Raw genomic sequence first — 57,671 nt, 5'->3', positions numbered from 1 at the left:
AAAGATGCACAAAATATATCAGTAAATGTCCCTGCATAAAATTATTAATAATGAAGTTATAGACGGGAGGAGTATTATGATCGTAGCAGCTTTACTTGGCAACCCAAACGTAGGTAAAACTTCTTTATTTAATCATCTAACTGGTTCAAATCAATATGTTGGAAACTGGGCTGGAGTAACCGTTGAAAAAAAGGAAGGTTACGTAGATAATTTTATAAAAATTGTAGATTTGCCCGGAATATATGCCATGGATACATATTCTAATGAAGAAAAAGTATCCAAAGAATTTTTACTTACAGGAAATCCAAGCGTAATAATAAATATTGTAGATTCATCAAATCTAAATAGGAATCTATATCTTACAACTCAATTGAAACAATTTAATAAACCTATTATATTAGTTTTGAATATGATGGATGCAGCAGAATCTAAAGGATTAAAAATAGATTTTTCAGCACTTTCTAAAGAACTAGGAGTAACAGTGGTTCCAATTGTAGCAGCTAAAGGAAAAGGTATAGACAACCTTCTTGAAATTCTTAAAAGTGGTAACTTTTTAAAGGAAACAGATAATAGCAAATTTATCTTTGAAAATGAAAAAGCAGCCTATTCCTATATAAATAATATTTTAAACAAATGTGTTAAGGAAACAAAAAAAAATATTACTTCAACTACTGAAAAAATAGATAAGGTAGTTTTAAATAGATTTTTAGCTTATCCAATATTTTTAATATGCTTAATATTGATTTTCAAATTTACTTTTAGCTGGGTAGGTCAACCTACTGCAGATATTTTTGACAATTTTTTAGAAAGCTTCTTAAAACCGGATTTAAAGATGCTCTTAGTAGGAACAAGTAACTGGTTTAGTTCTCTTTTAGTAGATGGCATTCTATCTGGTGTAGGATCTGTAGTTGTATTTTTCCCCGTTATATTCTGTTTATTTTTAGGAGTATCTTTTCTGGAAGACAGTGGATACATGGCAAGAGGGGCTTTTATAATGGACAAACTTATGAGAAAAATGGGATTGTCTGGAAAAGCTTTTATACCACTTATAGTAGGTTTTGGTTGTTCCGTGCCTGCAATTATGACTTCTAGAACACTCGAAAGTGAAAAAGATAGAAAATTAACAGCATTACTTATACCTTTAATGTCATGTAACGCTAGGTTACCTATATATGCACTATTTGCATCAGCTTTTTTCACTAAAAATAAAACTACTGTAGTATTTTCTTTGTACATTCTTGGAATCTTTATAGCCTTTTTAATTGGCCTCATTTTTAAAAATACCTTATTTAAAAAAGACGAAGAACCTTTTATAATAGAACTTCCTGAATACAATATTCCTGAATTAAAAAGTTTGTTATTTCACACTTGGGAAAAAGCTAAGGGATTCTTAAAAAAAGCAGGTACCATAATATTTTCCATGTCGGTTTTAATCTGGTTTTTGTCTAACTTCAATTTATCTGGTATGGTATCCATGGATAAAAGTATTCTATCTTCTATCGGTAAATTAATAAGTCCTATATTTTCACCAATGGGATTTGGCACCTGGCAAAGTTCAGTATCACTTATCACAGGTATCACTGCAAAAGAAATTGTATTAAGTACTATGAGTATTGTATATGGTGGAAATTTAGTCACCTCTCTTCAAAGTCAATTTTCCCCTATTTCCGCTTATGCATTCTTAGTTTTTGTATTGCTATATACCCCTTGCATATCTGCAATAGCAACCATGAAAAAAGAATATGGAAGCAAAATGGCGATATTTTCCGTAACATACCAACTTTTACTAGCATGGATATCTTCTTTTACTGTATTTAATATAGCTTCACTGATATTTAAATAATGGAGGCGTTTTAATTGTTAGAAATCATAGTAACAACAATTATTGCAGTAACAGCTTTATATGTACTTTATAAAAATATTAAAAATAAAGCCAAAGGTAAATGTGATTGTGGATCATGTGCTGGTTCAAAATGTCCCTATCATACAAAAGGTTGTAATAATATAAAAAAGTTCTGATATAAATATCAGAACTTTTTTATAACATAATCCATTATATCTTCAATAGATATAATTCCCTTAACCGTATTTTCATCATCAATTACAGGAATAGATACTATGTTCTTTTCCCTCAGCCTTTTTGCAACATCTAAAATATCTTCATCACTTTTAGCTGTAACTACATCCTTTGCCATAACCCAGTCAACAGGACATGTATCATAATGTCCTTCTTCCATTAAGAACCTATATATATCCGCTTTTACTATCATACCTGTTAGTTTACCGTTTTCATCAACTACGGGTGCTCCATTTATATTATGGTCATACATTACATCTAGAGCCTTATGGAGACTATCTTCTCTCTTCAATTTTACAATATCAGAATGCATTATCTCTCCTATCATACCATTATCCCTCCCTATTTTAATTATACAATTCTTTTTCGATATAAAGTACAAATACTTTAAAAATTTAATTTTATATTAAAAGTATTAGTAACTATTATTTATTATATTTACTAATTCATCACAATCACTTTCACCTTTTAGGAGATGGTCTATGACGTGAGAAGCAGCTCTTTTAGATACTTTTTCTAATTGAATATCTAGTCGTATATTATTCTTTTTCAAAAGTATTTTTAAATATTTTAACTGTTTCTCTGTAATACAATCTTCCCTTACAAGCAAATTATTATTTTTAATTTTGCAAGCAAATTCATGTATTTGGGGTAAATTTAAAACATCTTCATAATTGTGCAGCATTATAGTTTTCTTTATATTTTCATTTTTACTTTCTAGAAATTCTTTATACAGATCTACACTAATTCCACCATCTATTTTATCTTTTCGGTCTATTCCCAGGTGCTTTTCTACAGTTTTTAAGTTACATCTTTCCATTCCAAGTTGTTTATAGTAAGGTCTTATGAGCCTGTACAAATCTATGTGATGTTCAGGAGTTTCAAAACACATGTTGTTTTGATGAGCCCTTTCCTTTATAAAAGGCTCATCAAATGCTATTCCATTATAGGAACACCAGCTGCTATATCTTTTTACATCTAATCCAAAATTATATATAACTTCTCTTTCGTCTTCTAAAACATCCGAAAAATACTGTTTCATTTCAAAGTCATCCTTGCTTAAGAATCTCCCAAAAGATATAAGTATTATGTTGTCATGTTCCCTATCAAATCCTGTTGTCTCTATATCAAAATATGCTACATCATTCATATTACAACTTAAAAATATATCTTGTGAAATATTTATACGCTGTTTATACTCTTTGATTTCCATAACCTAGTTACTAAGTAACTTCTCCATCTCCATTCCGCTGTAGAATTGGATTCAAAATACAAATGCTATTTTTACATCTTTTCTACTACATCTATTCCAAGTAAATTCAATCCATTTTTTATTACCTGACAGGAAGCCTTTACAAGCTGAATCCTAGCTGCCTTCACATCTTCATCTTCAGCATTTATAATGCTGTGTGCATTGTAAAACTTATTAAAGGCTTTAGCTGCATCTATTACATATCTAGTTACTATAAATGGTTCCAATTTATTTATAGCACTTAATACCGCCTTATTAAAACCATGAAGTATTTTCACAAGTTCAAATTCTTCTTTACTACTTAATTTGCTGTAATCTACATTTTCACTTATATCGGCAGGAGCTTTCCTCAATATACTCTTTCCTCTAGCATAGCTATATTGTACATAAGGACCAGTTTCTCCCTCAAAGCTTAGCATTTCATTCCAGTCAAATACTATATCTCTTTCTCTGTTGTTTTTTAAATAAGTGAATACAACAGCTCCTACACCTATCTTCTTTGCAACTTCTTCTTTATTTTCAAGCTCAGGATTTTTTTCATTTATTATTTCAAGGGTTCTCTCTATAGCTCTGTTCAACAAATCCTCTAAGAATATTACGTCTCCCTTTCTTGTAGAAAGTTTTTTATCTGCAAATCTTACAAGACCAAAACCTACATGTACACATGAATCAACCCAATCTTTTCCCATTAATTTAAGAGTTGCAAATATCTGTCTAAAATAAAGTGACTGATCAAGTCCCACTACATATATACATTTATCAAAGTCATAGGTTTTCTTTCTATATATAGCTGCAGTCAAATCACGAGTTGCATATATAGTAGCTCCATCCGATTTTTTTACAATGCAAGGAGGTAAATTATAATCATCAAGCATTACAACTTTTGCTCCATTACTATCAACTAAAATACCTGTCTTGTCTATTTCATCTACTACAGCATCCATTTTATCTGAATAAAAACTCTCTCCTGCATAAGAATCAAAATCCACATTTAAAAGGTCGTATATCTTTTTAAATTCTCTAAGGCTTAAATCTTTAAATTTTTTCCAGAGAGCAACTTCTTCCTCGCATCCATCTTCTAATTTTTTAAAATACATTCTACCTTCTTCATCGAGTGAAGGATCTTTTTCAGCTTCCTCATGAAATTTAACATATATTCTTAAAAGCTCTTTTATTGGATCTTTATGTAGGGAATCTTCATCACACCATCTTTTATAAGCAGATATGAGCTTTCCAAATTGAGTTCCCCAATCCCCCAAATGATTTATTCTGGTACAGTTATATCCTTGAGAACTTATTATTTTATACAACGCATTTCCAACAGATGTACTAAAAAGGTGTCCTACATGAAATGGCTTTGCAATGTTAGGTGACGAAAACTCTACAACTACATTTTTCCCCTTACCTAACTCAGACTTCCCGTAATTCTCTCCTTCTTTTAATACCTTCTCTAAGGTATCTTTTGTAAAAGCTGCTTTATCTACAAAAAAGTTTAAATAAGGTCCTAGATTTTCAACTTTTTCAAAATATTCTTTGTCTAATTTACTTTTTAATTCTTCTGCAATCATATTTGGAGCTTTTCTTAACGTCTTTGCCAATTGAAAACATGGAAATGCATAATCTCCCATCTCAGGCTTTGGAGGTATCTCTATCAAACCTTTTATAAAATCCAATTCTAAATCTACATTTTCTTTAATTCTTTCTGCTATTATTTCTTTATAGTCCATAATTTTATGTTAAATAAATTTATGTTTATTTAACAATATTCAACTCCTCTCCTGTTTATATTCTATTATTTTTCATATCCAGTTACATGATTTTTATGCCAATTCCAGGCCGTCCCAATAATGTTCTCCAGAGAATTATATTTTGGCTTCCACCCAAGTTCAGCCTGGGCTTTCTTAGAAGAAGCCACAAGCACTGCTGGATCTCCTTGTCTTCTAGGTGCAATTTCAGCCTCTATTTTTTCTCCAGTTACCTTTCTTGAAACTTCAATTACTTCTTTTACAGAAAATCCTTTTCCATTACCTAAATTATAAATCTTACTTTCATTTTCTTTCATAATTTTATTTAGTGCTAAAAGATGAGCATTAGCTAAATCAGTTACATGAATGTAATCTCTAACACAGGTACCGTCTTCTGTATTGTAATCATCCCCAAATATGAATATTTTATCTCTCTTTTTTAAGGCTACTTGAAGTATTATTGGAATTAAATGAGTTTCAGGTCTGTGATCTTCTCCTATAGTCCCATTTATATGTGCTCCAGCTGCATTAAAATATCTTAGTGCAGCATACTTTATACCATATGCCCTATCACTCCACTTCAAAATCTTCTCCACTGTAAGTTTCGATTCTCCATAGGGATTAGTAGGATATGTAACTGCATTTTCTAAAATTGGTATACTTTTTGGTTCCCCATAAGTAGCTGCAGTTGATGAAAATACAACATACTTTACATTATGCTTTCTCATTGCTTTAAGCAAATTTAAAGTTCCACCTACATTATTATCAAAGTATTTAAGAGGTTCATCTACACTTTCCCCTACAAGAGAATAAGCAGCAAAATCTATTACAGCTTCAATTTGATTTTCTTCAAATACTCTGTCAAGTATATTATCATCTCTTAAATCTCCTTCATATACCTTTCCACCTAAAATTGCAGATCTATGTCCTTTTTCAAAATTATCTAATACGATAACTTCTTTCTTATTTTCCAATAACTCTGCAATCATATGACTGCCTATGTATCCGGCCCCACCGCAAACTAAAATTGCCATTATAAAACCTCCAATATAAATTATACCTTTATCTGATGGCTACCTACTGTAACACTCCCACTTCTATCAAAGTGGGAGCTAACAGTAGCTACGCCCCTAGATAATTCATCTAAACTTAGTGGGAGAAATAAACTCCCACTAAGTAAGATTCATTGATAGTTATTTAAATACTATATTTTATATTTTATATCTATTTCATCCTATTTGTCTACTATAGTTGTAATTATGCTCTATATAATGTTATAAAGAGCATAACCTAATTAAAAAACGGTATGCTCTTTATAAGACATCTTCAAAAAAATAACCAATCAGTATGCTAGACTATTTTTTTTAAATACCTAATTTAATTCATTTTAATTGCCCTTCCAGGCAAAATATCTTTTTTAATTTTACCATACTCAGCTACTACATGTCCATTAACTATTACATAATGAACTCCATTTGGATAAGCATCTGGTCTTCCTTTTCCCAAAAAGTCAGATTTATCTTCAATAGTATCTATATCAAATATTACTAAATCCCCATCACATCCTGCAGACAACCTTCCCTTATTTTTGAGACCAAGTATATTTGCCGGTATCAAAGTACATTTTTTTATAGCATCAATAAGAGAAAGATACTTTTTCTCCCTTACCATCTTTTTAAAGAAGCGTGGAAATGTACCACAATTTTGAGGATGACCTTCTCCTACGTCTCCTGTAGGAGAAGGACCTGTATCTGAAGACAGTACTACATAATCTCTTAATAGTGCTTCATAAATCTCTTCTTCTACTCCAGTGTAACAAATTATAACTGCATCCTCATCATTTTGTCTCATTTTGTCATACAATTTTTTTGTAAGACACTTGCCTTTAAGTTTTCCTGAAGCTATATATAGATCACTGAATTTCCATCCAAATTTTTTAATATGATCTTCATCAAAAACACTGGTGGTTATACCTGTTGCAAAAGAAGTATACATTCCGCTGTCTGCCCATATATTTACTCCATTTTTTCTTGCCTTATCTAAAATACCAAGTGCCTCTGTCATGACTCCTTCTCCATATTGATATACTAAATGGGATACCTGAACTAGTGCACCTGTAATTTCTGAGATCTTAACAGCTTCTTTAAGAGATTCTAAATCATCAGGAGCCTTAAGCCTTGTGTGAATAGAAATTAACTTTTTATACTGTGAAGCAAGCTTGCTTAAGGCTATAACCTCTTCAAAGGAAGACCCTGGAGCATATTCAAGCCCAAAGGATAACCCCACAGCTCCATTTGCAAATTCTCTTTCCAAAAGTTTTTTCATTTCCCCTATTTGAGTTTTTGTCGCATTTATATAGGGATTATCAATTCCAACTTTATATCTTAAACTAAAGGAATGGCCTATAAATTGAAGTTGATTTATGGGAAAACCATTTTTATTTTGTGTTTCAAAAAACTTGTTCAAATTTGTAGGACCACCACCACAATTTCCACCTACTGTTGTAGTAACTCCTTGAACTAAAGACAATTCTCCATAGCTCATATTTCCATCAATATGGGCATGAATATCTATAAAACCGGGGCATACTATACAACTTTTAGCATCAATTTCCTTTCTGCCCCTTATATTTTCACTAGTAATTGAAGCTATCTTACCATTTTGAACTGCTAGATTGCCATGGAATATTTTTTCATTTTCTGGATCTGCTATTTGAGCGTTTTTTATAACTAAATCATAGATATTCATAAACCTTCCTCCCCCATAAAATTTCATTTAAAATCTATATTTAAGTTTTCAATGCTATTGTTGTTTGAATTCGGACCATATTAAATCATAGGTCTTTGCAGCATTACCTACATCTCTAAATCTTTCAGCCCTATTTAGCTCTGAATCTGGAATAAATACTGCCTTGTCGTTTAAATAACTACTCGACATAAATTTCTTGGCAGCTTTATTTGTATTTACATATTGATTAATTGTTGTAGCTTCATTGCTTATTTTACCATCTAGCATAAAGTTTATGAACTTTTCAGCATTTTCTTTGTGAGGTGCTTTTACTGGTATAATAAAATTATCTTCTTCTGCATTCATGCCCTCTTCTGGATATACTATTTTAAACTTAGAATTTGTTTTAACTGCAGTAGATGCTTGAGAACCATACATAAATCCTACTGTTGCATCTCCATTAATAAGACTATTATGAGGTGTATCTGCATTAAGTACTTTTACATTTGGCTTTAATTTTTTAAGTTCTTCCTTAGCCTGAGCTAATTTCTTAGGATCCGTCTCATTCATGGAATATCCTAATTTTTTAAGAGTCATGCCTATTACTATTCTAGGATCATCTACAAGTACAAGAGAATTTTTAAGTGTAGAATTCCATAAATCTTTATATCCCTTTATAAGAATTTTAACTTTTTCTGAATTATATACTATTATCTGACTTCCTAATGTATAAGGAATAGAATATTTGTTGCCTTTATCATAAAGTTGATTTAAAAATCGAGGATCTACATTTTTATAATTTGGTATCTTTGACTTGTCTATAGGCTGCATTAAAATATTTTTTTGCTTTCCCATAACTTCAATAATATAATCACTGCATATTACTACATCATATTCAGCTCCCTTTGCTGCCTGAAGTTTTGTAAGCATTTCCTCGTTAGTTGAAAAGTTACTGTAATTTACCTTTATACCTGTTTTATTCTGAAATTCCTTTATTACAGAATCGGGTACATAATTAGCCCAGGTAAACACATTTACTACTTTTTCATCATTTCCAGAAGCCTGTTTTTGACTTCCGCAACCAGACAAAGTAGCAATCGTACATGCAACTATTACTGATAAGCTCAATAGTTTTAGTAATTTCTTTTTCATTCAATATTCCCCCCTCATTATATTAAAATTAATATTCATACAAATTTAAACCTATACTTTTTTTATTCCTATTAGTTTAATAATTTGTACAGAAGCTAAAATTACAAATGTAACTAAAAGCATAAGGGTACAAAGGGCATTTATCTCTGGAGATAACCCAAATTTAAGCATAGAAAATATCTTTATTGAAAGAGTTGTGCTTTCCGCTCCCGATACAAAAAAATTTATAATTACATCATCAAAAGAAAGAACAAATGCAATCATTGCCCCTGAAAATATGCCCGGTAATATGAGTGGAAGTGTAATACTGGTAAAAACCTTAAGCCTATTTGCTCCAAGGTCCATAGCTGCATCCTCCATTGACAAATCGAATCCTGCAAGTCTTGATCTAACTACTATAAACACAAAAGGAATACTAAAGGTTGCATGTGCTAGAACTAAGGTACCTATACCAAGGGTTAGCCCAATTTGTGAAAAATACACAAGCAATGCAATTCCCATAATAATTTCAGGTATAACAATAGTTATATTTAATAATCCTTCCACTACACTTTTTCCCTTAAATTTATACTTATACAATCCTACAGCCCCTATTGTACCTATTATTGAAGAAACTATCGTACTTATAACTGCTATGGTCAAACTATTTTTAAATGCAACTATAACATTTGAATCATCAAACAACTGCTTATACCAGTTAATAGTAGTTCCATTCCATGCTGCCCCTGTTTTTGCACTGTTAAAAGAATAAACTACGACCACAGCTATAGGTAAGTATAAAAAAATGAATACAAGCACTATATACAGGACAGAAGTTCTCTTAAGAATTTTATTTATCATGCTAAAAAACCTCCAAATCCACTTTTTTACCTACTAGCTTAGTACTTACATGCAAAAGTATCAGTGTAATAATTATCATAAATACAGATAATGCTGCACCGAAAGGCCAATCACGAGATATTAAAAATTGATTTCTAATTAAATTGCCTATGAGCATTACCTTGCTTCCTCCCATAAGATCACATATATAAAATAATCCAAGGGAAGGTATAAAGACTAAAATACTTCCAGCTACAATTCCAGGCTTGGTAAGCGGTAAAGTTACTGTTAGAAATGCTCTAAGAGAAGTTGCACCTAAATCTTTAGCTGCTTCAATGTAACTTTTATTAACTTTTTCTATAGATGTATAAAGTGGTAGTACCATAAATGGAAAAAGAGTATATATCATTCCTATAAGTACAGCTCCATAAGTATACAACATTTCAATAGGTTCTTTTATAAATCCCACTTTAATAAGTAAATTATTCACAAGTCCCTCTGTACTTAAAAGTGTCATCCAAGCATAGGATCTTATAAGAGAGTTAGTCCAAAAAGGGACAATTATAAGCATTACAACAAATATACGAAACTTTTTTGGTATTTTTACTACAAGATATGCAAATGGATATCCTACAACTAAAGTAAATAAAGTAGTTATAAGTGCAATTAATAAAGAATCCATAAATACCTTAAGATACAGTGGTGATATAATTCTTTTATAGTTATCCAGAGAAAATACGAAATCAATTCCACCATTTGTCCCCCTTTGTAGAAAGCTTATAAATATAACATAGCAAATTGGCGCCCCCATTAAAACTATCATCCAAAGAGATACAGGCCCTATAAAAAAACTTTTTTCAAAATTTAATAGTCTCTTTTTTTCAATCTTCAACTTACCATCACCTTGCTTGTTTGATTAATCTCATCAGTATTCTCCTTATTATCTATTATAATAGCGTCCTTTACATTCCAATATATCCATAAAGTTTCATTAATTTCTGGTATTCTTGAATTTTTATCATAATTATTGGATACAATTTTTCTTCCATCTTCTAAAATAAAAGTGGTTCTTATATTAGAACCTAAGTATACATTTTCTTGGGCTATTGCCTTAATACTAAAATTTTCAACTTGACTTAAAGAATATTTAATATTTTCAGGTCTAACTAAAACAGACACCCTCTCTCCTAAATTGAATGCTTTATTTAAAGCAGCAAGTTTAAACTCTCCAGTTTTCAATATAACCCTATCTTCAAAAATATCTTCCACAGTTGACTCAAACAAGTTGGATTCACCTATAAAACTTGCTACGAACCTGGTTTTAGGATTTTCATATATATCTCTAGCGTCACCTACCTGTTCTATAGATCCTCCATTCATTATAACTATACGGTCAGACATATTTAATGCCTCTTCCTGATCATGAGTTACATATACAAATGTTATCCCCAGTTTTTTTTGAAGCATCTTTAATTCTATCTGCATTTGTTTTCTTAATTTAAAATCTAGAGCACCTAAAGGTTCATCTAAAAGCAATATTTTAGGTTTATTAATAAGTGCCCTTGCAATTGCTACCCTTTGTTTTTGACCCCCGCTTAACCGAGATGGCATTCTTTTTTCGTAATTACCTAACTGTACAAGCTCTAGCATATCATTAACACGTTTTTTTATTTCTAACTTTTTAACTTTTTTAATTTTTAAACCATAGGCTACATTATCAAATACATTCATATGCGGAAAAAGAGCATAGTTTTGAAATACCGTATTAATATCCAACTCATAAGGTTCCCTATTTTCTATAGGCTCTCCATCTAAGAGAATACTTCCAGCAGTGAGTTTTTCAAAACCTGCAATCATTCTAAGTGTAGTTGTCTTTCCACAGCCACTTGGTCCAAGGATAGTTAAGAATTCACCTCTTCTAATATCAAGTGAAATATTTTTTACTATTCTTTGTTCATCAAAAACTTTTGCTAAATTAATAAGTCTCAGAATACTTTCCAATGTTTCCACCTCCATATTATGGTATTAAAAAGCTTCTGACTCTTTACAGAGACAGAAGCCCACTTCTGCGATCTTTATTCACTCTGCTATACTGTTTTGCCATACTGTATTGTAGAGAATAAAAAATTTGTAAATACAGGTTTTAATATCAATTCCTACTGTTTTACTCACATTTAATTATATGGTTATAATAACATATTTAAACATTTTAGTCAATTATTTTATACTATTGTATTACCAACTATTGTTATTTTAAAAAAGTCTCAATAATATTATCTTTTAAATTTTTAACCTTTAATTCTTTACCATAATTAGAACTATATAAAATAAATTTGTAATTGCAAACTCCCTTATTGTGTTGGAAATAATTATATGATAAAGTCACAGATTGTATAGTCGACATCTTTAAAAGAGATTGAGTCTTATTAAAACTATTATGGCATATACAAACCAAATTTCTATTTATCCCCAGTGCGGTATTTTTAAATTCCATATGTCCTATAATAAATAATATTATAAACATGACTATACTAAATAAAATAAAGCTTGGTTTGGTAAACGCAATTATCCAAGTGACAATTATCCAAAAAATAATTTTCTTATAAAAAAATCCAAAATATACATTACTAAGAGGTTTATTAAAATTATCTTCATATAAAAATTCATTAAGTAAATCTTTTAATATTCTATCTTTCAATTGGCTATTACATATGGGATATAATATAGCTTTTTCTCCTTTTTCATCTCCGTATCCAATACTTTCTATTTCTATAGTAAAATAGCCAAAAACCTGCATTAAAACGCTCTGTTTAAGATGTATTCCTTTAATCTTTTCTCTATCGAAACTATAATTTTTCTTATTTAAAGCTCCATAATTTATGCAAATTTTATTATTATCAGCCCACATTCTAAAATTATAATATTTTATAAAATTATATATAATAGACAAACATAAACTTACAAATAATATAATACAAACTATAATTACTATTATATAAATTTTTTCATAAAAAGTTACATAATGAAACCCTCTAAAATATTTAGATGTATCAATATTAAGTTTAAGTAATTTTTTAACACGTTCCTCAAAAAATTGCTGTATAGCAAGCAATATAGCTAGTCCCTTAAACAGCGAATTAGATATAATAGAATATATAAATAATTCTTTTGAACCTAAACTATAAGATTCCTGTTCATATTTATTTTTAAGTGTATCCCTATTTTCCTTAAGCAGTATATTTCTAATCGCCTCAGCCCTACCTCTATTTAAAGTGAACTTCAATTCATTTCCATGATCCTTTGCATCTCCTGTATCAATTTTTATAGTTGCTACATTAAAAATTTGTTCAAAAAAATTTGTTGAAATGTCCACTGTATTGATTTTTTCTAAAGGAACTTCTATTTTTTTTACGCTAAAAACCCCTTCTTTGTGATAAATATACTTTTCTCTTATTATAAAAATGTTTTTTCTCCATTCTATAATCTCATATGCTAGAAGTAGTATTAATAAAATTACTGCAGTTAAAATTCCTAATCTAAATCCAATCCACTTAATTAAGAATCCTGATGCAAAAATAATTCCTATCATTTCTTTTAATATTGTGCCTAAACTATAAAATAATTTAAAGAAATGATTTCTCTCTATCCTATCCAATTTTATCACCCAATTCTATAACATTTTTAAGGTTATTTGCGACTTTTTCAGCATCTTTCACAGCTATAGCAGGGATTTTATGTGTACCCCCTGCCGTTATAATATTTACAGAAGCTATTTTACACATTCTTTCAATTGGTCCCTGTTCTATTTTTAAATTCTGAATTCTAGAAATTGGAATTATTGTTCTTTTTCTTATGATTATGCCTTCTATAAGTTCAATTTTATCTTCAAATATGCCATATTTCCACTGCTTATACTCTAAAAAAGGCCATATAAAACTATCCAAAATTGAAACAAATATTATTATTGCAGTTAAAAAATTCAAAATACATTTTAGTACTTTCATATCTTCAATTCTTGGCATTAAAAACAAATTCATACATAGCACATATAAAGCTATAAATATAACACTAATTACTGTTCTTCCAATAATCCATGATTTTATAGCACTTTTATCAATCTTATCATAATTCATAGTTAATCTCCTTTACATATCTAATGTACTTGCTTGTACACTAATTAGTTTTGCCTATATTATATATTACATAATTAAATTTTACTATTTTAAAATTTAATAAATCCTTTATAATTATTATATATTGACGTTTATATTTGTATATCATAATATATAAATGTAAAGATTCAAATATAGAAATATAGTGAGGTAGAACTATGGACAATAATTATAAAGAGTATGCCGATACTGCTGAGCTTCTTAAGGTACTGGCACATCCTATTAGACTATGTATAGTCAGAGGGCTATTAAATAAAGGCTGCTGTAATGTTACACACATGCAAAATTGCCTTAAAATTCCTCAGTCAACTTTATCACAACACTTACAAAAATTAAGGACAGCAAAAATTATAGAAGGAACTAGAAATGGACTTGAAGTTAATTACAATGTTTGTAATAAAACAGCTATTGATTTAATTCATGTTTTATTTAAATAATGTCAATGATCTATAGGGTTTCAAAGTAGAAAGTTAACTTATACCAGCCATATACTAACAAATTTCATCACATCAAAAACTTTTTATCCGATCGCTACCATTGCTAACACCCCCATCTTTTATCAAAGTGGGGGATAAGCACTGCTACGCGCCTGGATAACGATTTCTAAGCATTAGGTGGAGTTAAAACTCAACCTAATGCCAAGAACTCTGTTTATAAGTCTAAAGCTCGGTATTTTGAAAATCTAAAGAAGCCTATATAAACTCGTACCTCAGACATATATAAGCTTCTAAGATTTTCTAAAATACCTTATTAAGACTTATAAAAAAAGTTTTTAAGTGTGATTTCCATTTTGTTAGTATATTTTATGTATAAGTAATTTTTAAATTGAAAACCCTATATATATGTTTTCTAACTAAAAAATAACTTATGCGCAGAGATATTTTTACAATAAATAAACATATTTAACGGTGCTTGTTTTTGTAAAAATATTTGGAGCATAAGTTTATTTTTCGTTTAGAAAACTATAATAGATTATTGTAATTTCAAAAATATTAAATTTAAAGCTTATTAAAGTAAATCTGAAATATCGCTATATTTTAGATTTTCTGTAGTGTTAACGGAAGAAAATCATCCATAACTACTAATTCCTAATTCTCAATTTTTAACTGCACTTTAATAGCTATACAGGATTTTTTCTTAATTTTACTTCTTGTTTACTTGGATAAATGGTATCAGAATATATATAATCTACCCCCATTTTAGCAGCTCTTTTAAAATCTTGTCTTCTGTCAATTGTCCAACAAAATACCTTTAATCCATCTTTATGAGCCAATTGTACAATTTTCTTATTGAGAAAATCATATCTAGAGTCTAAAGCTACAGCCCCTATAGATTTTGCATACATATAGCCATGGAGTCTGCTATTTGGATTTATAATGGGCATTATACGAATCTCATTATCCTTACTTTTTAAATATTCTAAAGCTTGATAATTAAATGAATGAACAATGACTTTTTTTTCGTAACCATATTCATGGATAATATCTAAAAATGTATTAATATCTCTATTTCTTCTACTTAAAAATTTAATTTCAAATATTGGCACAAGATTGTATTTAGAGCATTCCGTCAATGCTTCCTCAAATCGAGGTACTTTTAAATTAGGATATTGAGCTATATTTACTCCCTTATCAATCTTAAGATCATCTATTTCGTCTGACGATTTTTTTGTTATTGGTCCTCTTCCATTAGTTGTTCTATTAAGTGTAGGATCATGGAGTAAATATAAAACTCCATCAGAGGAAGAACACACATCTAATTCTACTCCCCAGTATCCCATTTTACCTGCAATATCAATAGCAGGAATGGAATTTTCAGGAGCAAATTTATTTGCTCCACGATGAGCTATTACTATAGGTTGATTTTCCATTACAGCATTATTAACTTTTTTTGGTATCTTGCCTTTTCTTTTATAACTTATATTATTTAATTTGTTAATTCTTATATTAGACGAATATTTAAGAGAAAGAGAACTGGTATTGTAATAAAAAGTTACAGCCATAACTTTTAAAAGTAATACAGTAAACAATATAAGGATAACATTTGTAAATACCTTTTTATAAATACTATTACCCCCCTTATTGATAAAGCTTTAAGCTTAACTAAATATTTTAGCAGATTTAACTTTAATTTAAAAATACCATACTAGACAAGAACATGATTTTTTTTCATCATTTCTCTTTTAATTCTACCATAAATTATCTATAATAGTTTAATTTATAAAAAATATATATAATAATTTTGCTACATTACCTAAGCTAGTAATAAGCATCTTACTCTTATCAATAACTATTGTTCCGCAAATATTATTTTTTATATATAATAAGATAAATTCATTAAATTTGTGTGTTAAAGATATCATCTTTAATAAAAACATAAAAAAGTTTCCAGAAAGGTAAACTTCCTAGAAACTTTTTTTCAAAACATTACTTCATATCTTCTACTTCTTTTTCAATACTATTAAAATCTACATCCTCTAATTTAATAACTTTTGTACTATGCCTTTTTTTATACCATATCCATAGACCTAAGAATAAAGGCAGTCCTATATATGAAGAAATAACTCCGCCCCAATCTATTTTAGCTTCTCCAAAATAAGTAATACCTTGGCCTAAAATAACCACAATACAAAGTACAAGTGCTATAATCGGACCCAGTGGAAATAATTTAGCCTTATATTTTAATTTACTAAAATCACGTTTTTGTAAATTATAAGCCTTTCTAAAGCGGTAATGGCAAAGTGCTATTCCAACCCAGGCTACAAATCCTGCTAATCCTGAAGCTGCTACCAGCCATACATACACTGTAGTTTCTGCATAAAATCCAGTTAAAAAACAAGCAGATGCCACTATAGTAGTAAGTATAAGTGAATTTACTGGTACTCCCCTTGAATTAACCTTTGCAAAACATGCAGGTGCATTTTTTTCTTTAGCCATAGAATATAACATTCTTGTTGAAGCATACATTCCAGAATTCCCTGCAGATAGAACTGAGGTTAAAACAACTGCATTCATAAGAGAAGCTGCTCCTGCTATACCTGCCTTTTGAAATACCATCGTAAAAGGGCTTGTATCAACTCCTGCATTCATATAAGGTATAAGAGCTCCTACTACAAATATTGTGCCTATATAAAATAATATTATTCTCCAAAATACAGCATTAATTGCCTTTGGTATAGTTTTTTCTGGATTTTCACTTTCTCCTGCTGCTATACCTATAAGCTCTGTGCCTTGAAAAGAAAATCCTGCAATTAAGAAAACTAAAAATATAGATTTAAAACCACCTACAAAAGGCGCATCTCCTACTGTAAAGTTTTTAAATCCTACAGGTTTTCCATTAAATATTCCACAAATAGTTGCCACACCTACAATTAAAAATACTATAACTGTAAAAACCTTAATACCTGCAAACCAAAATTCTGATTCTCCATAAGCTTTTGCAGACAATAAATTAAGTCCAACTATAAGTACTAAAAAACATACACTCCATATAATAGATGGTACACCTGGAAACCAAAATTTCATTATCAAGGCCCCTGCTACCATTTCTGTTGCAACAGTTATAGCCCAATTGTACCAATAGTTCCATCCAAGTGCAAACCCAAGTGCCGGATCTACAAACTTAGTAGCATATGTACTAAAGGAACCTGAATCAGGCATGTACGTTGCCATTTCTCCTAAACTTGTCATTAAAAAATAAACCATAACTCCTATACAGCCATAAGCCACAAGTGCTCCTCCAGGACCCGCCTGTTTAATCGTAGCTCCTAGAGCTAAAAATAACCCTGTTCCTATAGCTCCGCCCAAAGCAATCATATTTAAATGCCTGGCTTTAAGACCTCTTTTAAGTTCATAGGTCCCCTCTTGTTTTTGTTCTGCAACACTCTGCATTTTTTTCCCCCCTTATCGGTTTTTAATTTCCGATAAGTGATATAACTAAGACGGACATAAGGTGATCATAAAAATAACCTTGAGAGTACACTCAAGGTTATATAAAGACATATTAATCCTATAACGAATGATAGCTCTCCACAAATTAACCTTGTGACAGTTTTACATATATTTTATGTAAACCCAATTACTTAGCATTAAAGCATCTGCTAAATAACTTCGGCAAAATTTCCTTTCAAGCTGTATCATAGTGCTTAACTCCTCAACTCTACTCTTAAATTCTGCACCTCTACCTCAGTTATTCACTTATATTAATATATTATGAACTAAAATTTTAAGTTAGTCAATAGATTTTGTACTCTGAAGTACATTTTGTAAAAATATTATTAAATATGCAGAAAATATATCAGATTAATCGTCAGGTACATTAATTCCTGCCATTTTCATAAGATATAGAGCATTTCTCGTTTTCGATGCACCTCTATGTAATTTATAATCAAACTGTATTTTATTATCTTTATAATATTCTCTAAAATGATAATTTTTTACTCTTTCATTACTTTCACTCTCTATATCACATAATTCCAAATCATGAGTTGATACCATACCACAGGTATTAGAATCCATCAATTCATTTATAAGTATCTTGGCTCCAGTGTGCCTATCTATAGAATTAGTACCTTTAAATATTTCATCTAATAAGAAAAAAATATTTTCTCCTCTATTAGCAGCTTCTACAATAGATTTTATTCTCAAAATTTCTCCATAAAAAGAAGATATATTTTTTTCTAAATTGTCACTTATTCGCATACAGGTGTAAATACTCATTATAGAACAACAAAATGATTTTGCACGAACCGGTGCCCCCGAATAAGCAAGTACTAAATTTATACCTGCTGTTCTTAAAAAAGTGCTTTTCCCAGACATATTTGATCCTGTGATAAGTGCTACTTTAGAATTTTTATTCAAATCCAGATTATTACAAACTGCCTTATCCCCTAAAAGAGGATGTGCCATAGAATCTGCTTTTAAAACCAAGGATTTATCCAAAATCTGAGGCATTGTCCAACTTGAATGGTCAAATGCTATAACTGCAAGACTACTCAACATTTCAAATTTTCCAACAGTTTCAATCCAATCATAGAGTTCCCTACCATTTTCTTCTCTCCACTTTTCAAAGGCAAACATACATTGATAATCCCAAAGGAAAAATATATTAAGTATTATATATGCAAGGTTCTGGCGCTGAGATATGCTCTCTGATATCTTTTTTAGCTTATATATTTCTTCTGCTGCATTTTTTAATTTTCCATTTTGTTTTTTTAATAGCATACTTTTTAAGTCATTTAAGTAATCACACTGAAATTTTTCTTTGCATATTAAGGATATAGTTTTTTCATAAGATCTTATATTACTTTTTAAATTGAAAACTGTGTTTAAAGTGCTAAATCTGTTTTTAGCCCCTGGTAAAAGTAAAATTATTTGAACTACAAGTGCAGCATACCCTATAGAATTATTAAAAAAGTGAAATACAAAACTCATAAACAAAAGCATTATAGTTACAATAGGAATTATTTTAAATACAACTATAATGTATTTATTTCTGTATGTTGAATTCTTAGTTGAAACTATTTCTTTAAGCTTTGAAACACTCTCCTTATTATCTTCTATGGATGAACTTTGTGCCTCTAAATGCTGTCTCCACTTTAATTTACAGGACAATTCCAAAACTGCACTTTGTCTTTTTTCTATATCTTTAGAATTTCCTAAAGGTGAAGACAACACATTTTTTAAATTTTCCTTTCCAAGATAAGTATTACAGCAATTAATACATTGAAATAATGAGTTTTCACCAAATATATCAAGATCCCAGGAATAATTATGTTCTACATTCTTAAAATTTTCTCCTTTTTCGTTAAATTCTTTCCAATCACCAACTATTCTTTTTAACGAATTACAATTTATTTCTACTAGCTTTTTTGTAAAATCTGTATTTTGTTTTAACTTTTCATGGATTCTTACAGCAAGTACAAATAATATAGCTGAAACCAGGAAAATGCTTAAACTCATATAGTGATAGTTTTTAATATAGAAACCTACTATAAAGATTATTCCTAGCAAAAATATTAAAAAACGTAACCTACTCATACGTACTACAGTAGAACTTTGACTTTTCACAAGATGATCGTAATGTTTTTTTCTTCTGCAGTAGATTTTTTCACTTTCCTTCAAATATATTTCTCCTCTTTTCTTACTACGTCTATGTTTCTATTTGCTATTTTTCAGCCTACTTAATTTTAACTCATCAAAATAATCTTTTATCTTCAAATCCATACCTAATATATGACTTGATATCCAATTGTACACAAAATCTAGAATATTCAAAATTGATTTTTGTATATCTTCATCTATTTCATCTAAATCCAAGCTCTCTATTTTTTCTATAAATTTATCATGCACTCGTTTTTGTTCCGAATAGCCTGGATAGTCATACATTTGCATAATCTTTTCCTCATCCTCAAAATGATAAACAGTATACTCTTTTAGATCGTCAATTAAATTCAAAATATCACCAAAATAGTCCACGTGATTTTCATTGACAGCTAGCTCATATATAGACTGTCCTATTTCAAATAACTTTTGATGCTCATCGTCTATTCTCTTAATACCGCAAGCATATTCATCTTTCCATTCAAACATAGTATACTTCCTTTCTAAATATTTTATCGTAGAATTTTGTAAATAAGTTTAATTTCTATAACTTACTGATTGTGCTGCTTCTGTACATATTATAACAAAATTTAAATTAGTAAACTACTACTAATTTAAAAAGCCGCCGGAATAATACCGACGGCGTAAAGGAAATAAAAAATTATTCACTTATTTGATCTGTAGGAACTATTTTTACATAACCCTTCCTGGAATTACTGCATCTAATATTCCAATGACTATTGCTGCCAAAATGGCTCCTACTATGGTAACTCTCATATATGGAACTAAAAATTGAGTTAAATATAATATTACAGCTGCAATTACAAAACCTTTTATTCCCTTTCCAAAAGGAGACGCATCTATATTCATAAATCTTTCCACTAAATAATCTATTAAACTTATTACAACTGCTGCAGCTACATATGACCATAATCCTGATATCTTGAAACCAGGTGTTAAAAATGAAGTTATTGCCAGTACAACTACCGTTAAAACAAATCTTAATATATAACCTCCCACTGTAGATCTTTCGGGTTGTTTATTTGTATCACCCATGGAAGTCACTCCTTTTTAAATAAAATATTTATTCCCTTATATTTTTACCTAAAACATAAAAAATATTTAAAAATAAAAAACTTTTTAAATAGAAGTTATAACTATTTTATTTTAGATAAAACTAAATTTAAAATGAATATTGACAAAATTTAAGAAAAAAGGTATAAGTAATATTGTCTGTATAGTAAATACTTATAAATTACTAAAAAGGAGTGTAACAATGAAAACATTTCAAACTCTTATTGATGAAACTTTACAAGCCAAAGATTTAGATGAGTTGGAATCCGCTGCAGATCTATTTCAATTTGGTATAGAAAAAGGATATTATAATCAAAGACAGTCAAATGAATTTAACACTACATACTGGAAAATAAAAAATAAATATTTGGCTTATGAAATTGCAAATGAGATAAAATACAGTAAACTGGACATTTTGACTATAGTTATTAATGCACCAGTGAATATAAAGGACAATAAGTCAGAACTTTTAAGCTATGTAAATGGCCGTATAAAGGCACTTAGAGGTAAAATATCCGGAATAAAATAGTACAAAAGCCAGATGAAACTATCATCTGGCTTTTACCTATACTCAATATCTTATTTTAAGCCCTGTTCATAGGCCTGAACCATCTTTTTAACCATGTTTCCACCTACAGAACCTGCTTCTCTAGAGGTAAGATCTCCATTATAACCTTCTTTTAAATCTACTCCTACTTCTCTAGCTGATTCCATTTTAAATTTATCTAAAGCCTCTTTAGCTTGTGGAACTAAGACTCTGTTTCCTCTACTGTTTGCCATAATTGTTCCCCTCCTCATTTTTAAATTATTTGTTTTGTATTACACTATCAGTTTGCTCCATATAAAAATTATTACTCTATAAAATTAAATGAAAATATACTATATTATAGGGTATTTAGAAACTTTTATAATCGAAATTTTTTCTCTACTATACTATGGAAAGCCATAAATTTAAAGCTTATTGAAACTTTGCATGATTAAAGTAGTATAATAAATATAAGCTAATTTTAAAAGTAGGTGATTTTGTTGTATAAAAAAGGAGACTTTCACTTACATACTAATGCCTCGGATGGTAACTTATTTCCGGCAAAACTAGTATGCATGGCAAAACGAGAAGGTGTTGATATTATTGCAATAACAGACCATGACACCTTATCTGGTATAGATGAAGCCTTAATGGAAGGAAAAAAAATAGGTATTAAAGTTATTCCTGGAATAGAACTATCTACCTTGTATGAAAATAAAAGCGTTCACATACTAGGGTATTTTAAAGATATCTCTCATATATCTCCAAAGTTTAAAGACTTTCTAAAAGAAATGAACTTATACAGAATAAATAGAGCAAAAAAAATAGTAAATAATTTATATAAATTTTTCAATATAAAACTTGATTTTGAAAGCATATTAAAGATAGCTAATGGAGTTGTAGCAAGACCTCATATAGCAAAAGCCATAATAAATGCAGGTTATAATTACAGTTTTGATTACATATTTTCAAATTTTATAGGAGATTCCAGTCCTGCCTATGTTCCAAACAAAAAACTTTCTACAACAGAAGGAATAAAAATGCTTATGTCTTTAAATGCTATGGTTGTACTTGCCCACCCTATACTTATAAAAGATATAAATATAGAGGATTTAATTAAACTTCCCTTTCATGGTATAGAAGCTATTTATCCTGCTAATAAGGTTTGTGATACAGAGAAATTCATAAAGTATGCTAAAAAGTATAAAAAAATCATAACTGCAGGATCTGATTTCCATTCTGCAAACAAAAAAAGTTTAAAGCACGGTCATACTATAGGTGAAGTTTATTTAGATGAAAATCAAATAAATGATTTCTTAAGCAAACTTAAAAGTTTATCTGATGACTACCTACTGTAACACTCCCACGCACACAGTGAAAGCGACTATCACCAAATCAAAGATTTGGGATATCTGCTTTTCTATCAAAGTGGGAGCTAACAGTAGCTACGCCCCTATATAATTCATCTAAACTTAGTGGGAGAAACAAAGTTCCACTAAGTAAGATTCATTGATAGTTTTTAAAACAATCTACAGTGGGGATGTTGTAATAACAATTCTTAAATTGCTTAACAACATCCCCTTTTATAGATAAATGTGCTTAAAAACATGTATACATGTTAAAATGGCTGACATACTAATTAATTAGTGTAACAAAGCTTCTCTACAGATCATTTCTTATATCTCTTTTAGAAATGCAACGTATCCTTTTACCGCTTCATATATATCTGCTTTACTTGCTACTTCCCAAGGTGCATGCATATTATGAAGTGCTATTCCACAATCTATAACCTGCATATTGTACTCCGCTAGTATATAAGCTATAGTTCCGCCACCACCCTGGTCTACCTTGCCAAGTTCTGCAGTTTGCCAGGACACATCGTTTTTATCCATTATATTTCTTATTTCAGCTATATATTCTGGATTTGCATCATTACAACCTGATTTTCCTCTTGCACCAGTATATTTGTTAAATACTACCCCCTTTCCAAAATATGCTGCATTATTTTTGTCCATTACAGAAGGATAATTTGGATCAAAGGCAGCGCTTACGTCAGAAGACAGCATTTTCGAATTCGTTAAAGCCCTTCTAAGTTTTAAATCGCTATATTCTTCGCATAGTGACATTACCTCAGCTGCTGTATTCTCAAAGAATCTTGATTGCATTCCTGTAGCTCCTACGCTTCCTATTTCTTCTTTATCTACTAAAAGAGTAACACATGTCTTGTTTGGATTTTCTATTTTCATCATAGCATCAAAAGAAGTATAGGCACATATTTTATCATCATGGCCATAAGCCATAACCATACTACTGTCAAGTCCAAAATCTCTAGCAGGTCCTGCTGGAACTACTTCTAATTCTGCAGATACAAAATCCTCTTCTTCTATTCCATATTTGTCATTTAAAATTCTTAATATATTCTTTTTTACTCTATTTTTATCTTCTTTGTCCTCTATTGGAATACTTCCAATTAGAACATTTAAATCTTCCCCTTCTACAACCTTATTTCCTTTCTTATCCATCTGGTCTCCTGCAAGATGTACAAGTAAATCAGATACTCCAACTACAGGATCTCCATCCTTTTCTCCTATTACTACTTCTACCTTAGTTCCATCTTTTTTTATAACTACACCATGAATAGCAAGTGGAAGTGTAACCCACTGATATTTCTTTATACCTCCATAATAATGGGTGTCAAACAATGCAAGGTCAGTATCCTCATAAAGGGGATTTTGCTTTAAATCAAGCCTTGGAGAATCTATATGAGCTCCAAGTATTCTCATCCCTTTTTCCATATCTTCAGTACCAATTACAAAAAGAGCTAAATTCTTATCCTTGTTATTAGCATAAACCTTATCTCCTGGTTTTAAAGGGGATTTCGCATTCATTATATCCTCTATATTTTTATATCCATTTTTTTCAGCTCTCAATATAAATTCTTTTACGCACTCTCTCTCTGTCTTGCATTTAGACATAAATTTTTCATAGTCATCTGAAATTTTAAAAAGTATTTTAAAATCTTTTTTTGAATATTTGTCCCATGCATATTTGTATTCCTTAGTTAAATTTTTTGACATTTTATCTCTCCTCTTCTATATTAATGTTATCGTATTAGCAAATAAATGTTACGCTTCACTTTATTAACAATTATATTCTATCACAAAATACACCAATATATTTATATTTTTGAGAGGACAGAGGACAATTGTTTCGCAATTTTTTTAAACTGTGAAAGTTACTAACTAATTAATAAGCAGCCAACCTTGTATATCTATATTAAAACCACTTTTTCCTCTTAAATATACATATAAGAATGACTGCCACAAGAAACATAATTATTACTACGTAATGACATCCATTTTCTATCTCCATAAATGGTATTCCTTTTAGGTTCATACCATAGATACTACTTATGAGATCTAATGGTAAAAATATAGTAGCTATTACAGTAAAAACTTTCATGAGTTCATTGGTTTTATTTGCGGTTTCAGATTCAAAAGCTTCCCTCACTAAAGCTAGATCTTGAACCAAACTTTCAATACAAAACATAAGTTTTTCTATTTTTCTATTTAAATTGCTAAAGTATTCTAAGACGTCCTTTTCTATTACCAGATTGTCATTCATAACCAAGCTATCTCCTATGTATATAAGTGGATTTAAATATTTTCTTATTTTATAAACTTGCCTTCTCAGGGTTATAAGACTATCTATCTGATCATGTTTTGGGTTCTTTAAAACATCTATTTCAATTTTATCTGCTTTAACCTCTAGTGCAGATATTATATCATAGTTCTTTATAACTATTCTGTCTAAAATATAGTAAAGTAATATAGATGCTCTCGAATTATCCTTTAGTAAAAAGCAATTTTTGGAGTCATATATATCTTGTATTAGATCATCTAATATATCAATCTTATCTTTATATACAGTTATTATATACTTTCTACTTAAAAATACATTCAATTCTCTAGGAATAACTATTTCTTCTACATAATTGAGTACATTAAGTATTATAAAGAGATACCCATTGAAAAAATTTATTTTTGATACTTGTGAAAAACTTTTACATTCCTCTATACTATCTCTATCTATGTCTACAAAATCCTTTAACTTTTCAATTTCATCTGCATGAAGTAATATCCAATAATGGCTGCTTGTAAAATCAATTTCTTCCGTAACTTCTTGAAAACCATTATCTATATCAAGTATTTTCATAAAAACACCACCAATGTAAACATAAAAATAAGTTCATTCTTATTAGTGTGTTAATTTTAATTAGAAATAATTCATTACTTGACAGATGTAATTTTATGACAAAAAACTATAGTATAAAAATACTATAACAGTAGAATTAAACAAAATAAAAAAAGTATTGTCCATGAACCCTCTTAGCAATATAAAGGACGCAATACTTTTAATATCTAGTTATAAATATTTTAAATAGATAATATAATAACATTGTAAATATTTTAATCAGAAATGATACCATCTATAAACATATCATGTTCTTCCATTGGGACTTCATCTAGTACCTGAAACCTATATGCAAGGGCAATTTTTTTGGAGTCCTCCCTAAGCTTTTTAAAGAACCTATCATAATATCCTCCTCCATATCCAACTCTCCCACCTCTTTTATCAAAGGCTACTCCTGGAATATAACACAAATCTATAGAGGATTCTTTTACTTTAAATTTTGTATCTTCTGGTTCCAATATACCATATGCCCCACTTTTTAATTCACTAAAATCATGTATTCTAACTGCAATCATTCCATCCTCTTTGGATATAACTTTAGGAACACAAATATTTTTTCCCTGCTCAAGTGCATTTTTTATAATTCTATGAGTGTCCACTTCACTTCCATAACTTACAAATATAAATATACTGTTAGCCTTATTATATTCTTCACTTTTTATCACCTTTTGAAGTACGCTATTGTCCAATTTTTCTTTTTGTAAATTAGATAATTTATTTCTCTCTTCTTTCATTTTCTTTCTTATAATATTCTTATCCATTCTTCTTCCTCGCCACCTCATTTATTCTTTCACTTATTACATCTACAGGAGTTACATTTGATATAAGACTGTATCTGTAATTTGCTGCAGCGGCCTCTATTATGACTGCCAGGTTTCTTCCTGGTCTAATTGGAATTTTCAATTTTCTTACAGGTACATTTAATATATTTAAATACTCCTTGTCTATTCCAAGTCTATCATAATTTTCATCTTCCTTCCACTGTTCCAGATATATTATCATATTAATATCCTTTGCCTTAAGTACAGAACTCAATCCATAAAGGGCAGGTATATCAATTATCCCCATTCCTCTAACTTCTATCATCCCTGAAGTAATATACGGCGATGTTCCATGAAGCACCCCGTCTATTTGCTTTATATCTACTGCATCATCTGCTACTAAACGATGTCCCCTTTTTATAAGTTCAAGTGCAGTTTCACTTTTTCCTATACCACTTTCTCCAGTTATAAGTATTCCAATACCATAAACATCTACAAGCACGCCATGTATCCTTGTTTCAGGTGCTAATTTGTCATCTAAATAATTCATAACCTTATTTATAAACCTTGTAGATATACTATCAGTTCTTAGTATCCACCTTTTATTCAAGATAGCACTCTCTAAAAACTCCTTATGGGGTGCTAAATTCCTAGTTATTATGGTACATGGATTGTCAAATTCAAAATATTTTCCCAGCCTTTTTTTCCTAAGCTCAGGCTGCATAGCATCTAAAAAACTCCATTCCGCCTTACCTACTATCTGGACTCTCTCATTAGCATAATAATTATAAAACCCACTAAATTGAAGTCCAGGTCTATTTATATCGCTTTCCTTTATTTCGTTTATATTTTCTCCTCTATTTATAACTTCCAAATTTAAATCATTTATAATATCTACTACTGTTACTGGCATTTTCTCACCTCTTAATTGAGTTCATCTTCATTAGATTTTGGCTGTATAGCTCCAAGTTGAGCTCTTAAATTTTTCTTTATATTGTTTATATATTTCTCTCTAAGTCTTCTCTGTTCCTCTTTTTCATCTTCTGTAAGTTGTGAAGTTTTACTCTTTTTATAAAGAAAATTTATTCTTTCAGTTAATTTGTCCATTTTATAGCTGCAGCTCCTAACTTTATAATTTATATACTTATTCAATTTTATTTTCCACAAATCACTCCATATTGTCAACTATTTTTATAACAGTTAATATAGTAAGTTTATAAATATGATAAAAACTTTTAGACATTATTTTGACTTGTAAAATTTATCCATGGTTATTTATATCAGTATATGAAGACATTTTTTTCTTTTTTCCACATTTTCTCCACAGAATAATCCACACCTTATCTACAGAAATTATGTTTATTTTTGTAATATACTGCAAATTGGTGACTAATAAAAGATATGGTTATTTTCTTATTATCTGGTAAAATATAAGAGTACAAAGTTTCTTGTGGAGGAATGATAATGAATGATAATTTGAGAATTTTAGATGTTGAAATAAACAATCTAAAGGAAACTTTATATCTATTAATGAAAACTAGTAGTCTTACAGATGAAATTGTTGTCAAATGCAGTGAAAAGTTGGACAGGCTAATTCTACAATACCAAAAGGAAAATAAATTTAGTTAATTTATTTTAACTGAATTTTATTTTTTTCTATTTGTTTTTCTTTTCAAATTTATTCTTTTCAATATACTTAAAATCATTACATTTCATTTGAATTTTAAGGTATAGATATTTAAACCATATATGTAAAATTAAAATAGAATAATGCTTAAGATAAATTCTAAAAATAACATTGAACTTAAATTTTCATTTTACCAAAAGTTAAATTAGGGAGGTAACTTAAATGGACGTTAGTGTAATAGGTGTCCCTATCTTTTTTGGTTCTGACAGAAAAGGTACAGAATACGGCCCTGGAAAATTGAGGCAAAAAAAATTAATATACATTTTAAATAAAAGTGGTCATACAATTTATGATACGGGAGATATCCCCGTTTTAGATATACCTGAGAGCGAAAAATACACATATAATTCTCATATGAAATATTTAAAACCTATACTAAATGCAAACAAAAATCTAGCTCATCAGGTTTACAGTTCACTATGTGCCCATAGTTTTCCTTTAACTATAGGCGGTGATCATTCTATAGGACTTGGAAGTCTTTCAGGTACAAGCAAATATAACAAAAATATTGGAGTTGTATGGTTAGATGCTCATGGCGATATAAATACAGACAAGACTTCTCCATCAGGTAATGTGCATGGAATGCCCCTTTCAGCTGCTATGGGCTTTGGATATGATAAGCTTTCTGATCTTTATTATAAAGGTCCTAAAGTAAAACCGCAAAATGTATTTATACTAGGTGCTAGGTCATTAGATAAAGGGGAACTGGATTTTTTAAAAGAACAAAATATAAACATATACTCAACTCGTGATATACATTCAATGAGCATAAAAAATGTAATGGAGGAGATTGGTTCAAAATTAAAAAGAAACGGCATACAATCTCTTCATTTTAGTTTCGACATAGATGTTTTAAATCCTCAATTAGTTCCTGGAACAGGCACTCCAGTAAAAAAAGGCATAAACATTATAGAAGTTAAGTATATATTGAAATATTTAATGGAAACTGGTCTAGTAAAGTCCATGGATATAGTAGAATTAAATCCTAAGTTAGATGAAAATGATAAAACTTCTGATTTATGCATAGATTTGCTTTCCTGGACTTTTCAGCATTTAAAATAAGAAAGGGACATTGCCCTTCCTTATTTTAAAGTAAATCTAAAAATTCATTTATAAATTTGTCTGCTTCTTTTAGCTTTTCCTCATTAGGTACAAATTTGAACCTAAAACCACTGGCTACCTTAAATTTCAATGACTTTAATCTTTCTGTTAGCATAGGCACACCTTCACCGCTCCATCCATAAGAACCAAATGCACCAGCTGCCTTTCCTCTATTTGTTATAGCACATACAAGTGAAAGCATATCCCATGCAGGTTTCACTGCATCCTGATTTATAGTAGGTGATCCCACTAATATACCTGAAGCTCCTTCAATGAGAGAAATAGCCTCTTCCATAGGAATAGAAGTTATTTCATGTGCTTCTGCCTTTATTCCTCTTGAATTAATTACATTTTCTATATATCTGGCAACTTTTTCTGTATTTCCATAAGCTGATATATAAAATATTTGAACATTTTTTTCTTTAGATTCTGTAAAAGCCCACTTTCTATAGGATTCAATAGATTTCTTTATATCATCTATATGAACAGGTCCATGACTTGGGCCTACCATATCAAAATCTAAATTTTTAATTTTATCAAGTCCCATAAGTACAAATTTTTTAAATGGTCCCATTATTACATCAAAGTAATATTTCATCTCATGATCATAATCAGCTGAATTATCAGTAATTGAACCTTTAGGGCAATAGTGACATCCTAGAAAATCACAAGTAAATAATACTTTTCTATTTTGTATATAAGTAAACATCGTATCAGGCCAGTGTAAATTTGGTGACTTTATAAATTGCAAATTAGTCTTTCCAAGACTCAATTCATTTGGAGCTTCCATGCTCTTAAATTCTTTATTTGTTATATCCTTTAAATACATCAATGCTGCTTTAGTACCTACTACAACAGCTTCAGGATATAAGTCAATGAGTTTTGCAAGTGATCCACTATGATCAAGTTCTGTATGTTGTACTATTATGTAGTCAATATTTCTTTTGCCTATTATACCTTTTATATTTGATATATATTTTTCAAAAAAAACACCTTTATCCTTTACAGTATCTATTACTGCTACTTTTTCATCATCAATTAAATAAGAATTATAAGTACTTCCTTCTTTAGTATTCATTATTATGTCAAAGATTTTTAGTTCAGGATCTTTTACACCAATCCAATAAATATTTTCTTTTAATTTTACATTTTCCATAGTCATTCACCATCCTATTTTTTTAATATGAATACATTTATATTTTATCTAACTATTGATATTCTATCACATAATTTTAAAAATGTAAAACTAAATATTTGGTAATAATAATTATTAATATAATTTTAACTTATATATATTGTTGTATTGACGAAATTAAAATTATAACTAAACATTCTTAATAAGTTTAGACTTTTTACCTGAATAAAATATATATTCCATATGAAGTGCCCTTGTAAGAACTACATATAATATCTTTCTATCAAGCTCATTTTCACCATAATTTTCTTCGCTGCAATTGTAAATTACACTACAGTCAAACTCCAATCCTTTTGTCATATAAGATGGAATTATTATGTTTTCAAAACTTAAACTATTGTCATTTTCCCTTACCAGACTCCAACTATAAGAACTGTACTTTTTTAAATACTCTCTGATTTTCTTACACTGATCATAGGTCTTACCTATAACAGCTATGCTTTTTTTGCCCACACTGTAAACTTCCTCTACAATCCTATCTAAAGCATCACCAAATTCTCTATTGTTTTTAAATTCTATTACTTGTGGTACTTTGCCATGTCTAAGCACTGGTACTGCAGGTTTTAGATTGTTTTTCTGAAGCTTAAGAACCTTATTTGCAAATTTTATTATTTCCATTGTAGAACGATAACTGTGTTCAAGTTGAGTATATTTTGCATTAGAATCAAATACATCTTCTATTAAATTTTTCCAACTAGTTATTCCTTTATAATAGTATATACCCTGTCCTAAATCTCCAACTATAGTCATGGAAACATTTATGCTAATTTCCTTTAAAATGATCATCTGAAAAGCACTATAATCCTGCGCCTCATCCACTACAATGTGCTTATATTTAAATTTTTTAGAAACTCCTTCTATTTTAAATTTTAAGTAGCAAAGAGGAGCCAAATCATCACTATCTATTACTTTTTTTTCTCTATTTTCCTTTACTTCCTGTCTTATATTATTCCATATGTTGTTTGAAATATTTCCCTTTATAATTCTATCAAATACTTCTTTGTCATTTAAAAATTCTTCATAGAGGTTTTCTGTATCAATCTCACTCCATCTATTAAAATAACATTCAAAAGCCTGTATTGCCCTATTTTTAGTATCTTTCTTCTTTTTATCTCTCTCATTATATACACTCGTGAGTGTCCTTCTCCTATCTGGACCATCCTCCATGCTTTTCTTTAGTCTTGCAATCATATATTCATAATAAAAATCTATTTTGTCCATTATTTTATTTATCTTATCATCTATCTTCAGCAGAAAATACCTCTTTATCTCATGCTTCCTATTATTTATAGGCAAATGTTTCATATCACTTGAATACAATCTACATATTTCTTCTTTGTTAAACAGGATATAATTATCTATCTTTATATCATCAATATTTACATCTCTTTCTTCTATATATTCTATATACCTATCAATTAAATTTTTATATAAAATGCTTCCTCTAACACGACTGGATTCAAGTGTGTTTTCTACACCACTGTATTTTTTATTTTCTATTATACTGGACAGCTTTTTATCTTTGGTATATACTTTGCTTTTTAAATTCAACATCTGGCAGCACATTTTTTCAAAGGTTACCTGCTTGACTTTTTCTATGCCTAAATTTGGAAGTACATCTGAAATATAATTTAAAAACAATTTATTAGGGGCTACAACTACAATATCTTCCCCTTGAATTTTACCTTTATATCTATAAAGTAGGTAGGCAAGCCTATGAAGTGCTACTGTGGTTTTTCCAGAACCTGCAGATCCTTGAACTACAAGTGAAATATTTTTTTCAGTTCTTATTATATTGTTTTGCTCCTTTTGTATGGTAGCAACTACATCTTTAAGTTTGCTATTTGCACTTTGTTCCAAATTTATTTTTAAAAATTCATCTACTAAGACATTTTCACTTTCATCCGCAGACTGAAGTATTATTTCATTTATTCCCTCATCAAAAGCATCCTTTAATTTTCCATCTTCAATCAAGAATTTTCTCTTTAAATTAAGTTCTCCATTTATTATGCCTTGAGGAGATCTATAAAAGGTTTCTCCTGAAACCCCACTATAATAAAGATCTGCTAAAGGAGCCCTCCAGTCAATTACCTTTTCATCCCCTTTTTCCATATCTCCAAGTCCAAATTTTCCTATATAGAAAGTCTCTTCTTCCCCTTTGTATTCTCTAAAATCTACTCTTCCAAAATAAGGTTTATTCTTACTTTCCATATATTTTTCAAGATTCTTATGAGTTATATTATATAACTTTTCTTTTGTTTCCAGTTCTTCGTTATATTTACCTCTGGATTGTTTTCTAAGTCCATCTATAATTATTTTTAACTTTTCATCTTCCGAATTTACGTTTTTAATCTGAGTATCTATCCAATTCAAAGTTTCTTCTAAATGTTCCTTTTCATTTTTCATATCTATAACATTTATAGCCATATCTCTTCCCTCCCATATACTATAGAAGTCTATAGTTTTTACAATAAATATACAAGTACAAAAGTAAATTTTATATTTAATAACACCATATGTCAAGATAGGAAGACCTTACTCATGTCTCATCCAAAAACTTCCTTTATTGATTGTTTAAGCAAATAACTGTATAATTTAAATATACTTACTTAGAGGAGGTAATACATTTGGCCGTAAGAGAAATATTGAAGTTTGGTGATAAATTACTTAGAAAAGTCAGCAGAAAAGTCAAAAACATAGATGAAGAAACTTTAGGTATTGTACAAGATTTGAAGGATACTTTATATGCTAGTTCTGGAGTTGGATTATCTGCTCCACAGATAGGGATTCTTAAGAGAATAATATTTATTGATTTGAGAAAAGAAAATACCGATCCTGTAGTCTTAATAAACCCTAAAATAGTAAAAAAAATGGGTAGAAATGAAGGCCCAGAAGGCTGCCTAAGTTATAATGGTCATGAGGGCATTGTAGTTAGACCTAAAAAAGTAATTGTAGTAGGTGAAGATATAAATGGAAATGAGGTTAGATACAATGCAGAAGGACTATTTGCCAGGGCTTTTTGTCATGAAATAGATCATTTAGATGGTGTTTTATATACAGATAAGGCAAAGAAAGTATACAAAGTAGATGAGTTCTAATTGCACTAATTACATCAGCAAAAAATCTAAATTCTTTTGAAACTCGTACCATTTGCTCCTAAAAGTCCCCAAATCCCTGAAGTAAATTCAAGATTTATATTACAGGCAGCATTTAAATCTTTAAACTCCTTAGAAACATTATAAACAACTAATTTCATATATTTTTCCTCCTTAATTAAGGTAATAAAGAATCCTTATGACTATATGCTATAGCATTCTTTAACAAGTTGTTAAGCACCAACGTAAATCTTCATATTAGGAGGCAGATTTATATCAAATTTTAAGTTTTTATCACGAAGCATAGGATATATTTCTTCAGTCAACTGTTCTAAGAAAAAATCTGCATCTAATAAACTTTTATTTAAAGGAATTTCCTGAAGATTAAATCGAGTAAATACATAAGTACGCAGATTTTTCTGTGTTGTTATAAAAAGCATACTATTTAATTTGAAGAATATACAACTATTAGAAGAGCCTTAATAGAATACCGATTTTTTCAACGCTCAAATGATTGTAGTATTTACTTGATAAAAGAATAATTACACTTTTATTCGGTAAAAATAATCTATGAGGTGATAAAACATGTCTCATATAAAACAAGGAATTAACAAAAATGGAAACATGCAAAATGGAAAAGAGATAAATTTAGGAGCTTCAGATATAGTAAATGGTGCTGGACCTCAATATACTATTAAAGAAGTTGAAATGGAGTCACAAATTGAAGAGGTATTAGAAGAAAGCAAAAAACACAGCTAACAACTGTGTTTTTTGCTGGTTTTTGCTTAATAATTGCCCCCCCTTTGATGTCACCTTTTCGCATATACAAATCACCTCCAAAAACACTGCAAAAAACAGAAAAAAGCTAAAATATAATAATTCCATCTAAGATTAAACCTTTATAATATATAGTGCTATATTCCTTTACATCTCCTCCATACTCCTTGTATCATCTAAATTGAGCTTTAACTCTTGCCATAACTTCCAGATGATTAAGAGGTTTAGTAATATAGTCATCTGCACCATAAGTAAGACTTATTATTTTATCTTGATCTGCTGTTTTAGCAATGAGCATTATTATGAGATATTTGTATTTTGTGCGTATATTTTTACAAATATTAAGTCCACTTGTATCTGGCAGCATTAAATCCAAAATAACTAAGTCTGGTTCTCTATTTTCAAGAATTTCAAGAGCTTCTTTACCATTTTCTGCTTTCTATGCTTCAAAAGATTCACCTTTTAAATATATCTCTAATATCTTCATCATCTTCCACAATCAAAATTTTCTCCATTTAATTCCTCCATGGCATTCTATATTTAAAGGTATTTTACAGAAACCCCTTTACTTCCAAATCTTTCTCCTATAAAAGGTAATTTGGCTTTTTGATATATAAGTACCTCATCATCTTTTATTTCCAGACCTTTTTCTATAAATACATTTATTTCTTTATAACTATAACTGTTAAATATCTTTTCATTTACTTTAAAATCTTTTATAAATTCTACAGTTATTTCTCTTACATCCATAGAGAAACATCCTCCTGGTGCAGAAATACTCCTTACTACAAAATCCCCTTCTTTTTCCTTTGCATAACTTAGGGCTTTATCTTCAATAGTTATATTCACAATACCGACCCCTTTTTAAATATATTTATTCGTGAAATAAATATATCTCTTTATCATTTTCAATATCAAATATTACATACCCTTCTTTTTTCTCCAATACCGAATCATTTAAAAGTCTTTCTATATTTATAAAAAACTTTTCTATATGATATTTTTTTGATACCTCTATAAATCCATTCTCAATTTTAGCTTTTATAGTTTTTTCTTCTTTCTTATTTCTTTCTCTCATTAAAAAATCTGGAAGCCATTTTTTCTTATTAAATTTCAAGTAGTCATACTTTATTATCTCTTCTAATCCAATATTTTTTTCATTTAAGCACTCATTTTCAAATTCTATAAATACTTTATAGTAATCTGAGGAAGATATATTTTTATTTAAATATCCTTTATTATGAAAAAACTTTCCAAGTTCATAGTAAAAATCAAAAGCTGTTTCAAATTTAGGTACAAAATAATTTAGTATATTTTTAAATTTGCCAGAATTATAGTATTTATCAAAGACTTCCTCTATTCTTTTCAATATAACAATTTCATCATAGCTTATACTATCTGTCTTTAATATCTCATAAGGAGCATAGGGTGAATACACCATTCCCCATTTGGAGACTTCTGCTATCATAGATGAACCTTTCAATAACTTTAAAAATCCAAGTTGAAGAGCCTCTGGTTTTATAGAATATACATCATTAAAAGATTTTTTAAAGGATTCAAAATCTTCTCCAGGAAGTCCTGCTATTAAATCAAGATGCTGATTTATGTTGTGATACTTTTGAACTTTCTTCACCCTGTCATATATATAATTAAATTTAACATATCTATTTATATTATTTAACACAGTATCATTTGTAGTTTGTACTCCTACTTCAAGTTGGATTCTTCCTTTAGGAGCTGTATTAAGAAGTTTTATTTCTTCATCTTTTAAAACATCTGCAGAAATCTCAAAGTGAAATGTAGCATCTGTATCTGCATTTATTATAAATTTCCAAATTTCCATAGCAAATTCATAATTACAATTAAAAGTCCTATCTACAAACTTTATTAGCTTTATATCCTTGTCCATTAAAAATTTAAGTTCTTTTTTTACTCTCTCTATATTCAAAAACCTTACTTCAAAACTCGCAGAAGAAAGGCAGTACTTACATTTAAAGGGACATCCTCTGCTAGCTTCATAATACACAATTTTATTTTTCAAATTATCTTCTTTGGTATAGGGAAATACTATCTTGTTCATATCCATTGGTTCTCTTTGTTCATTTAAAATTACACTTTCATTTTGTTTGAAGCAAAGGCCCTTTATATCTCTCAATTCTGAGAAAAATTCTTTACTATTAACCTTTCCTGAAGCCTCAAAATATTTTGTTCTAAGTTTTACAAATTCATAGTAGGTTTCTTCTCCTTCACCTACTATTACATACTCTCCTGGCACACTTTTCAAAAAGCTATCACTATCATAAGACACCTCAGGTCCCCCATACAAAATTTCCACTTTAGGATTTATAAGTTTAATGAGTACCGCTAAAGATTTTATGTATTCTATATTCCATATGTAACAGGAGAAAGCCACTACATCTGGTTTCTCCCCTATAATTTCCTCTAATACTTTTTCCCTTCTATCATTTATAGTAAATTCCTTTATAGTACAATTATAATTGAGTTTTTGTGTATAAGCTTTTAAATACCTCACTGCTAAATTGCTGTGAATAAATTTTGAATTAAGTGCTGCTAATAGTATCTTCATAATATGAGTCTCCAATCCTTTTTAGTTGTCCTAGCTTTTACAAACCAAGTTCTTTTTTTCAGCCTTTATATAATAAAGTCCGTCAGAATTTCTACATTCTAAAATTTTAAAATAATTATCTAGTAGTCGTAGGGTACTTTCCTTAGAATTATCTTTTAAAATGTTAAAATCCCTTATTTTTATTTTCCTCAGTTTTCCTTCAGGTATTAATATCTTTATATCTGCATTAAAAATTTTTCCATACCCTTTATCAATATCCCATATATGGATAGTCCCTTTTTTTGCTAAATGGTTGTATATATCTTTTATAAAATTTTTCTTTTTAAATTTTACCCATAATTTATTAAAGGAAAATAATAATATACAATTATCATAATAATCTTTTTTTATATTTTTGCCTTCTTCTTTCCCACTTAAATATTCCACGTTTACATTATCATTAAATTCCTTATATATATTATAAATTATGCCTTGATTATCCATACCTATATCCAACAAATTTCCTTTGAATATTTCTTTTTCCATATTTATAAATATATCCTTACTCAATTTAATCACTATCCTTTACCAACATATATAATTACAATTAAATCTTTATTATATATGTTCTGTAAAAGTAGAAAAAATCCTCCAGTTTATGGAAAAATATTAAAGTTTTTTTAGCTCCCTATAGTATTTAATCATAAAACCTGCTGTGGTTCTCTCAGCTTCTTTTATAATGGTTGCAGCTACTTTAGAATATCTTTCATCTCTAGATTGTATATTTATATTCTTCATATATACGCTATTGGCCATTATTGCATTGTTTTTTACAAAATCCTCCACTTTGTCATATACTATAGCACCTTCTTCAGCTACAAAAGAATAATCTGTCATAAGCCTTCCTATTATCCACAGCTCAAATCTTCTATGGCTGTTCAAAAGTTTGTTATTTACGTGATGAGGGACTGTTACATCTTGAATAAGGTGACAGGATGCACCAAAATAAAATAGAGCTCTTTCCACTTCTTTATTCTTTAGAAATTGTATTGATTTATCATAATATTTCTCACATTCTGTAAGTGCATCCGAAAATCCATATAACCCTTTTCCTTTACTCACATGGTAAAAATGATTTGAACTCTTAAAGTCCTGATCTGCCCATGTAACTCCTGCATTTAACCTTTTAACATGTTTTCTAAAAAACTCATACTCTTCCATATAATTATCATTTTTTAATATTTCAATAGCACGTATGATTATAAATTTGTGAACAGTACAATTAGTTTTCATAATTTTTTTCTTAAGTGGGTTAACTGCGAAAAATATTTTTCTTACAGCACTTCCATAGGTTTTTTCAATTTCTTGTTTCATCTAACTACAATCTCCTCTTTAATTTAAATATACACTTAAATCAACGTCCTTGAACTTTTAAAATTAATATTATTCCAAGTACTGTTGTCATAAGTATGTATGGATAAATATTTTTATTTATTTCTGAAACTTTCTTAATCTTACCTCTTTTTATACTATATAAATAACCTTCTTTACCGTCAAGTAATAATAAAGATTTATCATATATTTTTATACTTGAAATTTTAGTTCTTTCACTAAATTTAACTTTTTCCTCCGGTAAGCCTGTTCCTCGAAAGCTATATACTATATTATCAATATTATCATAAAAAAATATACAATTTCTATCGTTTAAGTCACCTTTTGAATCCACTGCAAGAGTTCCAATACTACTTACTGTTTTATGCTGATATATAGGAGCTTGTGGATTTGTCGTAGGGTGATTGTCCAGTATAAATTGCAGTGGAGAATTCTTCACACTTTTAAACTTAGGTGAAGTAACTGGATCTCCCCCACTATAATCTGGCCATCCATACCACCTTCCCTTTTTTACTTCATATATATAATCTGTATCCCCAATAACAGGTCTGCTTCCTCTATTTTCCATCCCCCCTACAGCACATATTAATTTGCTGCTGTCTGTAAAACCCATTCCTGTAACATTCCTTATTCCCCAAGCAAAAGTATCACTTGTACCGCTTTCCAAATTATATATTATAATACAAGCATTTCCTGGGAAATGTGCTGGAACTATTTGACCTTTTATGCTTTTAGTATTATAGCTTTGAAAAGCACCTGTCTTACTCTTTCCAAAATTTATTCCCCTAAGAGTTATATTCTCTGGGCTCATATCATGGGCGTAAAGATTGCCATTTACCCACTTATTATCATCTCCTACTACACCTGAATTAGTAGCAGAACCTATGGAAATATATAAACATGCATTGCTTACTTTTACTAAACTGTCCTTATAATCACCATAATTAGGCAATCCCTTTATTAAAATTGTATTTTTACCTTCATTCATATTATAGCAATATATGCTATCTCCTGAAGAATAATATAGATTGCCCTTATAATAGTCCATGCTGTGAATATTCAAATTTGAATTCTTCAATATGTCATAACTTTTCCCGTTATCTTTTATAATCTGTATCCTATTACTATATGCTATGTAATAATTTTGTTTTTCGTCTTTTGTAAAGTCAACTGCACCTTTTAATCTGGAATACTTTAAATCATAACTTAGAGTATTGTCCTTCATTTGAACTTCAACTTTATAATGAGTTTTAGAAAAATAATTTACAATTACAAAAGTTAATACAAATACAATTGTAATTGTAAATAAAATTTTTATAATTTTTTTCATATACACTACTCTCCTCAAAATTATAGATCCTAGAATATATATATTAAAAAAATTTTCTGCATATGAATGTTTAATTACGAAGATTCTTATACTTTCATCAATTATGAGCAAAGTAAATCTAAATATAACAAGCATTTGATTCAAAGTCATGCAAAATTATATGAAAGTAAAACGATATGTGCCATTTTTATATTTCCATTAACATTCAAATGTAGTCCATCCGTGTAATATTTTTCTTGTCCATCTTCATTTTCTCCAATAAAGGAAGAGTAAAGATCAATGACTTTTATTTTATAACTATTGGAAAACTTAATTATATTACTATTTAATTGTCTTAATTTTTTATTCATATTGTTGAAATCAGACATAGCACTCCAATTTTTTCTTGCTAATTCAGTGCAAATTGGCACTGACAATCCAAACACAGGTGTTATATAATTTTGCATAAGTTGAAAAGCTATAGTAGCAAGATTTGACGTGATTTGTTTTATATCCAGATTCCAAATAAGATCATTGGTTCCTCCCATAATTATAGCATGGGTCGGGCTACCTAAAATAACATCATTATACAGTCTGGACAGCATGCCAGCTGAAGTATCTCCCGATATACCTTTGTTTATAACTTCAATTCCAAGGCTTTTTTTAAGAATAGTTGTCCAGACTTCATTTCTTTTAATCCCATATCCATAGGTCAGGCTGTCTCCAATACAGATCAATTTCATTTCTATCACTCCATATATAAATAGTTCTAAGCTATAATAAAAAAATTACTATAGCTTAGAACTATTTTAAATCAAATTTATTTTAATTTACAAAATTAAGAGCCCTCTTTTGTGAAGCCAGTACAGCTTCCTTGAAAGCTTCACTTATGGTAGGATGAGGATGTACAGTAGTAATAACTTCATGTAAAGTAGCTTCAAGTCTTAGGGCTAACGCAGCTTCTCCTATGATATCCGTAGCCCTTGGTGCCATTATGTGTACTCCAAGAATTTCTTCTGTCTTCTTATCTGAGATTACCTTCACAATTCCATCCGAATCCTTGGATATCATGGCCTTTCCATTGGCACTCATTGGGAAAACCCCTACCTTGTAGTCAATGCCTTTTTCTTTAGCCCGTTCCTCCGTAAGTCCAACTGAAGCTATTTCAGGTTTTACATATACACAACAAGGTACAGTCTTATAATCCATCTTTACACTTCTCCCTGATATATTTTCTGCGGCCACCACACCCTGTTCGGAAGCAACATGAGCAAGCATTATTTTTCCAGTGCAATCTCCTATAGCATATATATTTTTCACATTGGTTTTCATATGATCATCCACACATATAAAACCTTTTTCTAATTTTATGCCAATTTCTTCCAAACCAATATTCTCTATATTGGCTTGCCTTCCTATAACCACCAATACTTTTTCAGCTTCCACACTTAGATTTTCAGCTTTCTTAGTAAAATTAACCTTGAGTCTATTTCCTTCTCTTTCTATTTTAGTCACCTTACATCCAGTATTCAATGCAACACCTCGTTTTGATAATTTATCAGCAATTAAATTTGAAATCTGTCTATCCATAGATGGTAAAACAAACGGAAGCATTTCCAAAACCGTTACTTTCTTTCCGAATAAGCTTAATAAATTTGCAAATTCTATACCTATTACTCCACCGCCTATAATAACTATTGTCTCCGGCAGGGATTTTAAATTCAATGCACCGGTACTGTCAATTACACCTTCAAGGTCAATTCCAGGTATAGACGGTAAAAATGGCAAAGAACCCGTGGAAATTATGGCATGGTCAAAAACAACTTTTTCAGTTCCGCCATCCTTTTTTGTAACTAAGATGGATTTTTCAGTTTCCATTTTGGCGAATCCTTTGATTACATTTACTTTATTATATGACAACAACCCCTTAACACCTGCAACAAGGCGTTTAGTTATCCTTTTTTTTCTCTTTTGAATATTGTCCCAATTTATACTAACTTCACCTACATCAATTCCGAGATTCCTGCTGTCTTTTATTTCACTATACACATCTGCTGAGTGCAACAGAGTTTTTGTAGGTATACATCCTACATTCAAACAAGTTCCGCCAAGTTCTGCATTTTCAATAAGGGTTACCTTATTACCCAGCTGTGCGGCACGGATAGCAGCTATATAACCGCCCGGCCCGCCTCCAACAACAACCACATTTTTTATTCCGGCCTTTTCCAATGTATCTACACACTTTGGCTCTTCTGCTTTTTCAGCCGGTGCTCCTTCTTCATCTGCTCCAGCCTCTTTTAACAGATTTGAGATATCTTCATTTTCTGCTGCTATTACAGCAACAGGTACTAGACATTTTACCGTTTCTCCCTCTTCTACAAGTATTTTTCTTACAATTCCGCTGTCTTTTGCCTCTACTTCATTTGTAAGTTTATCTGTTTCAACCTCAAAGAGAACTTCTCCCTTTTCAATTTTATCTCCTTCTCTTTTATGCCATTTTGCCAGTATGCCCTCAGTCATTGTAAGACCAAGTTTCGGCATTATCTCCAAACAACTCATTTAAGACCCTCCCAAGTCAAGATTCTATATGTTTTTTAAATTAACATCTGCTTAATTCAAAGTATAAGCATTCCCGGTTTTTCTACATACTGTTTAACTTTCTGTAAAAATCTGGCTGCATAAGCCCCGTCTATGGCCCTGTGATCTGCTGTAAGTGATAAACTTATAAGTGATCTTATCACTATTTCCCCATTTTCCACTACTGGTGTTTGCACAATTTTATTTACTCCTAAAATAGCGACTTCAGGTTGGTTTATAATAGGCGAAAATGTATCTATACCAAACATACCTAGATTTGTTATGGTAAATGTACCTCCCTCCAAATCGTCAAGTCCCAACTTATTTTCCTTAGCTCTTTTTACAAGATCTTTAAATTCAGTGGTAATCTGTTTAAGCCCTTTTATATCACAATCTTTTATTACAAGAACAAGAAGTCCATCATCCAAAGCAACTGCCACTCCCATATTCACATAATTCTTCAATATAAATGTATCTCCTTTTATAGAACAGTTGACCAATGGAAACTCCTTAAGTACCTGTGAAACTATCTTTATGAGAAGATCCGTATAAGTCACCTTGAAGATATCCTTGAGACTATCTTTAAGCCTTTTAAGTTCTGAAATATCCATTGTCATATTATAGGTGACAGTAGGTGACACACTGACACTTTCCTTCATCCTATTTGCAATGACTTTTCTCATGGCCGACATCTTTACTTGTTTTTCACCTCGTTTAACCAGCTGCTGTATTACTGGCTTATCTTCTATCTTCTCTTTAGGTACTACTTCAGGTACTTTAGCTACTTCTGAAACTTCTAATACATCTTTTTTCATTATTCTTCCATTTTTCTTTATTTTAGTAAGATCCACATTGAGCTCTTGTGCCAATTTTGCAGCCACAGGTGATACTTTAATCCTATTGTTTTCAATATACGCTTCTATATCTTTTTTTACTATTCTATTCAGAGGACCTGTACCTTTTATAAGTTTATAATTTACATTATTTTTTAGAGCAATTTTTTTTGCCAATGGGGATATTTTAACCCTGTCTTCCATTTTTGGTGTATCAATATTTTTAACTCCACTCTTTTCTTCAGGCCGATTTTCCTCCTCTTTCTTTTCATTCTCGCCACTTTCACCCCCTGATTGTTTCAATAACTGCGATATGTCCTCATTTCCTTCTGCAACTATACCCACAGGTACAAGGCATTTAACTGTCTCTCCTTCTTCTACAAGTATTTTTCTAAGTATTCCACTTTCCTTAGCTTCTATTTCATTTGTAAGTTTATCCGTTTCAACTTCAAAGAGAATTTCTCCCTTTTCAACTTTTTCACCTTCACTTTTATGCCAATTTACCAGAGTTCCTTCCACCATAGTCAATCCAAGCTTCGGCATCACTTCAATACAACTCATAAAAAGACCTCCTAAAATCTAGATTAAATATAATTATATAATGTAATTCAGGAGGACATTTCCTGAATTACATTATTATATATTCTTATAATATTTTTTTTACAGCAGCTGCTATTCTATCTGAACTAGGCAGTACATAACTTTCAAGTTTTGGTGAAAATGGTATTGGCACATTGTAGTTTCCAATCCTGACTACAGGAGCATCCAAATAGTCAAACATCTCTTCGCTTATTAAAGCTGAAATTTCTCCACCAAAACCCCCTCTCTTAGCTTCTTCCGTTACTACTACTGCTCTATTAGTTTTTCTCACTGAATTGAATATTGTATTTTTGTCGAAAGGAAAAAGAGTTCTTGGATCTATTACTTCTGCATCAATGCTTTCTTTTGAAAGCTTTTCAGAAGCAGACAAAGCTTCATCAACCATTCTACCTGTTGCTACTATGGTAACATCCTTTCCTTCTCTTTTTACATCTGCAACCCCAAACGGTATTGGTGCCAAGCTTTCATCTACATCACCTTTTTTAGTATAAAGACCCTTATGCTCAATAAATATAACAGGGTTATTATCATCTATTGACGTAAGCATCAGTCCATAAGCATCTTCCGCTGTAGTAGGGTAAACCACTTTTAGACCTGGTATGTGTGTAACCCAAGATTCTAAACACTGTGAATGTTGAGCTGCACCTTGAAATCCAGCTCCACATGGAACCCTCACTACCATAGGTAAATTAATTTTACCTCCAAACATATATCTCAATTTTGCCGCTTGATTGACAAGCATATCCATTCCTACTGTCATAAAGTCCATAAACATAAGTTCTGCAATAGGCCTCAATCCTGTAGCAGCAGATCCAATGGCACACCCTATAATGGCACCTTCTGAAATAGGAGTATCTCTGACTCTCATTTCACCAAATTCATCATACATTCCTTGACTTACCCCAAAGCATCCTCCAAAAGGTCCTACATCTTCGCCAAACAACAATACATTTTTGTCCTGACGCATTCTAATACACATAGCATCTTTTATTGCCTGTGAAAAAGTTATTCTTGACATATCTACTCATCCCCCTCTTCTATATCACTGTATACATCTTCAAATACTGATTTTAATTCAGGTTCAGGACTGTTCATTGCAAAATCAACTGCTTCTTTGATTTGTATATCAACAGATTTTTTCATTCCATCTATATCATCCTGACTTAAAATATTATTTTCCATTAAACATTTTTCAAAACGTGGAATAGGATCTTTTTTAAGCCATGCCTCCTGCTCTTCTTTTGGTTTATAAGGTGCAGGGTCCCCTTCAAAATGTCCCCTTTGCCTGTAGGTTTTACATTCTATCAGAGTTGGCCCATTTCCCTTTCTAGCCATTTCTATAGCTTCCTTAGAAGCAACATATACTGCTATAGCATCATTTCCATCTACTGTAATACCGGGTATATTATATGCCTTCGCTCTTACAGATATATCTTTAATATTTTGGTGCCTTTTCTGTGAAGTTGATATCCCATACCCATTATTTTCACAAATATACACAATAGGAAGTTTCCAAACACTTGCCATGTTAAGTGATTCATGAAATGTACCCTGATTAGTTGAGTCGTCACCAAAGAAACATATACAAACCTGATCTGTTCCCCTATATTGTGCACTCATTCCTGCACCTAAAGCTATATCTTGCCCTGCGCCTACTATACCATTTGCACCAAGTATTCCCTTAGTTGCATCTGCAATATGCATAGATCCACCTTTTCCTTTACAGTACCCTGTAGCTTTTCCAAACAGCTCAGCAGTCATATATTTAAGTTCTCCACCTTTGGCTATTATATGGCCATGACCTCTATGGGTGCTGGTTATATAGTCAGTATCAGTTAAATTTTCACAAACTGCAGAAGATATAGCTTCTTCACCTATATAAAGATGTACAAAACCTGGAATTTTTCCTTCTGCAAAATTATTTTTTGCCATATTCTCAAATGCCCTTATTTTTAACATTTTGTCATAGATATCTATAAGAGTAGTATTTTCTATTTTTCCTTTTAATTTCTCCAAAATAATCCCTCCCAATAATATTAAATAAAGATATGGTTACTTGTGTTTATAAACGATTACATCAATATCCACCTCTCTTACTAAATGTAAAATAATTTAATATTCTATTTGCAAATTTATTAAGCAAAATTCATGCCAAATATAGAAGGATTCATATACCCATTTATCATGCAAAATCCTTGAGTAAAATGATGATTTTAAAGAAACTTTTTTCATAATGGGAAATATTTCTTTCCCATTATTAGATAAATCCCAATTTTTAATATATTTATATAATTCATAAAAACATATTGCCTATAAAATAAAATTCTCTATTTAAGTTACTGTGTATAGACAACTTAAATAGAGTTATGACATGAAAGAATATTATTCAATTCTATTCCAAATTATACTTTTTAATCTTCCTGTACAGAGTTGATTTTCCCATTTCAATTAATTTGCTTGCATTTACCACATTTCCATTACATTGTTCCAAGGCTTTAATTATAAGTTCTCTCTCAACCTGATCTACAGTCTTGATCTTGTTTTTTGAATCATTTTCTAAAGATATTGTACAATCCTCAATATTTTCAACACACTCTCTTATATATTCAGGTATTAGAGAATCTGTTATAACCTCATCTTTGGATAAATAATATGCCCTTTGAACTACATTCTCCAACTCTCTAACATTCCCAGGCCAATTGTAATTTGTGACAATATCCATAAAGCTTTTGTCTATATGCTCAATCTTCATCTGATTTTTCTTACTCAATCTATTTAGGAAAAACTCTACGAACATCTCTATATCTTCTTTCCTTTCTCTTAAAGGAATCAGCCTTATGTTAAATACATTTAACCTAAAATATAAGTCACTTCTAAAATTTCTGGCATTGACTTCTTTTATAAGATCTCTATTTGTAGCTGTAACTATTCTTACATCTAAATTTCTCTCGTATTTTCCACCAATTCTGCTAATGGTATGATTATCCAGAACTCTCAAAAGTTTTGATTGAATTTCAAGAGGCAATTCTCCAATTTCATCTAAAAATATAGTACCTCCGTTTGCAAGTTCAAATTTACCAGGATGACCTTCTTTGGATGCTCCTGTAAAAGCTCCCTTTTCATAGCCAAATAACTCACTCTCTACAAGATCTTTAGGAAGTGCTGCACAATTTATGGCTACAAAAGGTCCACCACATCTTTTACTTCCATTGTGAATGGAGTGGGCAAATAATTCCTTTCCAGTGCCGCTCTCTCCTGTTATTAAAACAGCACATTCATTTTGTGCTATTCTCTTAGCATCTTCAATTATATTCATCATTTTAAGATTATTGGTAAGTATGTTGTCAAAATCATATCTCGAAGAAAATCCTGCTATTTTGTTTACCACTACATGCATGATATCTGCTTTTTGTACAACTATTACAAATCCAATATAATTTCCACTCATTGAAACAGGAGTTATACTTATATTACAATCTATCCTCTTGTTTTTTATATATAAACTTATTTCTCTATAAGCAATTTTCCCACTATTATTTAGCTCATACATATCTTTAACTATATCCTTCAACAAAACCTTCATGTCCAATTTATATATTTCATTTTTATAAGTTCCAAGTATATTGCATATTTTTTCATTAAAATATTTGACCTTAAACTCATTATCTAAAACCAGCATACCCTCTTTTATTGAATTAAATGCAACTTCTGTCCATTTTCTATGTTCATTTATGGAAAATTGTTCTTGTATGGTATTGGAGGCTTCAGCTACTATCCCTAGAGTATGTGAATGAAAAGTTCCAAAACTTCCTGATAGATCAATACAACCTATTATTTTACCCCTGCTATTGTGTATTGGTGCCGCCGAACATGTCCACTTATGCTGTTCTTTACAATAATGCTCTGCACCAAGTGTCCAAACAGGTCTATCTAAATAGATACAAGTCCCAATGGCATTGGTTCCCACATCTTCTTCTCTCCACCTGCGGCCTTCTAAAAAATCCAAATTTTTATTTTCGACCATTATTCTTTCATTTCCAAGAATCTTTAATATAACTGAATTCTCGTCTGTCAATATAATCGAATAATTTGTATCCTTCAAAATTTCATATAAATTTAACATTACAGGTAAACAAATTCTTATAAATTCTTTTTTTTCTTCAAGTATAGTATCAAACTCACTTTTAGAAAGAATATTAGCTTTATTACTGTTTTCCCCAACTCCATAATTTTTACATCGTATCCATGAATTTAAAATATCTGGTCTAACATCTTTAGGTATTTCATTACACTCTATAAACCTACGGCGTCTCTCCTTAATTTTATCTATATAGCCCATAATCTTTCCCCCCTAAAGTTTATATGAAATATAATAATATTTTCATATACATTATACAATATATATTTAACAGCATAAAAAAATTTAACTATAATTTCAAATGGTACAAACCCTTAAAAAATTAATAGATAGACACTAACTTTTAAGCTAAATGTCTATCTATATAAAAATATATTAACTATTTTAGGCGGCTCAATATTTTTATACTTTCAAAAGCCTTATAGGAACTTCTAACATAAGGCCCTGAAAAAACAACTTTAAATCCCTTATTCAATGCTATTTTTCTATACTTTGCGAATTTTTCAGGAGTTATGTATTCAGAAACAGGCAAATGATTTTTAGATGGTCTAAGATATTGACCTATTGTCAATATATCACAATTGGTTTTCATCAAATCATCCATTACTTTTACAACCTGCTGCTCAGTTTCTCCAAGTCCCAGCATTATACCACACTTGGTATACACATTTCTGTTAAAAATTTTTACCTGCCTTAGCAGTTCAATAGATCTATTATAAATTGCCATGGGTCTAACTTTTCCATATAAAGATTCTACTGTCTCGATATTGTGATTTAATATATCTGGTCCCGCATTAATTATCTCTTTTAATGCACTCCAGTTACCCTTTAAATCTGGTATAAGAAATTCTATAGTAGATTGAGGATTTTCCTTTCTCATTGCCTTTATAATTTTTACAAAATGTGATGCTCCTCCATCTTCTAAGTCATCTCTTGTAACGGAAGTTATAACCGTATGCTTCAAATCAAGTTTTTTACTGGCAATAGCTATGTTTTCAGGTTCCTTAGGATCAAGTTCATGTGGTATTCCTTTATTTACAGCGCAAAACCTGCAATTTCTCGTGCAGGTATCTCCCATCACCATAAAGGCAGCTGTCTTGTGCTTAAAACATTTCCCTATGTTTGGACAATTTGCACTCTCGCAGACCGTATAAAGCGATAGTTTTTTCAACATATTTTCCATTTCATCTAACACAATTGCATCAGGTGCTCTCATTTTCAACCATTCTGGTTTTGAGTCCAATAAAATCCCCCCCTTTTCATATCTGTTTTCCAAATTAGAAAATTTCATCTCCACTTTTATTTTCAAGCCCCGGATGAATGTCAAATCTCACTACCCCTACAGGTATTTTATCTTTTATAGTTTCCTTTACCTTAGCAGTACCTTTAATTCCAAAACCACCACATAATTCTACTGCGGAAATACCGTCTGAAACTAACTCCACAGCAACCTTACAGGCTTCATCATAGCTTGAAACCCCTACGATGATAAGTTCCACCTTCAGTGTCTTTATAATAGATTTATGGATTGCAGAATTGGCTCCTGGTGCCAAAAAAATAAATGCAGCCTTCATTGTACAATTACCTCCTATGGTTTTTTATTGACTTTTTTAAGCATAAATTGAGCCAATAGCAAAAGCATTGAAATATCTCAATGAAGATTATCACAAAATCCAATTATGGGAAAAGTTATTTCAAAATGGGAATTATATTAATTGCCTTCACTTTTAAACATACCATGTGACTAAATTGGTTATCTAGTAAGCTGTATATGTATTTTTTCTACATATGCTAGTACATTAAATACATCTCTAATTTTATTATCTTCCATACGGTTAGCATACTTTTCATAGTATTCCACTGCATGTTTTTCCCTTTTACATGCCATTTCAAGCAATTTATCATTACCTGCATATTTAGAGTAATCTAATTTTTTGAGATTGGGTTCAGATGTAAATCCTCCTATTTTCTTGTGCACTGAAGCATGCATATACTCTATTCTAGAAAGTGCTTTAAACATGTCTTTTATTTCTGGACCTTCAGCCAATTTTGAAGCTTCTTTATAAAAATCCCCATTAAATACTTCCAGCTTAAATGCATTGCCTATTATTTTTAAATACCCTTCATCCAAATTGTATCTTGAAGTCTTTATTTTATGTTCATCTTCAACTAAATATTTTGCAGGAGCTCCACAAAAAGGGCAAAACATTATGTTTCTTGAAGTATTTTTTCTAAAAAAAGCCTCCTTATTGAAAAAATAATTTTTATCATCTATAGTCATACCACAGATGCTGCAAATTAATTTATTCATCAAAAACAATCCCTTCTATCATGAATTTTACTATAACCTTACAATTTAAGTTTAGTATATCACAAAATGCCTAATAGAAACTTTTATAAGTAAAAAGAATATACTTCAAATCCTTATCATAGTTATTAATATTAATTCTAATTTTAATTACGGGAGTTTTTATGAAAAGAGACAGGTTTTTAAAAAATTCACTTATTTTAATTTGTTCAAACTTAATTACTTCTATATTTGCATTTATATTTCCCATAATATTATCTAGAGAACTTGGGGCTGAAGGAATAGGTCTCTATGGACTAATAATGCCTATATATGATTTGTTTATATGCCTTATATCGGGAGGTATGGTAGCAGCCATTTCAAAAATAGCTGCCGTGTATTTTAGCAAAGATGATTTTAATAACTTAAATAATTCCATAGATGCATCTCTAACTTTTAATTCACTCTTTGCTTTACTTATAGTCTGTACCGTCTTTATAAATGCTCCTTACATAGGTACTAAAATAGTAGATGACCCTAGATCGGTACATGCCCTGCAGGTTATGTGCCCAGCTATGTTTTTTATAGGATTATCCTCTATACTAAAAGGTTATTTTTATGGGATATCTCAGGTTAAAATACCTGCAATTATAGATATATCAGAAAAATTTCTTAGAATTGTAATAATAATTAGCATAATTACTGTATTTTCCTTGAAAGATGTTGGTTCCACCGTTACTGCAGCTTATACAACCCTTGCCATAGGAGAGTTTATAAGTTTTATTTTACTTTACATAATGTATAAAACTAGGAGGAGAAAATTTAGATCTAATTCTTCAAATCCCGAGGAAAAACTTCAGCTTTTATTCAATATACTAGTACTATCTTTTCCCCTTTGTTTAAATGGATTTTTGTCTACTGCACTTGGTGCTGTCTCTACACTTATAACTCCAAGAAGGCTTGTAGCATCTGGCATAGAATACAACTTAGCCCTAGCTATGATAGGTAAATTTGACGGCATGGCTTTAAATATAATATTTTTTCCAATTACAATTATAAATTCCATATCAATGGTTCTCATTCCAGATTTATCAGAAAAGATGAGCCGTAAAAATTACTGGTCCATAGAAAAAAGAATTCACCAAATTATAAAAATATCTTTATTTTTAGGTATCTGTACCATGGTAATTTGCCTTTTCACTGGAGATTACTTAGGACAATTATTTTATAACAGAAATGACCTGGGAAATTATATAAAATTTGCTTCTCTATCTGCTCCTGTTACCTTTGTCTCCTTCTCTACTTTTGGTATTTTAAATGGCATTGGCAAACAAAATATACTATTAAAAAACTCTTTGATTTCTGCCATTTTAGAAGTCATATTAATATACATACTTGCAGGCATATCATGGATAAATATATACAGTACCGCAATAAGTTTAATAATAACTTCATCTACCACTTTAATTTTAAATATAAGAGAAATAAAAAAAAGCAGCAGAAGCTGCTGTCATATTCTATAATCAATTCACAATTTTCGGTAGATTTTCTGTGGTAACAGAAAATCATCCTTAATTGTGAATTGTACATCATTCATTGTGAATTGATTTAGCGTTTATTATATTTAAAACTGTTTCATTAAATTTGCCATTTCTATAGCTGACATAGCTCCATCATATCCTTTATTTCCACCTTTAGTTCCTGCTCTTTCTACAGCTTGCTCTATATTATCTGTGGTAAGAACACTAAATATTACTGGCATACCGCTTTCAAGGGAAACACTTGCTACTCCCTTTGATACTTCATTTGATACATAATCAAAATGAGGTGTTTGTCCTCTTATTACTGCTCCCAGGCAAATAACTGCATCATACTTTTTAGAAAAAGCCATTTTCTTTGAAACCATTGGTATTTCAAAGGCTCCTGGAACCCAGGCTACCTCAATGTCTTCTTCTTGTGCTCCATGTCTTTTTAAACAATCTAAAGCACCCTCTAACAATTTCGTGCCTATAAATTCATTAAATCTTGCAATTACAATTCCAAATTTTAAACCTTCTGCAACTAATTTTCCTTCATACATCTTCATAAATAATCCTCTTTTCTATTTTTATTTATATAATTTTAATAAATGTCCCATCTTTTCTCGTTTAGTTTTCATATACCTCTTACTTTCCTGTGAACAATCTACTTCAATAGGTACTCTCTCTACTATTTCCAATCCATAATCTGAAAGTCCCTCAATTTTCTTTGGATTATTCGTAAGAAGTTTTATTTTTTTAATACCTATATCTTCAAGTATTTGTGCTCCTATCCCATAATCACGCATGTCTGCTGGAAATCCCAATGCTAAATTTGCCTCTACTGTATCCATTCCATTTTCTTGAAGCTTATAAGCTTTTATCTTATTTAAAATTCCTATGCCTCTTCCTTCTTGACTCATATATAAAAGTACACCTTTGCCTTCTTTTTCTATCTGTTTAAGTGCAGATTGAAGCTGCTGTCCACAATCGCACCTAAGTGAGTGAAAAACATCTCCCGTAAGGCACTCTGAATGTACTCTTACAAGGACAGGTTCTTTTTCAAAATTATCTCCCTTTACAAGACACACATGCTCATCACCATTTAATATATTTTTATAACCTATAATTTTAAATTTTCCAAATCTAGTTGGAAGATTAGCAGAAGCCACTCTTTTAACTAATTTCTCTGTTTTCTTTCTATAGGCTATTAAGTCCACTATGGTAACAATTTTTAAATTATGTTCTTTAGCAAACTCCATCAAGTCATCTCTTCTTGCCATAGTTCCATCATCTTTTATTATTTCACATATTGCTGCTGCACCTTTAAATCCTGCAAGCTTAGCTAGATCAACTGAAGCTTCCGTATGACCAGTTCTGTCAAACACTCCATTTTCCTTAGCTATAAGCGGAAATATGTGTCCTGGTCTTCTGAAGTTATCTTTAGAATTTGAAGCAGCTATCATATTTATGGTATGTGCCCTTTCAAAAGCTGATATTCCCGTTGTAGTATCTTTATAGTCAACAGTTACAGTAAATGCTGTTTCATGATTGTCTGTATTGTGCTGAACCATAGGATTTAATCCAAGCTTTACTGCTATTTCTTCTTCAATTGGTGCACACAAGAGACCTTTTGCATATTTGATCATAAAATTAATATTTTCTCCAGTTGCCTTTTCTGCAGGTATAACTAAATCACCTTCATTTTCTCTTCCTTCATCATCTACAATTATGATCATTTTCCCTTGTTTAAGATCTTTTATTGCATCTTCTATAGTATCAAATTTAAAATTCATGATTTTTATCTCCCTTCAAAAATAAACGTTTAGGCATCTAAAAGAAAATGCCTTATTGCATAAAGCCATATTCCTTTAGTTTTAAAGCATCTATACTGCCGCTTTTTTCTGGCTCTTTTTTTGGATTCAAAACCATTTTTTCTACATATTTTCCTATTAAATCACACTCTATATTTACTAAATCGCCTATTTTTTTATAATCTAAAATAGTTTCCATCTTAGTATGGGGTATAAGGGACACACTGAAACGATTTTTATTTAATTCTGCTACAGTAAGGCTCACACCATCTATAGTCACAGAACCTTTTCGCACTATATATCTAAGTAAATCATAAGATGCTTCTATGTCTATCCAGGTTGAGATGTCCTCTTCTCTCACATCTACAATTTTTCCAGTACCATCTATATGTCCACTTACTATATGTCCACCTAATCTGTCTCCAAGCCTTAGGGCCCTTTCCAGGTTAACTTTGCTTCCTATTTTTAAATCTTTTAAACTGCTCATTCTCAAAGTTTCAGCCATAATATCTACAGTAAAAGAATTCTTTTTTAAATCAACTACAGTAACACAAGTTCCATTTACAGCAATGCTATCTCCCAGTTTAACTCCATCTAGTAAATTTCCTACTTTTATGGACACTTTTGAAGAGTTTCTTCCCCTTGATATTTTTAATATTTCTCCTATTTCTTCTACTAGACCAGTAAACAAGTTTATCCCTTCTTTCTAATTTTCAGCATTTATTACATAGGCTTGTATCATAATGTCCTCTCCCACATTTTCTGCACATATATCTTTTAATTTTATACTGTCTGAGATGTTTTCAATTCCATATCCTTCAACTGAAGTTTTAGCATTCTTACCTCCAAGTATTTTAGGTGCAATAAAATAAATAACTTTATTTACAATTCCAGACTTCAGTGCAGAAAAATTAAGTTCTGAGCCTCCCTCAACAAGTACACTATCTATACCCATTTCTCCAAGTTTTTTAGTTAAATATTTTAAATCTACCCTTCCTTCTTTATTTTCTGGACAGACAACTATATTTACTCCCATAGCTTTTAAAGACTCTGCCTTGACCTTATCAAACTTTTCTGTACATGCTATTATTATTTCTCTTTCACGAGAAGTTTTGAAAATTTGAGATTCAACAGGCACTCTCAGCTTTGAGTCTACAATTACAGCCTTAGGACTTTTACACTTTTCTTCAAGCCTTGTAGTTAAAAGAGGATCATCTAAAATCACAGTACCTACTCCAACCATAATTGCCATAACTCTATTTCGCATCTTGTGAACTTTTAACCTTGATTTTTCACCTGTTATCCACTTAGATTCACCACTAACTGTAGCTATTTTTCCATCTAAAGTAACTCCAGATTTTAAAATTACAAAAGGTAACTTTGACTTTATATAACTCATAAATATCTCATTTATTTTTACAGCTTCTCTTTCCATAACCCCGGTAACCACTTCTATGTTTTCATCTCTTAAAATTTTTACACCTCTCCCTGATACAAGAGGATTTGGATCTACACTTCCTATTACTACCTTTTTTATTCCAGCTTCTACTATAGCTTTTGCACAAGGTGGAGTTTTTCCATAATGTGAACAAGGTTCTAACGTTACATACAGATCTGCACCTTGTGCATTATCTCCTGCTTCTCTAAGTGCATATACTTCTGCATGAGCCCCTCCAAAGAACCTATGATAACCTTTCCCTATTATCTTTCCATTTTTAACTATCACAGCTCCCACAAGGGGATTTGGATTCACAAATCCTTTTCCCAATAAAGCTAGTTTTAAAGCTTCTTTCATATACTTTTCATCTGTATTTTCTTTTTCCATAAGATTCACTTCCATAATTAAATTATACATTTATTTACTTTTTTATAAAAATATTACATTATGTACTTATAGTAATCCCAATTTTCTTGAAATTTTGCATATAAAAATTCCCTGAAATAACCTTCAGGGAATAAAATTACAAAACATATAAAAACATAGCCTAAACTATATCTTTACTTTCTTTTATCCAGACTTTACTGTCGGTACTGGAATCAAACCAGTTCATGCTATAAAAGCTCGCGGACTATACCGCCGATCGGGAATTTCACCCTGCCCCGAAAGTTTAACTTTATTAAGTTTTATTATGTTTTCAATATATACCTATTTTTTTCTATTGTCAATGGTAATCTCACAATTTTTTATGTTTTTTTGTATTAATATCCCTAGTCTCCTAAATCAATTCCATGATATTTCTTTTTTGCCTTCATATCTTTTAACATATTAAGTACTTCTGGATTTATATTTTCCACTTTATCATAACTAGAATTTATTCTTCTTATTTTAAATTTCTTAACTTGCTCTAGCATAATATCTGCCTGATTTGAAAGTTCTTGACTTGCCGCTGCACTCTCTTCAGATGTAGCAGAATTTTCTTGAATCACCTGAGATACTTCCATTATTCCACTGCTAATCTGTTCTGCACCAGTAGCCTGCTCTTTAGAAGCTACTGCTATGCTTTCCACAAAATCTGCTACCTTTGTAACTCCTTCTACAATCTCACCAAGAGCTTCAGCTGTTTCATTTGCAATCTTAGTACCTTTATCCACCTTTTTAATAGAATCTTCTATTAGTGCAGTAGTTTCTTTTGCAGCATCCCGTGACTTTGCAGCTAAATTTCTTACTTCCTCAGCAACTACCGCAAATCCTTTTCCATACCTACCTGCCCTCGCAGCTTCAACAGCAGCGTTTAAAGCCAGAATATTTGTCTGAAAGGCAATATCATCTATGGCCTTTATAACTTTAGATATATTCCCCGAAGCTGCATTTATATCATCCATACTTTTAAGCATTTCATCCATATGTGAATTTCCCTTAACTGCATTAACTTTCACATGTTCAGTCAATTCATTTGCCTTAACTGCATTATTTGCATTAAGCCTTATTTGTGAAGAAATCTCTTCTACAGAAGCCGTTAATTCCTCCACAGAACTTGCTTGTTCCGTAGATCCTTCTGAAAGAGCTATACCTGAATCTGATACTTGTTTAGCACCGACAGCCACCTGATTTGCCGCAGCTTGAATATTTGTTACAACTTCATTTAAATTGTCATTCATCTTTTTAGATGCCTTTGCAAGTATTCCTATTTCGTCCTTTCCACTAATATCTATATTTACATTTAGATCTCCATTTGAAACTTTATCTGTAGAAAGCATAAGCTCTCTAATTGGTCTTATTATGGATAGTGAAATAATTGTTCCTAGTAATGCAGCAGCAATCACTCCTATAACTATAAAAATTATAATTAGTTTTCCGGTTGCACTGGCTGTTTTATCATTGCTCTGTGAAAAGCTTTCTGCAAGATTTTCTTTTAAACTTATAACCGTTTTCAAATTATTTGCCACATCACTCTGTGCTGCATTAAGCTTACTGTGAATTAGACTTACTGCACCTTTGTTATCACCTTTTTTTACCGCATCAATAATTTCATTAGCTATTTCCATATACTTTGCTTTAGAAGATTTAAGATTTCCAGTTGCCTGTTTCCCGGAATCAGTTAAAAGTGTCTTTGAAAATTCATCTAATTGACTATCAAAATCCAAGCTAGATGAATTCACCTTATTTATATATTGATTCATATCCGATTGATTATCTGCTAAAATAGCATCTCTTAAATGTGCTCTTATATCTCCATAAGATGAATTAAGTCCAGTCAACTCTCCGAGTGGCACTGTCATATTTTTATATAATTGAGTGTCTAAATCATTGATTTTATTCATATTGATTAATCCGAATATCCCAATTATACACATTACAAGTACAATTAACGCAAATCCTACAAATAGTCTTATACCTATTTTTAAATTATTAAATAATTTCACACCCATCCACTCCTCGTATAATAAGTTTATAGCCAAGAAAATTTGGTTGTAAACTTATCTTTTTTATAGTATAGAGATAGGAGACATCTTTGAGGGATTCTTCCTCATCCTATTTCCATCTATACAATTAATATTTATATATTCAATAAAGGTTATCCTATGGTATGATATCAGCAGAGTCTGATGTCCGAAGGCACTGCTTTCACTCCTTTCAGCCAACGCTTGTTGTGTCTGCTTTTTAAGCTTTCAGCCTGGCTCA

At 30.4% G+C, this 57,671-nt stretch carries 57 protein-coding genes, 1 pseudogene and 2 riboswitches (1 of these 60 running past the window's edge); of the genes and pseudogenes, 12 read left to right on the top strand and 46 right to left on the bottom strand.

The genetic code is table 11. The features are described from left to right. The 3 genes in view from CLCOS_RS16375 to CLCOS_RS21590 are tightly spaced (at most 37 nt apart) and all read left to right on the top strand, a layout consistent with a single transcriptional unit that may run on beyond the window. On the top strand, positions 1-39 hold the 3' portion of the coding sequence (locus tag CLCOS_RS16375) for a FeoA family protein (RefSeq protein WP_013238815.1). Its footprint begins 189 nt before the window's first position; the window shows 39 of its 228 coding nt (coding positions 190-228); its start codon lies off the left edge, out of view; it ends in the stop codon at positions 37-39. A 37-nt stretch (positions 40-76) separates the two neighbouring features. Then, the gene (gene feoB / locus CLCOS_RS16370) at positions 77-1,843 is read left to right on the top strand and encodes a ferrous iron transport protein B (RefSeq protein ID WP_063599854.1); all 1,767 of its coding nucleotides are present in this window, start codon (positions 77-79) and stop codon (positions 1,841-1,843) included. 14 nt (positions 1,844-1,857) lie between these two features. Next, positions 1,858-2,019 (top strand): FeoB-associated Cys-rich membrane protein, encoded by a 162-nt coding sequence (locus tag CLCOS_RS21590; protein WP_082853463.1) that lies wholly within the window; start codon positions 1,858-1,860, stop codon positions 2,017-2,019. 8 nt (positions 2,020-2,027) lie between these two features. Here the strand turns inward: CLCOS_RS21590 and CLCOS_RS16365 are convergent, their stop codons facing one another. From CLCOS_RS16365 to CLCOS_RS16315, 11 genes are all read right to left on the bottom strand, one after another. Further along, the gene (locus tag CLCOS_RS16365; protein WP_063599853.1) at positions 2,028-2,405 is read right to left on the bottom strand and encodes a CBS domain-containing protein; all 378 of its coding nucleotides are present in this window, start codon (positions 2,403-2,405) and stop codon (positions 2,028-2,030) included. 87 nt (positions 2,406-2,492) lie between these two features. After that, positions 2,493-3,290 (bottom strand): ribonuclease H-like domain-containing protein, encoded by a 798-nt coding sequence (locus CLCOS_RS16360; protein WP_063599852.1) that lies wholly within the window; start codon positions 3,288-3,290, stop codon positions 2,493-2,495. A gap of 71 nt (positions 3,291-3,361) precedes the next feature. Then, positions 3,362-5,056 (bottom strand): arginine--tRNA ligase, encoded by a 1,695-nt coding sequence (gene argS, locus CLCOS_RS16355; protein ID WP_063599851.1) that lies wholly within the window; start codon positions 5,054-5,056, stop codon positions 3,362-3,364. 65 nt (positions 5,057-5,121) lie between these two features. Further along, positions 5,122-6,108, bottom strand: coding sequence for a UDP-glucose 4-epimerase GalE (galE, locus tag CLCOS_RS16350; RefSeq protein WP_063599850.1), 987 nt, complete (start codon positions 6,106-6,108; stop codon positions 5,122-5,124). A gap of 343 nt (positions 6,109-6,451) precedes the next feature. Then, a complete protein-coding gene (locus tag CLCOS_RS16345; RefSeq protein ID WP_063599849.1) occupies positions 6,452-7,822 on the bottom strand; it encodes an N-acyl-D-amino-acid deacylase family protein in 1,371 nt (456 codons plus the stop codon). 54 nt (positions 7,823-7,876) lie between these two features. After that, the gene (locus tag CLCOS_RS16340) at positions 7,877-8,953 is read right to left on the bottom strand and encodes a polyamine ABC transporter substrate-binding protein (RefSeq protein ID WP_063599848.1); all 1,077 of its coding nucleotides are present in this window, start codon (positions 8,951-8,953) and stop codon (positions 7,877-7,879) included. 51 nt (positions 8,954-9,004) lie between these two features. Then, positions 9,005-9,793 (bottom strand): ABC transporter permease, encoded by a 789-nt coding sequence (locus CLCOS_RS16335; RefSeq protein WP_063599847.1) that lies wholly within the window; start codon positions 9,791-9,793, stop codon positions 9,005-9,007. Position 9,794: 1 nt separating this feature from the next. Then, positions 9,795-10,664, bottom strand: a complete 870-nt coding sequence (locus CLCOS_RS16330) for an ABC transporter permease (protein ID WP_063599846.1) — start codon at positions 10,662-10,664, stop codon at positions 9,795-9,797. Further along, a complete protein-coding gene (locus CLCOS_RS16325) occupies positions 10,661-11,773 on the bottom strand; it encodes an ABC transporter ATP-binding protein (RefSeq protein WP_192847870.1) in 1,113 nt (370 codons plus the stop codon). Before CLCOS_RS16325 ends, CLCOS_RS16330 begins: the two co-directional genes overlap by 4 nt. A gap of 247 nt (positions 11,774-12,020) precedes the next feature. Then, the gene (locus CLCOS_RS16320) at positions 12,021-13,436 is read right to left on the bottom strand and encodes a PH domain-containing protein (RefSeq protein ID WP_242866862.1); all 1,416 of its coding nucleotides are present in this window, start codon (positions 13,434-13,436) and stop codon (positions 12,021-12,023) included. After that, positions 13,420-13,905, bottom strand: coding sequence for a PH domain-containing protein (locus CLCOS_RS16315; protein ID WP_013238828.1), 486 nt, complete (start codon positions 13,903-13,905; stop codon positions 13,420-13,422). The genes CLCOS_RS16320 and CLCOS_RS16315 overlap by 17 nt, the downstream gene beginning before the upstream one ends. Positions 13,906-14,102: 197 nt before the next feature. On the opposite strand from CLCOS_RS16315, the gene CLCOS_RS16310 reads away from it, so the two are divergent. Then, complete coding sequence (locus tag CLCOS_RS16310) at positions 14,103-14,381, top strand: ArsR/SmtB family transcription factor (protein WP_013238829.1); 279 nt, start codon at positions 14,103-14,105, stop codon at positions 14,379-14,381. Between the two features lie 683 nt (positions 14,382-15,064). Here CLCOS_RS16310 and CLCOS_RS16305 read toward each other — a convergent pair. The 5 genes from CLCOS_RS16305 to CLCOS_RS16285 form a co-directional block, all read right to left on the bottom strand. Then, complete coding sequence (locus tag CLCOS_RS16305) at positions 15,065-15,973, bottom strand: glycerophosphodiester phosphodiesterase (RefSeq protein WP_242866861.1); 909 nt, start codon at positions 15,971-15,973, stop codon at positions 15,065-15,067. Positions 15,974-16,370: 397 nt separating this feature from the next. After that, the gene (locus CLCOS_RS16300; RefSeq protein WP_063599843.1) at positions 16,371-17,834 is read right to left on the bottom strand and encodes an amino acid permease; all 1,464 of its coding nucleotides are present in this window, start codon (positions 17,832-17,834) and stop codon (positions 16,371-16,373) included. Positions 17,835-17,957: 123 nt separating this feature from the next. Further along, positions 17,958-18,134, bottom strand: a riboswitch (Lysine riboswitch). 111 nt (positions 18,135-18,245) lie between these two features. Further along, on the bottom strand, positions 18,246-20,066 hold the full coding sequence (locus CLCOS_RS16295; RefSeq protein ID WP_063599842.1) for a MutS-related protein: 1,821 nt from the start codon (positions 20,064-20,066) through the stop codon (positions 18,246-18,248). A 36-nt stretch (positions 20,067-20,102) separates the two neighbouring features. Then, positions 20,103-20,534 carry a bacteriohemerythrin gene (locus tag CLCOS_RS16290; RefSeq protein WP_063599841.1) on the bottom strand — a complete coding sequence of 144 codons (432 nt, stop codon included), beginning with the start codon at positions 20,532-20,534 and terminating at the stop codon, positions 20,103-20,105. Positions 20,535-20,738: 204 nt separating this feature from the next. Beyond that, positions 20,739-21,101 carry a phage holin family protein gene (locus CLCOS_RS16285; protein WP_013238834.1) on the bottom strand — a complete coding sequence of 121 codons (363 nt, stop codon included), beginning with the start codon at positions 21,099-21,101 and terminating at the stop codon, positions 20,739-20,741. Between the two features lie 220 nt (positions 21,102-21,321). On the opposite strand from CLCOS_RS16285, the gene CLCOS_RS16280 reads away from it, so the two are divergent. Then, on the top strand, positions 21,322-21,648 hold the full coding sequence (locus CLCOS_RS16280) for a hypothetical protein (protein WP_013238835.1): 327 nt from the start codon (positions 21,322-21,324) through the stop codon (positions 21,646-21,648). A gap of 50 nt (positions 21,649-21,698) precedes the next feature. Here the strand turns inward: CLCOS_RS16280 and CLCOS_RS16275 are convergent, their stop codons facing one another. Beyond that, positions 21,699-21,899, bottom strand: a complete 201-nt coding sequence (locus CLCOS_RS16275; protein WP_013238836.1) for an alpha/beta-type small acid-soluble spore protein — start codon at positions 21,897-21,899, stop codon at positions 21,699-21,701. A 246-nt stretch (positions 21,900-22,145) separates the two neighbouring features. On the opposite strand from CLCOS_RS16275, the gene CLCOS_RS16270 reads away from it, so the two are divergent. Next, positions 22,146-23,003 (top strand): PHP domain-containing protein, encoded by an 858-nt coding sequence (locus tag CLCOS_RS16270; protein ID WP_013238837.1) that lies wholly within the window; start codon positions 22,146-22,148, stop codon positions 23,001-23,003. A 318-nt stretch (positions 23,004-23,321) separates the two neighbouring features. Here CLCOS_RS16270 and CLCOS_RS16265 read toward each other — a convergent pair whose 3' ends face one another. The 5 genes from CLCOS_RS16265 to CLCOS_RS16245 form a co-directional block, all read right to left on the bottom strand. Further along, positions 23,322-24,722: an aminopeptidase gene (locus CLCOS_RS16265; protein WP_013238838.1), complete on the bottom strand. Its 1,401-nt coding sequence runs from the start codon at positions 24,720-24,722 to the stop codon at positions 23,322-23,324. Between the two features lie 199 nt (positions 24,723-24,921). Next, positions 24,922-25,860: a magnesium transporter CorA family protein gene (locus tag CLCOS_RS16260; protein ID WP_063599840.1), complete on the bottom strand. Its 939-nt coding sequence runs from the start codon at positions 25,858-25,860 to the stop codon at positions 24,922-24,924. 254 nt (positions 25,861-26,114) lie between these two features. Then, the gene (locus CLCOS_RS16255; protein WP_063599839.1) at positions 26,115-26,660 is read right to left on the bottom strand and encodes a 5-formyltetrahydrofolate cyclo-ligase; all 546 of its coding nucleotides are present in this window, start codon (positions 26,658-26,660) and stop codon (positions 26,115-26,117) included. Continuing rightward, on the bottom strand, positions 26,653-27,573 hold the full coding sequence (gene hprK / locus CLCOS_RS16250) for an HPr(Ser) kinase/phosphatase (protein ID WP_013238841.1): 921 nt from the start codon (positions 27,571-27,573) through the stop codon (positions 26,653-26,655). Before hprK ends, CLCOS_RS16255 begins: the two co-directional genes overlap by 8 nt. A gap of 11 nt (positions 27,574-27,584) precedes the next feature. Next, the gene (locus tag CLCOS_RS16245) at positions 27,585-27,767 is read right to left on the bottom strand and encodes a DUF896 domain-containing protein (RefSeq protein WP_013238842.1); all 183 of its coding nucleotides are present in this window, start codon (positions 27,765-27,767) and stop codon (positions 27,585-27,587) included. A gap of 357 nt (positions 27,768-28,124) precedes the next feature. Between CLCOS_RS16245 and CLCOS_RS16240 the strand changes: the two genes are divergently transcribed. Both CLCOS_RS16240 and rocF read left to right on the top strand, forming a co-directional pair. Further along, complete coding sequence (locus CLCOS_RS16240) at positions 28,125-28,289, top strand: aspartyl-phosphate phosphatase Spo0E family protein (RefSeq protein ID WP_023161755.1); 165 nt, start codon at positions 28,125-28,127, stop codon at positions 28,287-28,289. A 220-nt stretch (positions 28,290-28,509) separates the two neighbouring features. Further along, the gene (gene rocF / locus CLCOS_RS16235; RefSeq protein WP_013238843.1) at positions 28,510-29,409 is read left to right on the top strand and encodes an arginase; all 900 of its coding nucleotides are present in this window, start codon (positions 28,510-28,512) and stop codon (positions 29,407-29,409) included. Positions 29,410-29,434: 25 nt separating this feature from the next. Here rocF and CLCOS_RS16230 read toward each other — a convergent pair whose 3' ends face one another. Further along, on the bottom strand, positions 29,435-30,604 hold the full coding sequence (locus CLCOS_RS16230) for an FprA family A-type flavoprotein (RefSeq protein ID WP_063599838.1): 1,170 nt from the start codon (positions 30,602-30,604) through the stop codon (positions 29,435-29,437). Positions 30,605-30,772: 168 nt separating this feature from the next. Then, complete coding sequence (gene helD, locus CLCOS_RS16225; RefSeq protein WP_063599837.1) at positions 30,773-33,070, bottom strand: RNA polymerase recycling motor HelD; 2,298 nt, start codon at positions 33,068-33,070, stop codon at positions 30,773-30,775. A gap of 200 nt (positions 33,071-33,270) precedes the next feature. Between helD and def the strand changes: the two genes are divergently transcribed. Continuing rightward, entirely contained in the window at positions 33,271-33,741 is a 471-nt protein-coding gene (def, locus tag CLCOS_RS16220) for a peptide deformylase (protein ID WP_063599836.1), read from the top strand. 26 nt (positions 33,742-33,767) lie between these two features. On the opposite strand, the gene CLCOS_RS23015 is transcribed toward def, so the two are convergent. Both CLCOS_RS23015 and CLCOS_RS21585 read right to left on the bottom strand, forming a co-directional pair. After that, a complete protein-coding gene (locus tag CLCOS_RS23015; RefSeq protein WP_023161760.1) occupies positions 33,768-33,899 on the bottom strand; it encodes an ABC transporter ATP-binding protein in 132 nt (43 codons plus the stop codon). A 72-nt stretch (positions 33,900-33,971) separates the two neighbouring features. After that, positions 33,972-34,178: a hypothetical protein gene (locus CLCOS_RS21585; RefSeq protein WP_242866860.1), complete on the bottom strand. Its 207-nt coding sequence runs from the start codon at positions 34,176-34,178 to the stop codon at positions 33,972-33,974. Positions 34,179-34,199: 21 nt separating this feature from the next. Between CLCOS_RS21585 and CLCOS_RS23210 the strand changes: the two are divergent. Together CLCOS_RS23210 and CLCOS_RS22525 are read left to right on the top strand one after the other, a co-directional pair. Next, positions 34,200-34,280: pseudogene (locus CLCOS_RS23210) on the top strand (DUF2087 domain-containing protein); the annotation flags it as partial. Between the two features lie 43 nt (positions 34,281-34,323). Continuing rightward, positions 34,324-34,497, top strand: coding sequence for a hypothetical protein (locus CLCOS_RS22525; RefSeq protein WP_156496351.1), 174 nt, complete (start codon positions 34,324-34,326; stop codon positions 34,495-34,497). A gap of 190 nt (positions 34,498-34,687) precedes the next feature. Here CLCOS_RS22525 and CLCOS_RS22855 read toward each other — a convergent pair whose 3' ends face one another. From CLCOS_RS22855 to CLCOS_RS16145, 15 genes are all read right to left on the bottom strand, one after another. Continuing rightward, positions 34,688-34,891, bottom strand: coding sequence for a response regulator (locus tag CLCOS_RS22855; RefSeq protein ID WP_242866859.1), 204 nt, complete (start codon positions 34,889-34,891; stop codon positions 34,688-34,690). A 164-nt stretch (positions 34,892-35,055) separates the two neighbouring features. Then, positions 35,056-35,364 carry a hypothetical protein gene (locus CLCOS_RS16210; protein ID WP_063599835.1) on the bottom strand — a complete coding sequence of 103 codons (309 nt, stop codon included), beginning with the start codon at positions 35,362-35,364 and terminating at the stop codon, positions 35,056-35,058. A gap of 25 nt (positions 35,365-35,389) precedes the next feature. After that, entirely contained in the window at positions 35,390-37,102 is a 1,713-nt protein-coding gene (locus CLCOS_RS16205) for a B12-binding domain-containing radical SAM protein (protein WP_063599834.1), read from the bottom strand. Positions 37,103-37,132: 30 nt separating this feature from the next. Next, positions 37,133-37,627 carry a class I SAM-dependent methyltransferase gene (locus tag CLCOS_RS16200; protein ID WP_242866858.1) on the bottom strand — a complete coding sequence of 165 codons (495 nt, stop codon included), beginning with the start codon at positions 37,625-37,627 and terminating at the stop codon, positions 37,133-37,135. Between the two features lie 123 nt (positions 37,628-37,750). Continuing rightward, positions 37,751-38,455, bottom strand: coding sequence for a zinc dependent phospholipase C family protein (locus CLCOS_RS16195; protein WP_013238852.1), 705 nt, complete (start codon positions 38,453-38,455; stop codon positions 37,751-37,753). A gap of 40 nt (positions 38,456-38,495) precedes the next feature. Further along, complete coding sequence (locus tag CLCOS_RS16190; protein ID WP_063599832.1) at positions 38,496-39,803, bottom strand: hypothetical protein; 1,308 nt, start codon at positions 39,801-39,803, stop codon at positions 38,496-38,498. A 146-nt stretch (positions 39,804-39,949) separates the two neighbouring features. Then, positions 39,950-40,525, bottom strand: a complete 576-nt coding sequence (locus CLCOS_RS16185) for a GDSL-type esterase/lipase family protein (RefSeq protein WP_242866857.1) — start codon at positions 40,523-40,525, stop codon at positions 39,950-39,952. Positions 40,526-40,607: 82 nt separating this feature from the next. Beyond that, entirely contained in the window at positions 40,608-42,341 is a 1,734-nt protein-coding gene (gene lpdA, locus CLCOS_RS16180; protein ID WP_063599831.1) for a dihydrolipoyl dehydrogenase, read from the bottom strand. A gap of 56 nt (positions 42,342-42,397) precedes the next feature. Then, entirely contained in the window at positions 42,398-43,753 is a 1,356-nt protein-coding gene (locus CLCOS_RS16175; protein ID WP_063599830.1) for a 2-oxo acid dehydrogenase subunit E2, read from the bottom strand. Positions 43,754-43,838: 85 nt separating this feature from the next. Next, complete coding sequence (locus CLCOS_RS16170; RefSeq protein WP_063599829.1) at positions 43,839-44,810, bottom strand: alpha-ketoacid dehydrogenase subunit beta; 972 nt, start codon at positions 44,808-44,810, stop codon at positions 43,839-43,841. 2 nt (positions 44,811-44,812) lie between these two features. Then, positions 44,813-45,751, bottom strand: coding sequence for a thiamine pyrophosphate-dependent dehydrogenase E1 component subunit alpha (locus CLCOS_RS16165; RefSeq protein WP_063600020.1), 939 nt, complete (start codon positions 45,749-45,751; stop codon positions 44,813-44,815). 433 nt (positions 45,752-46,184) lie between these two features. Next, on the bottom strand, positions 46,185-48,131 hold the full coding sequence (locus CLCOS_RS16160; RefSeq protein WP_063599828.1) for a sigma-54-dependent Fis family transcriptional regulator: 1,947 nt from the start codon (positions 48,129-48,131) through the stop codon (positions 46,185-46,187). A 178-nt stretch (positions 48,132-48,309) separates the two neighbouring features. After that, positions 48,310-49,173, bottom strand: coding sequence for a lipoyl synthase (lipA, locus tag CLCOS_RS16155; protein WP_063599827.1), 864 nt, complete (start codon positions 49,171-49,173; stop codon positions 48,310-48,312). Between the two features lie 34 nt (positions 49,174-49,207). Further along, entirely contained in the window at positions 49,208-49,504 is a 297-nt protein-coding gene (locus CLCOS_RS16150) for a DUF6506 family protein (protein ID WP_063599826.1), read from the bottom strand. 179 nt (positions 49,505-49,683) lie between these two features. Further along, the gene (locus tag CLCOS_RS16145) at positions 49,684-50,241 is read right to left on the bottom strand and encodes a ferritin family protein (protein ID WP_063599825.1); all 558 of its coding nucleotides are present in this window, start codon (positions 50,239-50,241) and stop codon (positions 49,684-49,686) included. A 161-nt stretch (positions 50,242-50,402) separates the two neighbouring features. On the opposite strand from CLCOS_RS16145, the gene spoVB reads away from it, so the two are divergent. After that, on the top strand, positions 50,403-51,740 hold the full coding sequence (gene spoVB / locus CLCOS_RS16140) for a stage V sporulation protein B (protein WP_063599824.1): 1,338 nt from the start codon (positions 50,403-50,405) through the stop codon (positions 51,738-51,740). A 101-nt stretch (positions 51,741-51,841) separates the two neighbouring features. Here spoVB and ribH read toward each other — a convergent pair whose 3' ends face one another. From ribH to CLCOS_RS16115, 5 genes are all read right to left on the bottom strand, one after another. Continuing rightward, a complete protein-coding gene (gene ribH / locus CLCOS_RS16135) occupies positions 51,842-52,303 on the bottom strand; it encodes a 6,7-dimethyl-8-ribityllumazine synthase (RefSeq protein ID WP_013238856.1) in 462 nt (153 codons plus the stop codon). A gap of 21 nt (positions 52,304-52,324) precedes the next feature. Beyond that, entirely contained in the window at positions 52,325-53,530 is a 1,206-nt protein-coding gene (locus CLCOS_RS16130) for a bifunctional 3,4-dihydroxy-2-butanone-4-phosphate synthase/GTP cyclohydrolase II (RefSeq protein WP_063599823.1), read from the bottom strand. Between the two features lie 52 nt (positions 53,531-53,582). Beyond that, on the bottom strand, positions 53,583-54,239 hold the full coding sequence (locus tag CLCOS_RS16125) for a riboflavin synthase (RefSeq protein WP_063599822.1): 657 nt from the start codon (positions 54,237-54,239) through the stop codon (positions 53,583-53,585). Positions 54,240-54,254: 15 nt separating this feature from the next. Then, positions 54,255-55,373 (bottom strand): bifunctional diaminohydroxyphosphoribosylaminopyrimidine deaminase/5-amino-6-(5-phosphoribosylamino)uracil reductase RibD, encoded by a 1,119-nt coding sequence (ribD, locus tag CLCOS_RS16120; RefSeq protein ID WP_063599821.1) that lies wholly within the window; start codon positions 55,371-55,373, stop codon positions 54,255-54,257. Between the two features lie 171 nt (positions 55,374-55,544). After that, positions 55,545-55,660: riboswitch (FMN riboswitch) on the bottom strand. A gap of 96 nt (positions 55,661-55,756) precedes the next feature. After that, positions 55,757-57,418, bottom strand: coding sequence for a methyl-accepting chemotaxis protein (locus CLCOS_RS16115; RefSeq protein WP_242866856.1), 1,662 nt, complete (start codon positions 57,416-57,418; stop codon positions 55,757-55,759). Positions 57,419-57,671: the final 253 nt, after the last annotated feature.

Origin of the sequence: Clostridium coskatii (genome assembly GCF_001675205.1) — a bacterium.
GTDB lineage: Bacteria > Bacillota > Clostridia > Clostridiales > Clostridiaceae > Clostridium_B > Clostridium_B ljungdahlii.
This window is presented reverse-complemented; position numbering and strand designations above follow the sequence as displayed.

What these genes read in the sequence shown, in the direction of transcription:
- CLCOS_RS16260 (WP_063599840.1), bottom strand. Translation starts at nt 25,860, where the DNA reads ATGAAAATACTTGATATAGATAATGGTTTTCAAGAAGTTACGGAAGAA.
- CLCOS_RS16245 (WP_013238842.1), bottom strand. Translation starts at nt 27,767, where the DNA reads ATGGACAAATTAACTGAAAGAATAAATTTTCTTTATAAAAAGAGTAAA.
- CLCOS_RS22525 (WP_156496351.1), top strand. Translation starts at nt 34,324, where the DNA reads ATGTCTCATATAAAACAAGGAATTAACAAAAATGGAAACATGCAAAAT.
- CLCOS_RS16315 (WP_013238828.1), bottom strand. Translation starts at nt 13,905, where the DNA reads ATGAATTATGATAAGATTGATAAAAGTGCTATAAAATCATGGATTATT.
- feoB (WP_063599854.1), top strand. Translation starts at nt 77, where the DNA reads ATGATCGTAGCAGCTTTACTTGGCAACCCAAACGTAGGTAAAACTTCT.
- CLCOS_RS16290 (WP_063599841.1), bottom strand. Translation starts at nt 20,534, where the DNA reads ATGTTTGAATGGAAAGATGAATATGCTTGCGGTATTAAGAGAATAGAC.
- CLCOS_RS16300 (WP_063599843.1), bottom strand. Translation starts at nt 17,834, where the DNA reads ATGCAGAGTGTTGCAGAACAAAAACAAGAGGGGACCTATGAACTTAAA.
- lpdA (WP_063599831.1), bottom strand. Translation starts at nt 42,341, where the DNA reads ATGAGTTGTTTGGAGATAATGCCGAAACTTGGTCTTACAATGACTGAG.
- CLCOS_RS16360 (WP_063599852.1), bottom strand. Translation starts at nt 3,290, where the DNA reads ATGGAAATCAAAGAGTATAAACAGCGTATAAATATTTCACAAGATATA.
- CLCOS_RS16265 (WP_013238838.1), bottom strand. Translation starts at nt 24,722, where the DNA reads ATGTCAAAAAATTTAACTAAGGAATACAAATATGCATGGGACAAATAT.
- rocF (WP_013238843.1), top strand. Translation starts at nt 28,510, where the DNA reads ATGGACGTTAGTGTAATAGGTGTCCCTATCTTTTTTGGTTCTGACAGA.
- CLCOS_RS16115 (WP_242866856.1), bottom strand. Translation starts at nt 57,418, where the DNA reads ATGGGTGTGAAATTATTTAATAATTTAAAAATAGGTATAAGACTATTT.
- CLCOS_RS16175 (WP_063599830.1), bottom strand. Translation starts at nt 43,753, where the DNA reads ATGAGTTGTATTGAAGTGATGCCGAAGCTTGGATTGACTATGGTGGAA.
- CLCOS_RS16280 (WP_013238835.1), top strand. Translation starts at nt 21,322, where the DNA reads ATGAAAACATTTCAAACTCTTATTGATGAAACTTTACAAGCCAAAGAT.
- CLCOS_RS16165 (WP_063600020.1), bottom strand. Translation starts at nt 45,751, where the DNA reads ATGTTAAAAATAAGGGCATTTGAGAATATGGCAAAAAATAATTTTGCA.
- CLCOS_RS16345 (WP_063599849.1), bottom strand. Translation starts at nt 7,822, where the DNA reads ATGAATATCTATGATTTAGTTATAAAAAACGCTCAAATAGCAGATCCA.
- CLCOS_RS16195 (WP_013238852.1), bottom strand. Translation starts at nt 38,455, where the DNA reads ATGAAACAAGAAATTGAAAAAACCTATGGAAGTGCTGTAAGAAAAATA.
- CLCOS_RS21585 (WP_242866860.1), bottom strand. Translation starts at nt 34,178, where the DNA reads ATGCTTTTTATAACAACACAGAAAAATCTGCGTACTTATGTATTTACT.
- CLCOS_RS16190 (WP_063599832.1), bottom strand. Translation starts at nt 39,803, where the DNA reads ATGAAAAAAATTATAAAAATTTTATTTACAATTACAATTGTATTTGTA.
- CLCOS_RS16150 (WP_063599826.1), bottom strand. Translation starts at nt 49,504, where the DNA reads ATGAAGGCTGCATTTATTTTTTTGGCACCAGGAGCCAATTCTGCAATC.
- CLCOS_RS16340 (WP_063599848.1), bottom strand. Translation starts at nt 8,953, where the DNA reads ATGAAAAAGAAATTACTAAAACTATTGAGCTTATCAGTAATAGTTGCA.
- CLCOS_RS16170 (WP_063599829.1), bottom strand. Translation starts at nt 44,810, where the DNA reads ATGTCAAGAATAACTTTTTCACAGGCAATAAAAGATGCTATGTGTATT.
- spoVB (WP_063599824.1), top strand. Translation starts at nt 50,403, where the DNA reads ATGAAAAGAGACAGGTTTTTAAAAAATTCACTTATTTTAATTTGTTCA.
- CLCOS_RS16255 (WP_063599839.1), bottom strand. Translation starts at nt 26,660, where the DNA reads ATGGATAAGAATATTATAAGAAAGAAAATGAAAGAAGAGAGAAATAAA.
- CLCOS_RS16200 (WP_242866858.1), bottom strand. Translation starts at nt 37,627, where the DNA reads ATGGAAAAAGAAATATTCAAAGGAAATTTGTTGGATATAGGTATGGAT.
- hprK (WP_013238841.1), bottom strand. Translation starts at nt 27,573, where the DNA reads ATGCCAGTAACAGTAGTAGATATTATAAATGATTTAAATTTGGAAGTT.
- galE (WP_063599850.1), bottom strand. Translation starts at nt 6,108, where the DNA reads ATGGCAATTTTAGTTTGCGGTGGGGCCGGATACATAGGCAGTCATATG.
- CLCOS_RS16160 (WP_063599828.1), bottom strand. Translation starts at nt 48,131, where the DNA reads ATGGGCTATATAGATAAAATTAAGGAGAGACGCCGTAGGTTTATAGAG.
- CLCOS_RS16130 (WP_063599823.1), bottom strand. Translation starts at nt 53,530, where the DNA reads ATGAATTTTAAATTTGATACTATAGAAGATGCAATAAAAGATCTTAAA.
- CLCOS_RS16310 (WP_013238829.1), top strand. Translation starts at nt 14,103, where the DNA reads ATGGACAATAATTATAAAGAGTATGCCGATACTGCTGAGCTTCTTAAG.
- CLCOS_RS16145 (WP_063599825.1), bottom strand. Translation starts at nt 50,241, where the DNA reads ATGAATAAATTAATTTGCAGCATCTGTGGTATGACTATAGATGATAAA.
- CLCOS_RS16230 (WP_063599838.1), bottom strand. Translation starts at nt 30,604, where the DNA reads ATGGAAAATGTAAAATTAAAAGAAAATATTTATTGGATTGGTGTAAAA.
- CLCOS_RS16365 (WP_063599853.1), bottom strand. Translation starts at nt 2,405, where the DNA reads ATGATAGGAGAGATAATGCATTCTGATATTGTAAAATTGAAGAGAGAA.
- CLCOS_RS16285 (WP_013238834.1), bottom strand. Translation starts at nt 21,101, where the DNA reads ATGGGTGATACAAATAAACAACCCGAAAGATCTACAGTGGGAGGTTAT.
- CLCOS_RS16275 (WP_013238836.1), bottom strand. Translation starts at nt 21,899, where the DNA reads ATGGCAAACAGTAGAGGAAACAGAGTCTTAGTTCCACAAGCTAAAGAG.
- CLCOS_RS16240 (WP_023161755.1), top strand. Translation starts at nt 28,125, where the DNA reads ATGAATGATAATTTGAGAATTTTAGATGTTGAAATAAACAATCTAAAG.
- CLCOS_RS16335 (WP_063599847.1), bottom strand. Translation starts at nt 9,793, where the DNA reads ATGATAAATAAAATTCTTAAGAGAACTTCTGTCCTGTATATAGTGCTT.
- ribH (WP_013238856.1), bottom strand. Translation starts at nt 52,303, where the DNA reads ATGAAGATGTATGAAGGAAAATTAGTTGCAGAAGGTTTAAAATTTGGA.
- helD (WP_063599837.1), bottom strand. Translation starts at nt 33,070, where the DNA reads ATGGCTATAAATGTTATAGATATGAAAAATGAAAAGGAACATTTAGAA.
- CLCOS_RS23015 (WP_023161760.1), bottom strand. Translation starts at nt 33,899, where the DNA reads ATGAAATTAGTTGTTTATAATGTTTCTAAGGAGTTTAAAGATTTAAAT.
- ribD (WP_063599821.1), bottom strand. Translation starts at nt 55,373, where the DNA reads ATGGAAAAAGAAAATACAGATGAAAAGTATATGAAAGAAGCTTTAAAA.
- CLCOS_RS16205 (WP_063599834.1), bottom strand. Translation starts at nt 37,102, where the DNA reads ATGAAGATACTATTAGCAGCACTTAATTCAAAATTTATTCACAGCAAT.
- CLCOS_RS16185 (WP_242866857.1), bottom strand. Translation starts at nt 40,525, where the DNA reads ATGAAATTGATCTGTATTGGAGACAGCCTGACCTATGGATATGGGATT.
- argS (WP_063599851.1), bottom strand. Translation starts at nt 5,056, where the DNA reads ATGGACTATAAAGAAATAATAGCAGAAAGAATTAAAGAAAATGTAGAT.